38 protein-coding genes, 4 tRNA genes, 1 other RNA gene and 1 pseudogene are annotated in these 55,492 nt (G+C 36.0%); 19 read left to right on the top strand and 25 right to left on the bottom strand.

Translation table 11 applies throughout. From position 1 onward, the window contains the following. The 4 genes and pseudogenes from H592_RS0116095 to H592_RS0116080 form a co-directional block, all read right to left on the bottom strand. A pseudogene (locus H592_RS0116095) lies at positions 1-232 on the bottom strand (hypothetical protein); the annotation flags it as partial. Between the two features lie 70 nt (positions 233-302). After that, entirely contained in the window at positions 303-803 is a 501-nt protein-coding gene (locus H592_RS0116090; protein ID WP_028869670.1) for a PDC sensor domain-containing protein, read from the bottom strand. A 732-nt stretch (positions 804-1,535) separates the two neighbouring features. After that, a tRNA-Leu gene (locus tag H592_RS0116085) sits at positions 1,536-1,621 on the bottom strand. Between the two features lie 241 nt (positions 1,622-1,862). Then, positions 1,863-2,642, bottom strand: coding sequence for a TIM barrel protein (locus H592_RS0116080; RefSeq protein WP_028869669.1), 780 nt, complete (start codon positions 2,640-2,642; stop codon positions 1,863-1,865). Between the two features lie 371 nt (positions 2,643-3,013). Between H592_RS0116080 and H592_RS0116075 the strand changes: the two genes are divergently transcribed. The 3 genes from H592_RS0116075 to H592_RS0116065 are packed head-to-tail and all read left to right on the top strand — an operon-like array spanning position 3,014 to position 6,043. Then, on the top strand, positions 3,014-3,871 hold the full coding sequence (locus tag H592_RS0116075) for an SDR family oxidoreductase (RefSeq protein ID WP_028869668.1): 858 nt from the start codon (positions 3,014-3,016) through the stop codon (positions 3,869-3,871). Further along, positions 3,868-5,406: an ABC transporter permease/substrate-binding protein gene (locus tag H592_RS22560; protein WP_037071973.1), complete on the top strand. Its 1,539-nt coding sequence runs from the start codon at positions 3,868-3,870 to the stop codon at positions 5,404-5,406. Before H592_RS0116075 ends, H592_RS22560 begins: the two co-directional genes overlap by 4 nt. Beyond that, entirely contained in the window at positions 5,399-6,043 is a 645-nt protein-coding gene (locus H592_RS0116065) for an ABC transporter ATP-binding protein (protein ID WP_037071972.1), read from the top strand. Before H592_RS22560 ends, H592_RS0116065 begins: the two co-directional genes overlap by 8 nt. A 241-nt stretch (positions 6,044-6,284) precedes the next feature. Here the strand turns inward: H592_RS0116065 and H592_RS0116060 are convergent. After that, a tRNA-Leu gene (locus H592_RS0116060) sits at positions 6,285-6,370 on the bottom strand. 532 nt (positions 6,371-6,902) lie between these two features. On the opposite strand from H592_RS0116060, the gene H592_RS0116055 reads away from it, so the two are divergent. Continuing rightward, positions 6,903-8,675, top strand: a complete 1,773-nt coding sequence (locus H592_RS0116055) for a choice-of-anchor I family protein (RefSeq protein WP_028869666.1) — start codon at positions 6,903-6,905, stop codon at positions 8,673-8,675. Between the two features lie 424 nt (positions 8,676-9,099). Continuing rightward, a tRNA-Ala gene (locus H592_RS0116050) sits at positions 9,100-9,175 on the top strand. 229 nt (positions 9,176-9,404) lie between these two features. Here the strand turns inward: H592_RS0116050 and tesB are convergent. From tesB to thrA, 4 genes are all read right to left on the bottom strand, one after another. After that, positions 9,405-10,304, bottom strand: coding sequence for an acyl-CoA thioesterase II (gene tesB / locus H592_RS0116045; RefSeq protein ID WP_028869665.1), 900 nt, complete (start codon positions 10,302-10,304; stop codon positions 9,405-9,407). 63 nt (positions 10,305-10,367) lie between these two features. Then, positions 10,368-11,645, bottom strand: a complete 1,278-nt coding sequence (thrC, locus tag H592_RS0116040) for a threonine synthase (protein ID WP_028869664.1) — start codon at positions 11,643-11,645, stop codon at positions 10,368-10,370. Next, positions 11,642-12,598, bottom strand: coding sequence for a homoserine kinase (gene thrB, locus H592_RS0116035; protein ID WP_028869663.1), 957 nt, complete (start codon positions 12,596-12,598; stop codon positions 11,642-11,644). Before thrB ends, thrC begins: the two co-directional genes overlap by 4 nt. A gap of 95 nt (positions 12,599-12,693) precedes the next feature. Next, positions 12,694-15,156, bottom strand: a complete 2,463-nt coding sequence (gene thrA / locus H592_RS0116025) for a bifunctional aspartate kinase/homoserine dehydrogenase I (protein ID WP_028869662.1) — start codon at positions 15,154-15,156, stop codon at positions 12,694-12,696. Positions 15,157-15,685: 529 nt separating this feature from the next. Between thrA and arcA the strand changes: the two genes are divergently transcribed. Continuing rightward, positions 15,686-16,402: a two-component system response regulator ArcA gene (gene arcA / locus H592_RS0116020; RefSeq protein ID WP_028869661.1), complete on the top strand. Its 717-nt coding sequence runs from the start codon at positions 15,686-15,688 to the stop codon at positions 16,400-16,402. 220 nt (positions 16,403-16,622) lie between these two features. Here the strand turns inward: arcA and arcB are convergent, their stop codons facing one another. Beyond that, on the bottom strand, positions 16,623-18,872 hold the full coding sequence (gene arcB / locus H592_RS0116015) for an aerobic respiration two-component sensor histidine kinase ArcB (RefSeq protein WP_028869660.1): 2,250 nt from the start codon (positions 18,870-18,872) through the stop codon (positions 16,623-16,625). Positions 18,873-19,341: 469 nt separating this feature from the next. On the opposite strand from arcB, the gene folE2 reads away from it, so the two are divergent. Then, positions 19,342-20,262 carry a GTP cyclohydrolase FolE2 gene (gene folE2, locus H592_RS0116010; RefSeq protein WP_028869659.1) on the top strand — a complete coding sequence of 307 codons (921 nt, stop codon included), beginning with the start codon at positions 19,342-19,344 and terminating at the stop codon, positions 20,260-20,262. A 128-nt stretch (positions 20,263-20,390) separates the two neighbouring features. On the opposite strand, the gene H592_RS0116005 is transcribed toward folE2, so the two are convergent. After that, positions 20,391-21,068: a pseudouridine synthase gene (locus H592_RS0116005; RefSeq protein ID WP_028869658.1), complete on the bottom strand. Its 678-nt coding sequence runs from the start codon at positions 21,066-21,068 to the stop codon at positions 20,391-20,393. A 219-nt stretch (positions 21,069-21,287) separates the two neighbouring features. On the opposite strand from H592_RS0116005, the gene H592_RS0116000 reads away from it, so the two are divergent. The 9 genes from H592_RS0116000 (at position 21,288) to H592_RS0115955 (ending at position 30,442) form a co-directional block, all read left to right on the top strand. Continuing rightward, complete coding sequence (locus H592_RS0116000; protein WP_028869657.1) at positions 21,288-22,178, top strand: pseudouridine synthase; 891 nt, start codon at positions 21,288-21,290, stop codon at positions 22,176-22,178. A gap of 285 nt (positions 22,179-22,463) precedes the next feature. Beyond that, positions 22,464-22,898 (top strand): phage integrase, encoded by a 435-nt coding sequence (locus tag H592_RS24690; RefSeq protein ID WP_028869656.1) that lies wholly within the window; start codon positions 22,464-22,466, stop codon positions 22,896-22,898. A 333-nt stretch (positions 22,899-23,231) separates the two neighbouring features. Beyond that, the gene (locus tag H592_RS24685) at positions 23,232-23,465 is read left to right on the top strand and encodes a tyrosine-type recombinase/integrase (RefSeq protein ID WP_028869655.1); all 234 of its coding nucleotides are present in this window, start codon (positions 23,232-23,234) and stop codon (positions 23,463-23,465) included. Positions 23,466-23,575: 110 nt separating this feature from the next. Continuing rightward, positions 23,576-24,802: a hypothetical protein gene (locus H592_RS0115985; protein ID WP_156916143.1), complete on the top strand. Its 1,227-nt coding sequence runs from the start codon at positions 23,576-23,578 to the stop codon at positions 24,800-24,802. A gap of 746 nt (positions 24,803-25,548) precedes the next feature. After that, complete coding sequence (locus H592_RS0115980) at positions 25,549-26,274, top strand: hypothetical protein (protein WP_028869653.1); 726 nt, start codon at positions 25,549-25,551, stop codon at positions 26,272-26,274. Positions 26,275-26,355: 81 nt separating this feature from the next. Continuing rightward, positions 26,356-26,616: a helix-turn-helix transcriptional regulator gene (locus H592_RS0115975; RefSeq protein ID WP_037071971.1), complete on the top strand. Its 261-nt coding sequence runs from the start codon at positions 26,356-26,358 to the stop codon at positions 26,614-26,616. Between the two features lie 234 nt (positions 26,617-26,850). Then, a complete protein-coding gene (locus H592_RS0115965; RefSeq protein WP_028869650.1) occupies positions 26,851-27,795 on the top strand; it encodes a toprim domain-containing protein in 945 nt (314 codons plus the stop codon). Continuing rightward, entirely contained in the window at positions 27,792-29,150 is a 1,359-nt protein-coding gene (locus H592_RS0115960) for a DUF5906 domain-containing protein (RefSeq protein WP_028869649.1), read from the top strand. Before H592_RS0115965 ends, H592_RS0115960 begins: the two co-directional genes overlap by 4 nt. A gap of 89 nt (positions 29,151-29,239) precedes the next feature. Continuing rightward, entirely contained in the window at positions 29,240-30,442 is a 1,203-nt protein-coding gene (locus H592_RS0115955; protein ID WP_028869648.1) for a tyrosine-type recombinase/integrase, read from the top strand. Positions 30,443-31,726: 1,284 nt separating this feature from the next. Here the strand turns inward: H592_RS0115955 and H592_RS0115940 are convergent. From H592_RS0115940 to smpB, 11 genes are all read right to left on the bottom strand, one after another. Next, the gene (locus H592_RS0115940) at positions 31,727-35,059 is read right to left on the bottom strand and encodes a type I restriction endonuclease subunit R (RefSeq protein WP_028869647.1); all 3,333 of its coding nucleotides are present in this window, start codon (positions 35,057-35,059) and stop codon (positions 31,727-31,729) included. A gap of 16 nt (positions 35,060-35,075) precedes the next feature. After that, positions 35,076-36,473, bottom strand: coding sequence for a hypothetical protein (locus tag H592_RS0115935; RefSeq protein WP_028869646.1), 1,398 nt, complete (start codon positions 36,471-36,473; stop codon positions 35,076-35,078). Positions 36,474-36,478: 5 nt separating this feature from the next. Continuing rightward, positions 36,479-41,425 (bottom strand): AAA domain-containing protein, encoded by a 4,947-nt coding sequence (locus tag H592_RS0115930; protein ID WP_028869645.1) that lies wholly within the window; start codon positions 41,423-41,425, stop codon positions 36,479-36,481. Positions 41,426-41,480: 55 nt separating this feature from the next. After that, positions 41,481-42,554 (bottom strand): DUF4917 family protein, encoded by a 1,074-nt coding sequence (locus H592_RS0115925; protein ID WP_028869644.1) that lies wholly within the window; start codon positions 42,552-42,554, stop codon positions 41,481-41,483. After that, positions 42,551-43,231, bottom strand: coding sequence for an abortive infection family protein (locus H592_RS0115920; protein WP_028869643.1), 681 nt, complete (start codon positions 43,229-43,231; stop codon positions 42,551-42,553). The genes H592_RS0115925 and H592_RS0115920 overlap by 4 nt, the downstream gene beginning before the upstream one ends. Continuing rightward, entirely contained in the window at positions 43,224-44,642 is a 1,419-nt protein-coding gene (locus H592_RS0115915; protein WP_051369210.1) for a restriction endonuclease subunit S, read from the bottom strand. The genes H592_RS0115920 and H592_RS0115915 overlap by 8 nt, the downstream gene beginning before the upstream one ends. Next, a complete protein-coding gene (locus H592_RS0115910) occupies positions 44,632-46,323 on the bottom strand; it encodes a type I restriction-modification system subunit M (RefSeq protein ID WP_028869641.1) in 1,692 nt (563 codons plus the stop codon). Before H592_RS0115910 ends, H592_RS0115915 begins: the two co-directional genes overlap by 11 nt. Positions 46,324-46,895: 572 nt before the next feature. After that, on the bottom strand, positions 46,896-47,666 hold the full coding sequence (locus H592_RS0115905; RefSeq protein ID WP_028869640.1) for a hypothetical protein: 771 nt from the start codon (positions 47,664-47,666) through the stop codon (positions 46,896-46,898). Between the two features lie 257 nt (positions 47,667-47,923). Further along, positions 47,924-49,180, bottom strand: coding sequence for an integrase domain-containing protein (locus tag H592_RS0115900; protein ID WP_028869639.1), 1,257 nt, complete (start codon positions 49,178-49,180; stop codon positions 47,924-47,926). Between the two features lie 164 nt (positions 49,181-49,344). Further along, positions 49,345-49,698: a transfer-messenger RNA gene (ssrA, locus tag H592_RS23725) on the bottom strand. Between the two features lie 95 nt (positions 49,699-49,793). Continuing rightward, positions 49,794-50,279 carry an SsrA-binding protein SmpB gene (gene smpB, locus H592_RS0115895; RefSeq protein WP_025565722.1) on the bottom strand — a complete coding sequence of 162 codons (486 nt, stop codon included), beginning with the start codon at positions 50,277-50,279 and terminating at the stop codon, positions 49,794-49,796. A gap of 401 nt (positions 50,280-50,680) precedes the next feature. Between smpB and H592_RS0115890 the strand changes: the two genes are divergently transcribed. Together H592_RS0115890 and H592_RS0115885 are read left to right on the top strand one after the other, a co-directional pair. Further along, on the top strand, positions 50,681-51,118 hold the full coding sequence (locus H592_RS0115890) for a type II toxin-antitoxin system RatA family toxin (protein WP_028869638.1): 438 nt from the start codon (positions 50,681-50,683) through the stop codon (positions 51,116-51,118). A gap of 24 nt (positions 51,119-51,142) precedes the next feature. Next, positions 51,143-51,445, top strand: a complete 303-nt coding sequence (locus H592_RS0115885) for an RnfH family protein (protein ID WP_028869637.1) — start codon at positions 51,143-51,145, stop codon at positions 51,443-51,445. Positions 51,446-51,705: 260 nt separating this feature from the next. Here H592_RS0115885 and H592_RS0115880 read toward each other — a convergent pair whose 3' ends face one another. The 3 genes from H592_RS0115880 to H592_RS0115870 form a co-directional block, all read right to left on the bottom strand. Next, on the bottom strand, positions 51,706-52,941 hold the full coding sequence (locus H592_RS0115880) for an outer membrane protein transport protein (protein ID WP_028869636.1): 1,236 nt from the start codon (positions 52,939-52,941) through the stop codon (positions 51,706-51,708). A gap of 259 nt (positions 52,942-53,200) precedes the next feature. Beyond that, on the bottom strand, positions 53,201-54,097 hold the full coding sequence (locus H592_RS0115875) for a glucosaminidase domain-containing protein (protein WP_051369209.1): 897 nt from the start codon (positions 54,095-54,097) through the stop codon (positions 53,201-53,203). A 484-nt stretch (positions 54,098-54,581) separates the two neighbouring features. Beyond that, positions 54,582-54,935 carry a hypothetical protein gene (locus H592_RS0115870; RefSeq protein WP_028869634.1) on the bottom strand — a complete coding sequence of 118 codons (354 nt, stop codon included), beginning with the start codon at positions 54,933-54,935 and terminating at the stop codon, positions 54,582-54,584. A 478-nt stretch (positions 54,936-55,413) separates the two neighbouring features. Between H592_RS0115870 and H592_RS24450 the strand changes: the two genes are divergently transcribed. Continuing rightward, positions 55,414-55,490 (top strand) — tRNA-Met (locus tag H592_RS24450). Positions 55,491-55,492: the final 2 nt, after the last annotated feature.

Below are 55,492 nucleotides of genomic sequence, written 5' to 3'. Positions count from 1 at the left end.
CATCTGTATGAGCGTCAGAAAGTGATTTTTCATTTGCCGCTTTTAGATCGAGATAACCTTGAAACAAGCAGCGTAAAATTTCAAATCCTTCATTTTGAATATACTGCTCAATGTCGCCATGCTCATTATCTCGGAAATTATCAGATTGTAGCTGCTCAATCATGTGATCAATCTGTTTAGTTGCATCAGAAAAGAATGAAAAATCAGGGGTATTCAAGTAAGCTAGATTCATAGAAGGCCTTTTGGTGCTCTTTGTGTTGCGTAGTAACTACATAACTAACACAAAAAGGTTCTTCTTTCTTCTATAAAATTCTATAACCACCTGAAATCAAATAGATCTTCCGTCGATTCAAAAGATCTACACCCAATTGAAATTCACCGATGGCAAAGGATCGTTTAGATATCGCCTTTTGAATATAAGGTCTGTCAGCGACGTTTACAGAAGTCGTTAAAGGGTTCGCATTACAGAGTAATTGACCTTTTATATTAGGTGCGCCCAGATTGACATAAGTCTCTGATAGCTCTTTGATATCAGATAAAAACGCACTGCACTGTGCTGAGTCAGGAGTTAATAACTGAGGATATTTAGATAGTCGTTTTAAGAATTTTTCAGTTTCATCAATAATTTTTATTTGTTCAGCAGCCATATAATCAACAGCATCAATCGCGCGTAACCTAGCAGTTTCGATAGCACTGCTACGCTCTTCGGTTGCTTGAAAAAAAACAGCAATAAATCCCGGCAATATAATCATAAAAATTAAAAATAATAATCGAGATTTTAACGAATGAAGAAAAGTGAGCATTTCTTTATTACCTTATTTAACATAACACAATGACTGCATTAATATAAAAAGAACTCACCAAATAAAATAACAAAAAAAAATAAAGAGAAAACCCACAAAATGACAAATAAGATTACAGTTACAACTTCATGATTCACACCCTATTCAGCTTAAGTTTCACCTGCTAGGTTGCTTTCTGATTAATCTTTAATAATTCATCTTCACTAGCGATAAAAAGTGGTCACATTCTCTATTTTTCTGTATTTATGATTAAATAATTTTATTAAGAGTCACTATTTTCAGCAACATGTCAAAAGAACACTAAAATGACAAGCAAATGATTAAGTCAAATTTAACTTAATTAAATAAATATATCTATGATGTAAACCACTACTTTAGAGTTGAGTTTATGATTTTGTTTTCTTTTTTATCGTTATGTTTCTATACCTGTTACAAATTGAGATGCTTTATTCAGTCGTTAGCTCGTACAGTAAGGCAAGCATCTTTGTTGTTAGAAAGAATTGATTGAACTAGTTAGATCTTCAACTTTTTGCCTAGAAACTACTCACCTCACAACTTACTGAACTTTGCGCCTTGAATGGTAACGAGTATATATACTGAGTTGAGCGATTAATCTAAGAGAGGTGAAATGGGTGCATACCCTGTGATTGAAAGATGAAGAAATGAAGAGACGAGGAACATAAAAAATAGACAAAAAAAAAGCTTCGCAAATGCGAAGCTTTTTCTTAAAATTGGTGCCCGGAGACGGACTTGAACCGTCACGACCATAAGTCGAGGGATTTTAAATCCCTTGTGTCTACCGATTTCACCACCCGGGCGATTATCTAAGTTTCTAGATAAGTGGCGCGAATTATATAGTACTTTTTATTAAGTACAAGATGTAATAGTAAAATAACCAAATAAAATCAGTTAATTGATGAAAAATAAAGCAACACCCATTCACTTGCTCTAGTTTTGCAATGGCTAAACAACAATGCCACCCTTGGCAGATTTAACATTGTTTAATATTTTAATCTAAGTGTCCCAAGAACATCACCTTAAAATAAACTGCGGTAACTTCTACTTTAGCCAACTCACCATTTCCTGTAATGGCTCAATAGTATTGTCAGTTAACGGCCAATACTCTAAACCAATATATCCGCTGAAATTAGTTTGCTTAATGGCAGAAAAAATTTCAGGATAATTAATTTCTCCACGTTGTAGCTCATGACGACCAGGATGCCCTGCTGCATGAAAATGACCAATATAATCGATATTTTCTCTTATATTATTAATAATATTGCCTTCACTAATTTGCTGATGATAAATATCAAATAACACTTTAACGTTAGGACTGGAAACTTGTTTAATAATATCAAAAGCTTCAGCACTTTTTATTAAATAATAACCGGGGTGATCAATTCGTTCATTTAAAGGCTCAACGACTAATGTCATATCCGCAGCCTCTAACAATAACGCCGCAGCAGTTAAGCCATCAATTAACGACTGTTTTTGCTGTTCGCGTGGCACCCCTTCAATAAAATCGCCCACTTGGGAAATAATGGTTTTAATTTTTAAATGTTTAGCCACCGCAATTGAATCACTTAATGCTTGTAAATAAGCACTACGCTGTTCAGCGTTTACTAAGCTAATAAATTTAGTACAACAACAGGAAATCGATAAGTCATAGCGTTCAACAGCGGCTTGCAGTGCAGTTAAATCTTTATCCCACCAAGACCAGAACTCTATGGTTGAGATGTTCGCGTGCGCCGTTGCTTGACAAGCTTGATCAAAAGATAAATTGCCAAAAACAGCATCGATACAAAGTGAAGGTGATAATTTAGTCTGCTTAATATGCATAGGAACCTTTTAGTATTAAATTATTCTGTTTTTATTCTCACTTAATTACGCATCTATTCAATGACACATGCACTCAAATAAGAATCAACGTTAAAAATCGAATCAGCTGAAAAAGTTAACCATTTACCATTAATAAGACATTATTAACCTTTCCTGTTAAATTATTCACATTTATTATACCTTTACTGATATTTTTTCATAAACTTATCAGGATTAGTTGTAATAACAAAGTCAGTATTTAAAATAATCTAACCCAGTCATATAACCGTTACACTCAAGATAAAAAATCAGTAAGTTGTAAGGTGAAAATATTCTAGGGTTATAGGTAAAGATCTACGAGTATAAATACATTTAACACGAAAGGGAGCACTATGAAAATTGCAGTTACAGCCGCGAGCGGTCACTTAGGCGCTAACATTGTTAATGCTTTATTAGCATTTACCTGCAAAAAAAACGTTATTGCACTTGCTCGTACACCAGAGAAAGCAGCACATTTAGGTGTTGAAGTACGTAGTGGCGATTATGAAAACATGGCTCAATTACTGCAATCTTTACAGGGGGTGGATACATTATTACTTGTATCTGGTATGGACGAACCAAGTAAACGAATTGGCCAACACCGTAATGTCATCAATGCAGCCAAACAAGCGGGTGTTAAAAAAATCGTTTACACCAGTATTCAAGGTGCAGAGGAAGGTAACGCTTTCTCACCAGTAGTGCAGAGTAATCGTCAAACTGAAAAAGATATAATAACCAGTGGATTAGAATGGGTGATCGGTCGAAATGGTATTTATATTGAACCCGATATTGAGTATATCGAAAATTATAAAGAAGTTGGGTACGTTTCAAACTGTGCCGATAAAGGTTTATGTGGTTACACAACACACCAAGAGTTAGCGTATGCTTACGCGCGTATGCTTAGCGAAGATAAACATCATGGAAAAATTTATAATCTACACGGTGAACCAATTTCACAACAAAAACTGACGGACTATTTAAATACAACCTTTGATGCGCAGCTAACCTATCAATCAATGAGCGTAGAAGAGTACCGTCAATCGCGGTGTGCTCAATTAGGTGATTTTCTAGGTTCAATCATCGCTGGCATTTACCAAGGCATTCGTGAAGGTAAAATCAATAACCCAAGTCACTTTTTACAAGCATCTGGCCGTGAACATCAACGTTGGGATGAGTTTTTCACTCACTTAAAAGAGAAGACTGTTAAATGAATTTTATTGATAGAATCAGTTATTTTTTAACGTTATTTAGTGAGCATTTACTTATTTCATTTTTAGCAATGCTGATTGTGACGGTATTTGGTGTTGCGATTGGTATTTGGGTATTTTACAAACCCAAAGCACGGCGCATTATTATGCCCACAGTGAATTTTTTATACACCATTCCTTCCATTGCAATGTTTGGTTTACTTATTCCACTAGTTGGCATTGGGTTACAAAATGCATTAATTGTATTGGTGTTATACGGTCTATTGCCGATTGTGCACAACACCTATAGTGGTATGAAAGAAGTCCCTTATCATTTGGTGGACGCCGCCAAGGGGTTAGGCTCAACACCACAACAATTGTTTCGCCATGTTTACTTTCCTTTAGCATTACCGAGTATTTTATCTGGATTACGCATTACCACGGTGATGGTGATTGCTTTAACCGGACTAGCGGCATTAATCGGAGCAGGTGGTCTCGGGCAAGCAATTTTCCGTGGGCTGAATACAATGAATACGCCATTAATTGTGACCGGTTCTTTAGGTATTTCATTATTTGCTATTTTAGGTGATAAATTTGTTGGTACATTAGAGAAAAACAATAACCTGCAACGCATTATTAACCGCAATGCGCAACCTTCACAAAAGCACTTTATCTATCTTAATCTTGGTATCTTAGCCGCGTTGGTATTGATGTCATTGGTATATATTAATCCTTTCTCTAAGATAAAAGATAGGGTAATTACAGTCGCTTCAAAGCCCATGTCTGAACAATATATATTGGGCGAAATTATGTCGCAGCTGATTGAGAATCAAACCGATATTAATGTCATTCGACAATTTGGTATTGGTGGAGGCACGACCAATATCCACCCTGCTTTACTGTCTGGCGATCTAGATATGTATGTTGAATATACAGGCACCGCTTGGATGAATGTATTAAACCAACAATCACAGTTAAATTTTGAGCAATTACAACAACAATACCAAGATAACTATCAACTACAGTGGCTAGGTTTATTAGGCATGAACAATACCTATGCTATTGCTATCCCTCAATCCATCGCAACACAAAAACAGATAAAAACCTATTCGGACTTAGTCCGCCACAGTGTTGCTTTTGACTTTGGTGCTGAGTTTGAGTTTTTTGAGCGCGCAGATGCTTACCCTAGTTTGATCAAGGTTTACCCTTTTAACTTTGCCAAACTCCATGAAATGGATATTAGTTTGCGTTATAAAGCCATTGAAGAAGGCAAGGTTAATGCCATTGATGCCTTTACTACCGATGCACAAATTGAAGCACTCGACTTACAAGTACTGGTTGATGATAAACATTTTTTCCCTGACTATGAGGCAGGTATCGTAATAAGAGAAGCAGTGTTGCAACAATACCCAGAGTTAAAAACAGTGCTGATGCAATTAGAAGGCAAAATTTCTACCGAATCAATGCGTAAAATGAACTATCAACTTGAGGTGTTAAAAGAGACGCCTAAGGAAATCGCGCAAGCGTTTTTAGCAACACTAGGGCATAAAGATGAATAATAAAAAAACAGTGCTTACCGTTAATAATGTGACTTTTTCCTATGATGATAAAGTAGTGCTTAAGGATTTTTCTCTTAATATTGATACTGGCAGTTTTGTTTGTTTAACCGGAGAAAGCGGCTGTGGAAAATCGACATTATTACGATTGATGAACGGGTTATTGATACCACAACAAGGTGATATCAATATAAATGGTGAACGATTAACGTTAGCTAATGCGATTGATAAGCGACGTAGCATTGGGTATATCTTGCAAGAAGGTGCTTTGTTCCCTCATTTAACCGTTTATCAAAACATGATTTATTGTCTTACGCTGTTAAATATGTCTCCACAAGCCTGTCAACAACGCATCGATGAATTGTTACCCTTAGTCAATTTGAGCCATGACCTGTTGCAACAATTTCCAGATCAACTCAGTGGAGGCCAGCGTCAGCGAGTCGGTATAATCAGGGGTATTGCTCATCATCCTGCCATTGTATTGATGGATGAACCCTTTTCAGCATTAGATCCAGAAACTCGTGAAAGTTTACAAGATTTAGTCAAGAGCATTCATCAACAGACCGATACCACCTTCGTGATGGTCACGCACTCTTTAAGTGAGGCTGAAAAACTAGGCACAGCAATTGTTAACATGTAACGCGAACAATTAACGTCAAAAATTGCTTAGGGAAGTGTTAGGACTACTATAATAGGTGCGAGTATAAAAGGTGCTAGGTCTAATATAAAGCGAGGTAGATTTGATATAGAAAAGTATTAGACCAGAGATAAAGCGCTGTTAGGTCTAATGTAAAAATTAAATAGCTTTCTTCTATTATAAAAATCACTCGAATTTTAAGCAAAAAAAAGCCTCAACATCTGTTGAGGCTTTTTTTTATAATTGGTGCCCGGAGACGGACTTGAACCGTCACGACCATAAGTCGAGGGATTTTAAATCCCTTGTGTCTACCGATTTCACCACCCGGGCGATTGCTTTAAAGCGTGCTTAAGCAATGAGGGGCATTATAGAGAAATTAATGTTAGTCACAACCCCTAAACAGCAATAAAAGACAATTTATTGACTGACTGCTGATTATTTCAACATATTGATATTTAACAAACAATTTTTGTTTAAAGCACACTCACTAAAACACCAATCAATTTCAATTAAATGACATTAAAGTAAATTGAATTTGAAAAATGGTAGGTAACATAATGTTGGTACTTCATTTTTATTAAATTTACCCTCAATTCTGGTTAATGAAAGCGGAATTAAATTTAAAATCATAAGATTATATTGTTTGGCTATACAGAAGCGTTAGTTTTGCGTACTTCAAGGCGAATTATTGAAGCATAACTGGTTATTGATAAATAATTTAACGAAGAAATCCGCGGAAATAGCGGTGTTGTATCGCTTTGCTTATCCAGAACTGAGGTTAAATTAAGTATTTTAATAAAAATGTCATCTTTTAACGGTACAAATATGCGCACTTTATTTATTATTTTATGGAAGATTATCAATGAAACTTAATTTACTCACCAGCATTATTCTTTCTTCTACCTTAATTGGCTGCGCAAATACACCTTCACAACTAACCAACAATCAGCACAGCATTAAATTGCAAGAAGCAGGTCGATACCAGTCAAATATATTTGACCAAAGTGCCGCTGAAATTGTTACTTTTGATAAGCTAACCCAACAAACATTTGTAGTTAATGCTCAATCTGGACAAATAGATGTTATAGATAGTCACAATATTGATGCTCCTACCCTAGTTAAACACCTTGATATAAAAGCAGATATTAAGCAACACTTTAATGCTCAAGCCGGTGCGGCGAACAGTGTTGATGTTTATAACGGTTTATTAGCTGTGGCCATTGAAGCAAAGACAAAAACCGATGCGGGTTGGGTCGCTTTTTACAATACCCAAGATTTAAGTTTTATTTCTGCACATTATGTTGGCGCATTACCAGACATGCTCACGTTCACGCCTAACGGCAAACAACTTGTTGTCGCGATTGAAGCTGAACCTAGCGAAGGGAATTATGCCATCGATCCAGAGGGTGAAATTGCCATTATAGATATAAAGTGGGAAAACCAAACCTTGTCGAGCAAACTAACCCGCTTAACATTCACAGACTTTAATCAAGGTGCTGCCCGCCATCATGAATTACCACCAAACTTACTTTTAAATGGTTACCAAGCCAGCATCGCACAAGATATCGAGCCTGAATATATTGCAATCAATCAAGATAGCAGCAAAGCCTATGTCGCTTTACAAGAAAATAATGCCATCGCAATAGTTGATTTAGCCACTAAATCCATTCAGCGGATCATGCCATTAGGCTTTAAAGATCATTTAGCGGCAGGTAATGAAATCGATGGAAATGATAAAGATAAAAAGGCATTACTTAACAAAGAAGCTTTACTAGGTATGTACCAACCAGACACGATAGCCACGGTGAAATTGAATAATATTGATTACTTAATCAGCGCAAATGAAGGTGATGATCGCAGTGACTGGATAAGTGATTTATCACAAGCCGAATGTGAAGCTGGTCATTTCTATTATCACTTAAAAGATAAAAACTGTAGCGATGATATTAAGTTAAAGGACGCCTTTTCAGCTAAAGTTTATCAACCGCAATTAACAGCAGCAACACTAGACTTATCTAATTTCAAAAAAGGCGGCTCGCAACAGTCAACAGTTAAACACATTAAATTCTCACACTCATTAACAGCTCAACATGGTGACCTAGATGGTGATGGAAAAATCGATCGTTTATTAACCTTTGGTGGCCGATCTTTTTCTATTTGGGATATCGATAACAGTAAAATGATATTTGATTCCGGCAGTGATTTTGAACGTATAACAGCACAAAAATACGGTAACAACTTTAATCAAACACACAATAAATTGAAAGCAGAAAACCGTAGTGCTAAAAAAGGACCCGAGCCGGAAGCATTAACTACCGGCACCATTAACGGTAAAACCTATGCATTTATTGGCTTAGAGCGTATGGGCGGTATTATGGTTTATGATATTAGCCAACCTAAACAAGCACGCTTTGTACAATATCTGAATAATCGCGATATGACAGTAAACCCAAAAGACAATAAACAAAAAAATGCACAGGGTGTTACAACCTATCAAGTTGATGCCGGTGATTTAGGACCCGAAGGATTTAAATTTGTTAGCGCTGAAGATAGCCCAAGTGGTACACCGATTTTGATAGTCGGTAATGAAGTCAGTGGCAGCACTCGTTTTTATCGAGTAATGACAAACCAATAGAGACGGCATTGCTGCCTTTATAAACTTCTGTGTTAAAGCATCTGAGATTATTCAAGCTGATCTTTTATTATTCAGCGCTGAATTTACTTATTAAACTCTGAAGTAAAAGAATATAAAGCGAGTCAGTAAGCTAAAAAGGCTCGCTACAGCTCATTGAGTACTCGTTAAGCGTACTCAACTTAATAAAAATTAAAGTTCGGTTAGCTTTAAGCAATCTACATCAAGCATCTCGATTGGTAACGGGTATATATTAAAATGAGAAGATGAATATGGATCAGCGAGTAAATAATTGAACCTAATCAGTACTTTTCGCTTATTTGAAATTGACAACTAAAATCAGGACGAATACAATCCGCTCTGATTTAGTAAATAGAGTTCCCAACCTACTAAAACATCCACTGCGTGATTGATAACGCACTATAGTGGGGCTATAGCTCAGCTGGGAGAGCGCCTGCCTTGCACGCAGGAGGTCTGCGGTTCGATCCCGCATAGCTCCACCAATTTTTTCAATATTGCTCCGGCATATTGGTCATTTTGATTCAAAGCAACCACTCCCAATTTGGCTATATTCGAAAGAGATTCCCTTTCAAAACAACCATATCAAAGTGACTTTCTAGTTGAGATTCAAAACAGTTATTGATAAATAACGATCCACAATAACCATTCTTCTCGTCGTCATACTTTTTCTCGTCGTGCCCTTTTTCTCATAGCAAATTTTTCACAAAAATACTATTTCTCACTCGTTTCTGGCTTTGCTTCTATTTTTGCTTTACGACGCTGACGAATCAACCCTTCTTGAATAGAGGATGCAACCAATTTACCATCTCGCGTAAAAAACTTGCCTGACACTAAACCACGGCCATCGGATGCAACTGAACTTTCTACAGAATACAGTAACCACTCATCTAAACGGAAATCATGATGGAACCACATAGAATGGTCAATAGTGACCACTTGCATGCCTTCAGTGAAGAAAGAAACACCGTGTGGTTGTAGAGCGGTAGGTAAAAAATTGAAGTCAGAAGCATAAGCCAATAAATAGCGATGCACACGCAGGTCATCTGGCATACGCCCATTAGCTTTAAACCACACTAAACGGGTAGCAGGTTCAATTTCTGGTTCAACAGGGTTAATTAATGTCACCGGTCGCATTTCTATCGGTTTTTCAGCAACCAGTTTGTCACGAATAGAAGCTGGTAATAGATCAGAATGTAATAAAGCCATCTCTTGCTCAGAAATAAGATCTTCTGGTGCAGGTGCTTCAGGCATCTCATCTTGATGCTCAAAGCCCTTTTCAGGTGCTTTAAATGAAGCGGTCATATAAAAAATAGGCTTACCATTTTGAATCGCCTTGATTCGCCTTGCAGAAAGCGAATTACCGTCGCGAATTCTTTCTACATCGTAAACAATAGCCCGATCTGTTTTACCTGGACGTAAAAAATAAGAGTGAAAAGAGTGGACTTGCTGCTCTTTTTTAACGGTTTCTTTAGCCGCAGAAATCGCTTGTCCCATGACTTGACCACCAAATACTGCGCCAAACCCTAAATCTTGGCTATCACCACGAAACAAATTTTCTTCTAGCTTTTCTAAACTTAATTGCTTTAACAGATCGTTTAATACTTTACCCATTTTTAACTCCCAAAAAAGGGCGTGTAATACGCCCTTGTTTATTATTTAAAAAGTAGTTGAAGCTTATAAAGCCATGAGTAATTCACGTACTTTTGCAAAATCAACAGGGAACTCTTTTGATAATAGAGGCAATTCTGCACGTGATGCTAATTCTTCAGGAATGAAAATGTCACGCCCTAAAATATCTTCAACACTTTCTTTAAACTTAGCAGGATGCGCTGTACATAAGAACAAACCAGTTTCGTTATCTTTAAGCTGTTTCGTCAACTCATGATAAGCAATTGCGCCATGTGGCTCACATAAATAACCTAGTTTATCCATTTCGATCAAGGTGTCTTTTGTTTCTTGATCCGACAGCTTGCCATAACCTAGTTCCGTTAATGACCAGCCTTTAACTTTAAATAGCTCTTCAATACGTGGCCAGTTATTTGGCGCACTCACATCCATCGCATTTGAAAGTGTTGCTACAGTCTTTTTCGGTGCCCATGTGCCTTCTTGTAAATAACGAGGCACCGTATCATTTTCATTGGTTGCAGCAATAAAACGTTTAATCGGTAATCCCAACGCTTTAGCTAATAGCCCCGCCGTTAAATCACCAAAATTACCACTCGGTACCGAAACCACCAAGTTATCACGTTGTTCAACAGATAATTGTGCAAAAGCTTCAAAGTAGTAACAAATTTGTGCAACAAGACGACTAATATTAATTGAGTTTGCAGAGTTTAAACCCACTGCTTGTTTTAACTCTTGGTCATCAAATGCTTGTTTAACCATCGTCTGACAATCATCAAAGTCACCTTCAATCGCAACCGTTGTGATATTGCCACCTAATGTACAAAATAATTTTTCTTGTAATGGGCTAATTTTTCCTTTTGGATAAAGGATAACAACATTAATATTTTCCATGCCGTAAAAAGCATGCGCAACAGCAGCGCCAGTATCACCTGATGTGGCGGTTAAAATAGTGATTTTTCCATCGTCTTTGAATTGCGCTAAACACTGCGCCATGAAACGGCCACCAAAATCTTTAAAGGCTAACGTAGGCCCATGAAATAGCTCTAATGCATTAATGTTTTCAGTGACTTTTTTAACTGGAGCAGGAAAAGTAAAAGCATTAGATACGATTTCATAAACAGCTTGCTTGCTTAGTTCATCACCAATTAAATGCGATAAAATTTCAGTTGAGCGATCTACTAAATTCATTTCTAGTAACGAATCGATATTGTCTAATGGAACAATAGTCTCAGGGAAAAATAAGCCTTGGCCGCGCCCTAACCCTTGTTTAACAGCCTGTTGAAAGCTGACTTGTTCGCTGTTGTCTTTAATGTTGTATAAATTCATAATTCTTTTCCTAACACGCGTGCACCTTGTTCATCAAGGTGACAAATATGACAGAAGCCCTCTTCATTTTGAAGGAAATTTTCTGTTAACCAAGTTTTTAATAATTCTGCTTGTGACAAATCACTCATCACTGCAAATACCGTTGGACCAGAGCCAGAGATCCCCATCGCCAGTGCACCACTTTGTTGTGCAAATAAACGCGCTTGATCAAAGCCTGGAATCAATTGAGAACGATAAGGTTCAGCAATCACGTCATTCAGCATTAACGCTGCTAATGCGGGTTGTTCACTATGACAAGCATGCACAAATGCACCCAATCGACGGCCATAAGTCAAGGCATCAGACAAACGATATTGCGATGGTAATATGTCACGTGCCGCGGCAGTTGAAATAGTAATACCAGGATAAGCAACCACCCAATACCACTCTTTAAATGAAGGAATCGTCTGGCTAATAACTCCCCCTTCATTAATCATCAATTGCATACCACCAAGGTAACAAGGAGCAACATTGTCATAATGCACACTGCCACTAATTTTACCTTCCATTTCACCCATAATAGTTAACATCACATGCTCATCTAATAGATAATCATGCCATGCATTTAGCGCTTCTAACGCAGCGACTATAGAGCTTGAACTAGACCCTAAACCACTACCCACTGGTAGATTTTTTTCTAACGTCAATGACACCGGTAATATTTCTTTATGCAGTTTTGCCAGCTCTGTTTGGTAAGCTAAATAACAGTCATAAACAATATTACTCTTAGAATCATCGGGTAATTTATGTGCATAAGGGCCAACACATTGTAATGAAAACCCATAATCACCTTTAGTGATCTTAACGCGGTCACCTAATGGAGAACCGTCAATAGGAGTTAATGCACCACCTAATACGTCAAATCCCACACTTACATTCGCCGTTGAGGCCGGTGCATAAACAACAATAGACATATTAAAACCCCTGTTTCTGAATTTGAATACTGTTCGTAATACACATTACGCAAGTATTTTTAAATTGTTTTATAGCAGCAAAAATTGCAACCATGCTAGAACTCCTGTTTCCAGTTCAATGTGCGAAGTACATCAGCAAACACACCAGCGGCTGTCACTTCCGTACCAGCACCATAACCGCGTAATACTAACGGGATAGGTTGGTAATATTGACTATAAAATGCGAGTGCATTTTCGCCATCTTTTACTTTATTCAATGGATCGTTTTCATCCACAGCCATAATACTACATTTACATTTTCCATCTTCAATACTGCCAATATAACGTAATACTTTACCTTCTTCATTGGCTTTATCTTGCAACTGTTTGAAGTACTGATCTGCTTCTGGCAAACGTGCCATAAATTCATCAGCCGTTCCTGTATCATCAAAACCAGGCGGCAATGCTTGTTCAACTTCAACATCATCTAAGTTGATGTTCATGCCCGATTCACGCGCTAAAATAAGTAACTTACGAGCAACGTCTGTACCACTTAAATCATCACGAGGATCAGGTTCAGTGAAACCAAGATTACGGGCTTCAGAGGTGACATCTGAAAATGATTTCCCATCATCTAACTTGCCAAAGATGAACGATAAAGAGCCAGATAAAATACCATTAAATTTAACTAAACGGTCGCCTGCGTTGAATAGGTTTTGTATATTTTCAATCACCGGTAGACCAGCACCCACGTTAGTGTCATATAAAAACTTACGACGTTTCATTAACGCAGTTAAACGTAATTGATGGTAGTAATCCATGCTACTTGTGTTAGCTTTTTTATTGGCAGTGACTACGTGGAAACCTGCGCCTAAAAAGTCAACATAACGCGCTGCAATACCATCATTACTAGTACAATCAACAATCACAGGATTAATGATATGCGAACCATTAACGAGGTTTTTCATCGCCACTAGCGATAACTCTTCAGTGGCATCTTTTAATAAATCGCGCCAGTTGTTTAGATCAACACCATGAACATCCAATAACATTGCACGGCTATTCACCACACCACAGACTCGAATCGCTATATTGCGCTCTGCTAAATAGGTTTGTTGACGATGAATTTGATCGATTAACGCACCACCAACACCACCACAACCAATCACAAATAAGTCTATAAATTGCGTACTGCTAAAGAAACTGTGATGACATGCGATCACTGCTTCATTGGCTTTTTTCTCAGAAACAACAGCAGAGATAGAACGCTCAGAAGACCCCTGTGCAATCGCTGTCACATTAATAGATGCATCGGTCAGTGCAGTTAGAAAACGCGCGGCAACGCCCTTTTCTTTTTTCATGCCATCGCCAACAAGCGAAATAATGGCTTGCTTGTCAATGACATCGATTTCTTCTAGTAAATTATTTTCAAACTCTAGGCTAAATTCTTCTACTAACGCATCAATCGCCTGTTGTGTATCGTTTGAATAGATACAGAAGCTTAAACTGTATTCCGATGAAGATTGTGTGATTAAAATAATCGAAACACCCGCACGAGAAACAGTCGAGAAGATACGACCGGCCATGCCAACAATACCTTTCATACCAGGGCCTGAAATACTTAGCATACTCAGCCCTTTAAGATCTGAAATGCCTTTTACACGTAACTTCTGATCACTTTTTTGTGCACTAATCAAGGTACCTTCCGCTTGAGGATTATGTGTATTTTTAATAAGACAAGGAATATGGTGCTGCGCAATCGGAGCGATAGTTTTTGGATGCAATACTTTGGCGCCAAAATAAGAAAGCTCCATGGCTTCAGCGTAGCTTAACGATGTAAGTAATTTTGCATCTTTAACTAAACGTGGGTCACAGCTATATACGCCATCAACATCGGTCCATATTTCACAGCATTCTGCTTTTAAACAAGCCGCTAAAACCGCAGCTGAATAATCTGAACCATTACGTCCTAAAACTAATGTTTCACCTTCTTCATTACCTGCTGTAAAGCCCGGCATTAAATAGATAGCATTAGCAACAATCGCATCTTGTGCTAATAATTTGCGTGATGTTTTAATGTCTATTTGTGCTTCTAAATAACCACCTTTAAAAGAGATTAACTTTTGCTGAGGCACAATCACTTCAACATCTTGGCCTTTAGCAATAAGAAGTTGCTTCATACAAGCAACACTTAACACTTCACCTTTACTTAAAATGCGTGCTTCGATGCTCGCCGGACATTGACCTAACAAACGCACGCCTTCTAATAAATTACTTAACTCAGCAATTTCATTTTCAAAGGTATTACGTAATAGATCGTCAGCTAATTCAGCGTAGGTTTCTTTTAGGCCTTTAATGAGCTCAGAGAAGATTTTTTGAATTGCAATTAAATGCTCATCAGCAGACAATCCTTGGCTGGTTTTTTCTACTACCGCTACCAAGTTATTGGTCACCCCTGAAGGCGCTGATAATACAAGAGCGATTTGAGACTGTTGCTGATTGTTAATAACAATATCAGCCACCTGATTGAAACGTTGAGCATTTGCTAATGAAGTGCCGCCAAATTTAAGTACGCGCATCGTACCTCCCTGCTTTAATACGAAAAAACCCGCTTTCAATAGCGGGTTTTATGAATGTATAGATTTTCTTTTTTACAAATAGCAAAAAAAGCTGCGAACTAAGCGCAGCTTTCTTCGGTTTGAACGGATAAAATAAAATAAAATACATGTGTGTTAATAGTTTCATTATTAATTAAATTTATGATGAGATTATATCAAAGCTTAATGCGTACTGGAACAAACAACCGATCTAGCTTGCAATTAATTAGCATAACAAATAACAAAATGTTAATTCCCCCCCTCTGTGACTTGATAAATATCAAATAGACAAGGTAAAACGCTTGTTTAAATCCATAATAAGTTGTTATCTATATGTTAAGTAATTACACTTTAAGCACTGAAAACTGAGACTTTTTAAACTGCATAGAATTTAGCATGATTAATTGTTTAAAAACGGCCGAAATTCTGCGTGCCATGACAGTTTCACTCAACCTAATATTATCCCGCACAGGTTGAGCAAAGCATTATTAATTTTTATAGGAGTCAATTCATGTCTAGCGCTAACATTTTAGTTGTAGAAGATGAGTTAGTAACAAGAAGTACATTAAAAAGCGTTTTTGAAGCCGAAGGTTATCAAGTATTTGAAGCTAATGACGGTACTGAAATGCACCAAGTATTAGAGCAAAATGAAATAAACCTGATTATCATGGATATTAATTTACCAGGTAAAAATGGGCTTTTATTAGCAAGAGAGATACGTGAGCATAAAAATATTGCCCTTATTTTCTTAACCGGTCGTGACAACGAAGTAGATAAGATCCTTGGTTTAGAAATTGGCGCGGATGATTATATTACTAAACCCTTTAATCCGCGTGAATTGACCATTAGAGCACGCAACTTATTAACACGTACCATGCAAGATACCTTGTATTTTGAGCAGGTGCGCCAAAAGGTTGAACATTATAAATTCAGTGGTTGGACACTAGAGATAGATAGTCGCTCATTGATTAGCCCTCATGGTGAAGTGTTCAAACTACCACGTAGTGAGTTCCGAGCAATTTTACATTTCATTGAAAACCCAGGGAAAATACAAACTCGTGCGGATCTATTAATGAAAATGACAGGACGAGAATTAAAAGCACATGACCGTACAGTAGATGTCACCATCCGTCGTATTCGTAAACACTTTGAAACCGTTCCAGAATCAGCAGAAATCATTTCCACGATCCACGGTGAAGGTTACCGCTTTTGTGGTGAATTAGAATAACCTCCTGAAGTTATAAATCCAATGTAGTACGAATCTAAAGTAAACAAAACAGAAATCGTTATCTACATGTTGATTAAAACTAAGAAGGCCAGTTTTACTGGCCTTCTTAATTATTTACAGTATATCTACCTGGTTTTATCAACCTTAGCGACCTACCAATTAAAAACAAACTCGTTTCTTATACCGATTTAAACGCCTTCAGTCCTGCGCGACACGAATATTATCCGCTATTGGCAACAATCCATTTTCTCAATTTTTTCACGTCTTCAAGATAACCTACTTTGATCAACTCGTGCCAATCATCAATATTATCCCACCAAGCCGGTAACTCTGGCGATTGCATTTTTTGCGCTAACTTCTGAATACGTAACAACCCTACGGAAGCAGCAGCACCTTTAATTTTATGTGATTGAGAAGCGATCCCCTTTTCATTTTTTGCCACCATATGACTTTCTAGAATAGACAAATATTCAGGCATCATCGTCTCAAATAAGGAGACGTTATCTAACATCACTGACGTTGGTAAAAACTCCATCAACTCTTTCAGCATTTGTTCATTAAACAAATCAACTTTAGGTTCTTTCTGTATCGCAGGCTGCACATTAATGAGATTAGTAACCACTTCACTTTGGTCACTAAAGTGGCGTTCCAACATGCTATTAAATAAAGGCAAACTTAAGGGTTTACCAATTGCATCATCCAAGCCTTTTTCAATAAATTGCTGTGTATCGGAAAAAACATTTGCGGTTAAGGCAACAATTGGCGGTAATTTAGAATACGTTTCACGCAGGCGTTGTGTCACCTCATAACCATTCATATCCGGCAATTGTATATCCATCAAGATCAGCTGAAATTCTTTATTGGCCACCTTATCGAGCGCTTGCTGTCCATCCATTGCGACGTCAACATGATGGCCTTGCTTTTCTAATAAGGCCCTTGCAACTAAGATATTCAACTCTATATCCTCTACCAGTAGGATAGACAAAATCGGCACCTGGAAGGTTGACTCTTTTTTTGATGCCGCAACGCATACCGTCGGTAAACTGAGAGTGAATGTACTGCCTTTCCCTAATTCACTGCTTACGGTTAAACGTCCATTCATTGCTTTCGCAATTTGGCTTGAAACCGACAAACCGATACCCGTTCCCGTTGCATGGCGCTCGCCTTGAACTTGATAGTACATGGCGAATATTTTGTCTAACTTATCTTTTGGAATACCGACGCCAGTATCTTCGACTTCAAAATTTAACCATGTTTTTTGATCTTCTATAAAACTGCTACAGCGTATAGTCACTTCACCTTGAACGGTAAACTTAACGGCATTAGTGATTAAGTTCCATAGTACTTGTCGTAAACGGGTACCATCAGAGTTAATGCATTTAGGTAATTCCCCTTCTTGTTTGAAGATTAGAGTTAATTTCTTTTGTTCCGTTTGAATATATGCAAGGCTTTGTAAATCATTGATGAAATCATCTACATTAATACAGTCATTAACTAAATTAAGGCGTCGTCTATCTAACTTATCCAGGTCGACAATATCATTGAATATATTCCCTAGCGTGATAGCACTCATATGAATGGTTTTAAGGTATTGAGTCTGTTCTTTATTAAAGTTTTCATCTAATAACATGCGACTTAAGCCAACGATACCATTGAGAGGCGTTCGCAACTCATGACTAATAGTTGAAATAAAGGTAGTTTTATCGCGACTGGCTTTTTCTAAAAATTCTTGGTGTTTTTTACGTTCAGTAATATCTCGGCCAAAACCAATTAAACCAACACATTCGCGTTGGCTATTAAATAAGGGTAACGCACGAATTTCAAAATAGGCCATGCGCCCATTTGGATATTCCAACCACGTTTCGTGGATCTGCTCAAGGTGAGTTTCAATCACTTTTTTATGCCTTAATGAAACTGACTGAGCATACTCATCAGAATAGATATCGGCAGGCACTAAACCAATTAATTCAGCTTCTGTTTTACCTGAGATCTCTTCCATTGCTTTGTTACAACTGACAAACCGTTGCACTAAATCCCGATGAAAAATCAAGTCAGGTGAGGTATCAAAAAAAGATTGTAGTAAGTTTTTCCCTTCGCGCAATTGCAGCTGTGTTTTTTGATGATCTACAATCTCATTTTCTAACAAGTGTGTTTTAGCTTTGTCTCGCTGTGATATTTTCTCTAATTTATCGACAGTCATTGCTAAACGTTGACGCGCATTATCTAAATCATCAACCACTACCGTTAAAAAATAAACTGCCCAAGGTGTGATCAATAAACCTAACATAACAGACCGATAAATATCGGCCATGTCGAGTGATTCAGAAAACAGATGTGCAATGATAATTTGAATACAGGCATCACCTAAAATAATCGCAAAGGCTAGTAACATGCTAAATTTTATTGGACCAAGACGTTTCAATAGCGAAACATAATAGTGTACCCATGTTTTTAGATTAAATAGACTCACAGTTCCTCACAATATTAATAACTTAAATGAATGACAGGATTAAATAATAGAACGCTTAGTGTAACCGGTTTTTAGCCATTAATAATAATCCCAAGTACTCAGTGCTTGATGTTCTGCATTCACTATTCAGTTATCTCAGCCACCATATAAATAAAGGCGATTCGATATAAAATACTATTATCTGACCAGCACAGGTTATTTGCTTAGATCGCAAGTCTTAATTGAATATTACATGACATGGTTATAACGCCTTCCACCTCATTTTACACCTAGACTTGAAATATAATCATAATCAACATCAATAAAGCATTTAAAATCAATCATTTTTTAAGTATAGGGATAAATTATCAATCACTTAGATAAAACCTTTGTATTTGGTGGTTTTTAATTTTTGTGATCCCGTTTATAATGCGCGCTTCTTTTTATATTCATTTATCCATGTAAAGCATGTTGAAGGGAGCCTTATTGAATGGCAATGCCAGATATCGCAAATAGTGCACAAGCTCAAACAGAAGGCGCGTTAGATCGCGTAGGTATGAGTAATATTGAGTTACCATTGATGGTACAGACAGATAACTGCCCTGCTCAACAAGTCAGTGCTAATGCAGAATTATTCGTTAACCTGGGTGATCCGCAAGCCAAAGGCATTCATATGTCACGCTTGTACCTGCAACTAGATCAACTTTCAACAGAATCTGAACTAACGTTAGCGACATTAACGACTTTATTAGAAGGGTTTATCGAGAGTCATCAAGACTTAAGTTCAGAAGCCTTTGTTAAAATCGCATTTGATTATAATTTACGTCGCAAATCATTAATCAGCGAAAAGCGTGGTTGGAAAGCTTATCCCGTTGTCATTATCGGACGTTTAATAGATGGTAAACTGGATATTGAACTTCAAGTTGATGTCCCATATTCTTCAACTTGCCCATGTTCAGCAGCTTTAGCTCGTCAATTGATTCAAGATGCATTCAGTAAAAAATATGCGCAAGCAGCAACACTTGATAAAGACGAGATTGTGGCTTGGTTAGGTTCTACTCAAGGTATTGTAGCAACGCCGCATAGCCAACGTAGTGTTGCACAGGTGAAAGTTAAACTTCAGACAACTGCTGATAACTTTCCAATTATTACACTGATTGATTTGATTGAAGCAACATTAAAAACACCAGTACAAGCAGCCGTAAAACGTGAAGATGAACAAGAATTTGCACGTTTAAATGGTCAAAACTTAATGTTCTGTGAAGATGCTGCACGTCAATTACAATATGCATTACATCAACAAACACAATTTAGTGATTTTTGGTTACGCGTAAATCATTATGAAAGCTTACACGCGCATGATGCGGTATCGGTTACCACTAAAGGTATTAAAGGCGGTTATCAAGCTTAACCACTGAGAATATTTTTTATTAAGCTTAATAAAAAACCTTGTTCAGCAATGACCAAGGTTTTTTTTATCTAACAAATAAGTAAATGAGATAAGTACGATTACAATCAAGAAGAGGCTAAGGTCAGCAACTATTGCTCGCCGATTACCTCTATAAAGGGAATCTCAGTTTTAAAACTCACTATTTTTTTAGTGTACGGGTGCTTGATACTTATTTCGCTTGCATGCAATAACAAACGAGGAGATAAACTTAACGCCAACGGATCTGCATAAAAATCATCCCCTAAAATAGGATAGCCCATTGCCATCATATGCAGTCGTAATTGATGTGTACGCCCAGTAACAGGCATCAATTTTATTAATGTACTTTGCTTTCCATAACTCACTACTTCATAAAAGGTTTTACAGGCTTTACCCGATTCAAAATCAACCTTGTGTTTTGGCGGGTTATCTTTATCTTTACTGAGTGGTACATCGATACAACCTTGCTGCTGTGGCACATGCCCTAAAACACGAGCATAATAGACTTTTTTTGTTTCACGTTCTTGAAACTGTATTTTTAGCGCCCTTTCAGCTTCTTTTTTTAAAGCGAAAATGATCACACCAGAAGTGGCTAAGTCTAAGCGATGTACGGTATGGCTATCAGGATGTAATTCGAGCAGACGACTGTAGATACTGTCATGTCGCTCAATATCACGCCCCGGCACCGATAAAATCCCAGCAGGTTTATTAAATACAATCATATCTTTATCTTTATAGATCGTATCTAACCAAGGTTCAGTAGGCGGGTTATACAAGAAGTCATTCATCGTCATGTCAGTTAGTTGCTTAAACAAGTGGCAAAGATACCATTTACCAATAATTTTTCAATGAATGAAACACCCCTTCTTAGGCATAGTCATTACTATGATTAAAAGAAAGATGATAAGCAAGGTAATAAGAATCGTCATACACATCACCTTCTATTGTTAATTAGCCATTAAATTAAGCAAGTCACACATGCTATAGTCCATAATTTAGGTTACTAAATGGCAATATCACAATACCCTTCAAAGCTGAGTTTGCCCATAATTAACCCAGGCGTCACGACAGTATTTGAATATCTGCTTATTAAATTCCCTTATGTTAAAGCAAGCGTTTGGCAACAGCGTATTAATGATGGCAAGGTGCATTATCATGATGGTTCACTGTTAACAATGCAATCCCCCTTTCAGGCACAGCAACGTATTTACTATTACAGAGAAGTTGAAAACGAACCGATTATTCCTTTTGCTGAAAACATATTATTTCAAGACCAACACATTTTAATTGCCTATAAACCGCACTTTCTTGCTGTCACTCCAGGAGGAATCTATGTGAGTGAATGTTTACAAAATCGTTTACGTCAACGAACGGGGATAGACACCTTACAAGCATTACACCGTTTAGACAGAGTCACTGCTGGATTAGTAATGTTATCTATCAACCCTGAGACGCGAGCGCTTTATCATGATTTATTTGAAAATAAAAGAATACACAAAACCTATCAAGCAGTGGCTAAGATTATAAAAAATCAGGCTTTAATCGATAAAGAATGGCAGGTCAACAATCGTATAGAAACCAGTGAACCACGTTTTACAATGCGCATTACTGAAGGAGAAGCTAACAGCCACTCTATTATAAAATGCATACAACAAACGACTCAACAGGCGTTATTTGAACTAACCCCCATCACGGGTAAAACCCATCAGTTACGAGTCCACATGCAATCATTAGGTTTCCCGATATTAAATGATAAATATTATCCTCATTTACAGCCATTATCAGCAGATGATTATTCAGCACCATTACAATTATTAGCTAAAGAACTCAAATTCATAGACCCTATTACCCAACAACTAAGACACTTTCAATATGATGGTAATTTATCATTACTTTAAATTTCATTATAAATAATCTAATAAATGATCTATTAAATAACGTATGGAATAAAAAATTGAATGGACAAATAACATTCATCATTAATTTATGATTAATCATCACAAACTTGAATTAAACCTATCAACTAAGATTAAATAGAGAGATCTTTCCTATACTTTAACCTTTTGCTTTCATACACTTCTGCACTATTAACTTACACTATTAACTTGCTCTAATTTATTACCTTAGACTAACTTACTAAGCTACCGCTTAAATAAACCTATTATTCATAAATAGGATCAACGATGTCGACAATCATATTTATATTCCTCGTTATCCTTCTAGGGTTCTTAACGGGGCAAATCTTATATCGCAAAGCGTCGACCAATTTAGATAAAATAAAGCTGTTCACCACCTTCCTAGCAATGCGCTTTACTATCCCGTTATCCGTGATGCTCGCAATATGGTCAGTTGAAAAAGTAGATCACCGCTGTTTAGATGAGTTAATTGAATTGTGGTTTAACTTACACGGTCAAGCGCTGAACGATGGTAAAAAGCGTAAGAACAAATTAATAGCCATGTCATTAATGATGCGTAATCCCATTGCTAAAAACATCACCACAAGTGACTTTTCCAAATACCGACAATTACGAATACAAGATGTTTCAATCAAAACCGCAAACAACGATCAAACTTATTTAAACGCACTTTTTAATGAATTAAAACGATTAGGTGAATGAGAACATGGCAATCCATTAACTGAATTACGCGCCTTAAAATATAAACAGCCTGAAATGGGATTTTTACATCCTGATGAGATAACTCGTGTATTTGAAGAGTTAAAGGATAGTCGCAATTATGATGCTTACTTAATATCTAAAATATGCATATCTGCGGGCTGCAGATGAGGAGAAGCATAATTACTAACAGGATCACAACTTACGCCTTACCGCGTCACATTCATTCATACAAAGGGTAACAAGCGCAGAGCCGTACCAATTAGTGAAGACCTCTATAATGAACTACCACGTAATTCAGGCCGATTATTTAGTAATTGTATTAAGTCGTTCAGAATGGCGATAGAAAAAGCAGAAGTAATATTACCGAAAGGACAATCTACACACGTGCTCAGACATACGTTTGCAAGTCACTTTATGATGGGTGGTGGGAATATATTGGTACTTCAACAAATATTAGGGCATGCAAGCATTACAGACACAATGAAATATGCCCACTTTTCCCCTGCACATTTAGAAGATGCGATCAGATTAAATCCATTAACGACACTAGAAAAAGAGGATGTTTAAAAACTCCGTGGACAAAAATTAAAACATTATCTGCAGGCGAAATAGTAATCAACTTATTGGGATATGAATGATAAAATTATTAGCAACTTTAATTATTCTGGATGATGAAATTGTTACGTATATTAATATTATTTGTTCTATCGTTTAACCTTAGTGCAAAAACCAATGAAAGTAAGTCTCAAATAGATGTAAATCCTATCGAACAAGCAATAGTAAAATTAAGATCTAATGATTTAGAGCTCAGTAAAAGTATCGCGACTTTAAATAATCACGTGTCTTCATCTATACACAGCAATAGCATTGTTGTTAAAGAAAGCCGGGAGTTAATTGAACAAGTAGAAAAATTGCTACAAGTTCAAGAAACTCAACGAAAAAATATTTTAGATGTAATGGAGGAAGCCAAAGAGATAAAGGAATCAAAGAGTGACTTATCATTAAGTATTGAATCAGATGATTATGCTATCTGGATGAATTTCGGAGCAGCAATACTAATCGCATTTGGGTCTATCTATATAACATATAATGTTCTAACGAAAACATTAGCGAATGAAACTGAGAAACAAAGAATAGCCCTCGGTGATAATTTATCAAAAACAAAAGACCTTAATAAAATTCAAATTGATGCACAATTGGAAATAGCTAATCAACAAAATTCAGCACTTAAAGACGATTTAGCTGGAAAAATAAGCATATCGAATAAACAACTAGAGACTCAATTAGCAACGGTTTCAGAGCATACGAAAGAAGCTCACTTACTTAAAATAGATGAATTTAGGCAGTTATGGATTATTACTTTTAGGGAAGATATATCAGCGTTAATAAAGTCGCTTATAACTTTAAAAAACTTTTATATTACCGAAAAAGGATTCATGAATGCTCTAAGTAAGGTAAGCATGCTTGATCTCAAAATTGAAACTATTAGCAAAAAAATTATGAAAGAACAAACTCAAAGCAACCTAATAGAAAAAATAAACAAATTACTTTCATCCCCTGAATATATGGAAGCTTTTAGGGTATCTAACTTAGCTAAGGAAGAATTTGATTTATTTAAAGATCAATTTAAATATTACAATCTATTACGCGCAACAATAATTGAACAAAAAACTAAAATAATTTTAATGTTCTCACCCAAAGGCACTGAAAATGAAAATTTTATATTAAATACAATAGAAAAAATTGATTCTCTATTAACTGTCGATAAACAAATAATATTTGAATTCGAGGATGATAAAGAAATTGATATAAAAATAAATGAGCTACAACTGTCAGTACAAAAAATGCTTAAAATAGAATGGAATCGTGTTCGCAGAATAAATAGCAAAAATATTAAACAATGATTTAGTTGATTATCTACACTAGAAAAAGAGGACGTTTAAAAATTCGATGGACAAAATATGGACAACAAAAAGAAAAAGGCTCTGTAACCTATTGATTACAGAGCCTTTAATGTGGTGATGGGGGAAGTCTAACAGAACCTTCAAGCAATTGATAAACAAAGCAAATGCGATAACACAAGTTCATAAGAACTAGATATAGTACTAGTTAAAATAAAAATCATTATTAAAAATAAAGTTGTTTATCTTATTTAAACAATAGATAAACATGATAAAAATTAAAGTTATCGATAGGAAAAAACAAAAATTACATTTAAAAAATCACCATTTTATTCTTATTAACCTCGTATAACATATATATTTTGTACACTTAAAAGCATTCAAAAGATTCATATTAAATATTTTCAACTTATAGTGATCATAATATATCAATAACGATTTTTACTTCTACGTTATTTTAACCTATCTATTGTATGCAAAATAAAAAAAGATTACCGATACCATCACTACCACTCTATTTATAAAGAAATAAAATCAACACTTTAAACTGGTACTGGTGCTTTTAAAGCAATTTTCAAGTTCTTTTTAGGTATACCATAAATAATAATTGAAACATTTCAAACCATCAAAAAATTATTAATAGCTCTTCATTTGCTAAATAACTATTATTCAAACACTTATAAAACTCCTGTCGAACTACTTAGACTTCATTGTATTATCCAATATTTAGTATTTAGATGAGATTAATAATGACAACTGACAATAAATTTTTACCTTTAAACACCTCAGATGGTTTACGCAGTGCAACCAATGCTCAAGACTTTTCAGCTATAATTAAAGATTTAATACTTGAAAGTAATCGTCGAAGAGTTGTAATTATTAAATACCAAAAGAGATACAAAAAATTACTTAAAAACGATACAGATGAAGGCAAACAGCAATTAAAAATAGTTATGACCGTCTTGATCAAGATATTAACTCAGCAAGACGAAATTAATACAAAAATTATTACTCTTCAATACCAACAACAAACCAATACTTTGAATTCAGAAGCTAAAATTAAGATTGATACCTTAAAGCAAAAATCTGAAATATCAGAGCTAAACGAGCAACTAGAGTTAACCTTAAAAGTTTTTGTTGCAGCTGACCAGCGAATTAAAAAGCGTATAAAAAACAATAAATCTAAAGGCGATAGAAACAAACAGAAGTTTGAATATTTAACAAAAGTAGCTATTAAAATTACAAATAAATACGCTGAAGAATATCCAGACAAATTAAATAATAATATGTGTGCATACAAAGTAACTGCTGAAATAAGAAATAAATTTATTGAACACTTTCAAAATAAAGAAGAGCAGAGAAAAGCAAATATCATGGGTGAGCCAAATAAAAATACGGTTGATGAGCATGTAAAAAATGCATACTTACATTTTGGTTTCCCATCATATTTAGAATCCAAAAAAGCACTTACCTAACACTTAAGTATTGGGTAGTTTAATAATTTCCAGCCATCTAATATCCCCTTATAAATTCAATAAGACCAAGGGGATCCAACAATGTACGAGCAACAAATCCAACCATTAAATGTAATCCGAATGCTTGAAGCGGCTAAACGTTTCGGCTTAGCAAAATCAAGTTTCTATGATCGAGTTTCACAAGGATTAATAACCCCACCAATTAGTTTAGGAGGACGAGCAAAAGCTTATGTAGAAAGTGAAATAGATACTGTTTTAAAAGCAATGATTTCAGGTAAAACTGAATCAGAAATAAAAACACTAGTTCTTGATTTAGTTCAACAACGTCAAAACCTAGCTTAAGGAAGGATATGCTTTATATAAAAAAAGCTATTCCAACAAAAGTCAGGATAGCTCAATTAATTATTAACGTCTGCACAACGTTTAAGCTTAACTTTAACATTAATAAACTTGTATACACAATTTTACAAAAAGATATTAGAAGTTATTTATTACTTTCAGTACCGAATCGTTCAACGATAGCCTTTTTAATTGTCAATATAGTTGCTCTTTTATTAAAGAATACAGGGGCTTGCTATGACAACTATTGATATTAAATGCAGAGTTCATAATGAATTTATCACTGCAATGGTAAATATGGGAATCGAAGCTCATCAACCTTTAAATGTTGAAGCTAATGGTCAGTTAGAACGTTTTAGAATAAAAGGAGATAAAACAGGATCTAAGAATGGTTGGTATGTTTTATTTGGAGGAGCTTTAGCAGCAGGCTCCTTTGGAAGTTGGAAAACAGGACTAACTTCGACTTGGAGGGCTAAAACGGCTAATAAAATAAGTAAGAAAGATCTCACTACTTTCAAGCAACAACGTCAGAAATCAATAGAACGTTTAGAACAACATCGTATCAAAGTTCAACATGATGCGGCAGTAGAGTGTGGAAAAATCTGGAGTAAAGCAAGTCAGTTAATAGGCGTGAACCACCCCTACTTACTGGACAAAAAAATAAGAGCTTATGGTATTCGACAACTTGGTGAGCGTTTGCTCGTTCCAATTATGAATGCACAAAATGAACTTGTAAGTATTCAGTTTATTGGCCCTGCTGGTCAAAAATCATTTAAATCAGGTGGCCTAGTAAAGGGTTGTTTCATGGTGATAGGTGAACTAAAAAATACTGTATTTATTTGTGAAGGTTATGCAACAGGTTCAACTATACACGAAGCAACAAAGTTAGGTGTAATCATTGCTTTCAACGCATCTAACTTATCACCAGTTATATCATCACTAAAAGCTAATGGGTTTAATCAATTGAATATTATTATTGCTGCAGATAACGACTTTAAAAACACAAAAAATATCGGATTAGAAAAAGGTCAGGAATCTGCTTATTTAAACTCACTCCTACTTATCTACCCTTACTTTAGCAAGGATCAAGACGGATCAGATTTCAACGATTTAGCTCGTATGAATGGCCTTAGTAATGTAGCTAAATACCTAAGAAATGTAGCTAAGGATATCAGTAAATGAATGGGCCTATAAAAATAATAACCAATAGTGATACTCCAAAAATTTCAATGATAAAAGGAAGAATATTAACGGACAATGAAATTGCCACCCTTAATGAATTAAATAATAAATATGCCCATGTAATCATCGGAGGTAAACATTTAATCGTAGCAAAAGTTGATTGTTCAATTAATGGTACAAAACTAGCTTTTGGACCTATTCAAAGTTTTCACAATTATTTTACTCATAAATCAACCGTGGCTAACATGAACCGTGGGACCGCATGGACACACTGGGAACACAAAGCCTTTTATGAAAATGGTATTGGTTTTTACCCTGATATAACCAAATCTCCAAAAGGCTGCTACAACTTATTCGAGAGTTGGAAGTGCAAGTCAAAGCAAGGCGACTGTACTTTTATCATTCAACACATAAAAAATATTTTGTGTAATGGTAATGAAGATGCTGGTCATTATTTTATTCAGTGGTTGGCACATATATTCCAACACCCAGATAAAAAACCGACCGTCGCTATATTCCTAAAATCAGTTGAAGGCACAGGTAAAGGCAGTTTATTTCGCTTATTACAAAGAATACTAGGGGTCCATGCAAGTCAAATCAATGGTTCTCAACTAGTAACACGTAACTTTAATAGTATTTTAATATCTAAATTATTGATTTTTGCTGATGAAGTAAACTTAATGAGTAGTGATACTTTTGACAAAATAAAGGGGCTTATTTCCGAACCTATATGCCAGTTAGAAAAAAAAGGTGTAGAGGCAGAACCAATGGCAAATCTAGCTAGATTTATATTTGCGAGTAATCATGAAGAAGTATTTCCTGCTGGTAAAAGGGAAAGACGATTTTTATTAATTGAAGCAAGTTCTGAAAAGGCTAATGATAGAGAATATTGGAAAGAATTTAATAGATTAATAAATAATGGAGAGTTTACAAGTGCATTCTTACATTACTTATTAAATATGGACCTAACTGATTTTGATCCATTTAACGCTCCGATGACGAAGGAGCTAATAGAACAAAAAATTTCAAATTTCAGCATGGTGGACGAATATTTCTATGAAGAGCTAAATACCGAGTCACCTTTTAATAATGAAAAAAGAACACCTTCGACTATTTTAATGAAAAGGTTTATTGAATGGATCAAAGCAGCTGAATATCAAGATAATAAAGGTTTAAAAGTAAAAGATAGAGCCGCCCGCTCTTTATTAGCCAAAAAGTTAATAAAACTAGGTTTTAAAAAAATAGGATTAAGAGCAGACCGAAACGGAGGTATTTATTATGAAACTCCAAACATTCAAATATTACGTAAAACTTTTGCAGAAGAGCACGGCTTAACTGACAAAGATTTATTTTAAGTTAAAGCAAGCTAAATGAAAGTTAACAGCAATGACTGCTAATAGATCATTACCCATTGCTGTTTGTAATTAGAATAAAAGGATAAATAATGAAAAATAAAGTTATAAAGTACTCAAATAATACAATCAAAAAGATGCAATTAGAAACTGACATTTTTGAACTTAGAGACCCCCGCTACCCGCTTCGCTTAAGGTTCCATAAGAATAGAGAGAAAGCATCTTGGTACTTTGTCCAAAGAGCCCAAGGTAAAAGTTATTTTAAAAAAATAGCAAATTGGCCTATTTTAAGTTTTTCTGATATTCAAGCTAACTTAAGCACCTATCAGGTTAAATTCACTCTCAATCCGGATGGCGTTATTAATAGCTCCTTTGCAAACGTTGATTTGTTAGCTAATTGGTACTTACAAAGAAGTAAAACGAATGCATCTATTTCCAATCTACGGAAAGACACCATTAAATGGGCTATTACTCGTCATATTATCCCATTAATTGGGGATTTACAGATAACAGCGATAAACAGAGAAACTTTGGAGTCTAAATTTTTTTGGCCGATGCAAAGCACTTTGCAAAACTCAACAATGCGATCTGTTTGGAATATTCTTAAACAACTTTTTACCAAAGCAATGTTTTTAAAACTAATTGAAGCCCATGAACTCGTCGCTTTAAAGTTCTCTGATTTTATTAAAGAGAAAATAGTAGCTGAACCAACACGTCTAAGAGCGACTCAATTAGATGAAGTTCATAAGAACATAAAGGACCAAAAACCTTCAATACAATGTTTAATAATATTAATGTTGGCTCATGGAACCCGTATAGGAGAAACAAGGCAACTTAAATGGGATTACTTTTGCTTTCAATCTAACACTCTACATATCCCAGGTAAAATCACTAAAAATGGAGATGAATTAACAGTGCCAATAACCGACAAGATAGTAAAACTATTGCAGCAATATCGTAAATACCAATGCAAGAGACGATATAAAGGGGTGTATTTGTTTCCTGGTATAGCCAAAAGAAAACCAGTAAGTGCAATGAAAAGCCACTCAATGGTGCAAAAGGTTAGTTTAAACAACTGGACGAGTAGATCATTAAGAAAAATATTTAGAAGTAAATTGTTAGAATTAGGTGTTGATTCTGAGGTAGCGGAGATGATGATAAACCATAGAAGAGGAATATTAAGTGAAACTTACATACACACAACGGTTCCGACTCTAAAGAGACAAGCTTTAAATAAATATCATACCTGGCTGAATGACTTTCAACCTGGAATACTAAGTCTCTCAATAAAATGAAAAACTTAAATAACCATAAATTTCAATTTATAAAGTGATCACTCTACATAGCCAAAGTGATCACTCTCATTTATTAAAAAACAGCATATTCAATCATCTGCGAACTAAAAACATACAAAGCATACAAATAAACAACTTTAAATAGCATTTTTATCTATTTTTAGTATGACTACTTTGTTTATCACGCTAAAGATTAAGTGATCACTTTAAAAATTGCGTCCCCTCTACACAGCTCATTTTTCCTCGTATGTTTTTACTTCCTTTAATAAAAAAACATATATCTAATTGATTTTATGTAAACCACACTAAAAAATGGTCTTTTTTTAACCACCTACATTGTTTTATTTTGGTTACTCTAAAATTTTATATTTATATACTTAACCCCAAAAAAAAACACTTTAATGGAACTCGTTAAGAAATAAACAATAGATATCCATTTTACTATATTTACAGGCCAATTTTAATAGTAATTTGAGTATTGTCTTAGGTGATAAATTCTAAAACAATCTATCTCATTAGCTAAAAAGCGGTTTCTAGCTAATGAGATAAAAATAAAATCCTATATTCATCTTAGAGTTTAATTAATTAATTTAATCTTTGTTAGACATCGTCGTAGCTTAATGGATCTGACTTAATTTAAAATAATGTTGAACTGAGCTTTAATATAAAACATAGTAAAAATAATAATTAAAGGAGAATTTATTAGAAAGATGTTATCCAAAAGTGATCACTTTATACAAGTCATGATGTAGCTTTAAAAAGCTTATATTGTGCCATATTATTTACAGAGCTTTTCTTTAATTTTTGTATTGTGTTTTACTAAATGAAGGTCATAGACCTCACCATAGATAGTGTAGGAGGTATAGCTGGCTTTTTCATCAATTATTACATCATTCTTATTCAATGGCATAGAAACTAACTTAACTAGTGAGTTCCTTTTAACAGTGAGATCAAATTGGTTCTCTTTCTTATTGCCCAGGAGGTAAAGATAAGATCAGCCCTCACCCAAGTATTTGAGTCATTTTCTAAAATCGATTTGACATATCCTGAACCAACATAAACTCCGTTATCAATATTTTGACGAGTTTGAATGAATAACTAATTTCCCTATTTTCAAATATAGTCTTTACCTTTTTAATTCCGGGCTCACTCCTCATCATAACTAGCCCCCAAACTTCTATTTTTTCATTAGATACCAACATTCAAATAGACGTTTACAAAGCTCTTCATCTGGCAGTTCTGTAACAACTTCCTGTGAATAAATAGTATCTACAGCATTCATGATTAAGCTCCTCTAGCCTTAACCGCCTCAGCTTGCTCAAATATCTCTTTATACACTTCATCGCGGCTTACCGGTGGGTAACCAAACTTGGCTAGTATTAATATCAACTCTACCTTTAAAGCCGCTTTGATATCATCACGGTGATTCCAGTCTGTAAACTTAGCTTTATTATCGACAATCACTTTTACCGCTTTAGCCAGCTCAATGAGTTTGTCTTCTGGATAATCAAAGTCATACCGAACAGCTAAGGTTTTTAATGCGTCATAAAAGGCTTTTTCTTCGATATCAATACCTAACTCATCGCCAGCATTCATTTCATCACGCACACCATAGATGAGGTCAACCATACTGTCAGAAAACTCTTCTAAGACTTCACTCACTAATACATCATCTTCTTTACGTTCGTTATAGCGTTCAACTAATGCTTCAAAACGTTTGGTGAAATCAGTGCCTTGTACTTGGTTTACTTTCTTTAATTCGCCAATCGCTTTAGCCAACAACTGTTGTAATATCTTAATCTTGGTATTAGGAAGTTTAATTTTTTCAATTTTAGCGATGTAATCATCATTGAAAATATCAATCTCGCCACCATTTTCATTACCCAGTTTAAAGATCTCTTCTACGCCATCACTTTGTAATGCTTCAGAGATCATTTCACGTACCTTGGCATTCATTTGTGCGGCATCGGGCACTTCGCCAGTACTGAGTTTGAAAACAATAGAGCGAATCGCTAAATAGAAGTGGATATGATTACGCTCCTCTTCGTTTATTTTCTCGCTACCACAACAAACGTCATAAGCGGCTTTTAAACGTTTCATTATATCAATGAAGCGTTTTTTACGTTTTTCAGTGACTAATACAAATTCAGCCGCATGATTTAAACAATTTAACTGCGCGACCGCTTGGCCAGTAAAGTACGGAGAGGTATCGAATGTATGGAAAGCATCTTTTAACAAAGCGAGATGATTTTTAACTTCAATAATAGAGGCTTCAACATCTTCAAAATTGGTTTCATCAGTTTTAGAATATTGGGCCAACGCTTTATTCATTGCTGATTTAATACCAATATAATCAACAACTAAACCTTTATCTTTGCCTTCAAACTGACGATTAACACGAGAGATAGTTTGAATTAAACTGTGTTTTTGAATCGGTTTATCGATATACATGGTATCTAAAAATGGCACATCAAAACCCGTTAGCCACATATCAACCACGATTGCGATTTTAAAGTTTGAGTTTTTATTTTTAAACTGTGTATCTAAGGCTTTACGTTCGTCTTTTCCACCAAGTAAATGATACAAACGCGCAACATCATCTTTACCACGGGTCATGATCATTTTCACCCGTTCAGAAGGTGCGGCAATACGCCCTTCACTGATCGCTCGTTTACGTTCAACTTCAGATAACTTAATGGCATTATCAGTATCAATTTTGTCAAACCAAGCTGGACGTAATGTTTCTAGCTCTTGGTATAACTGATAAGCAATGCCACGCGAATTACAGACAAACATTGCCTTACCAGCGACTGTGGAGCCTTCTTCAACACGTTTTTCATAATGCTCGACAAAGTCTTTTGCTATTGCGCTAATACGGTCAGGGTCGCCTAATATCGAATTCATATTAGCGGTTGCTTTTTTGCTCTCTTCTATCTGTAATTCATTACTACCTACTGCTTCACAATCTTTATAATATTGTTCAATCTCTTTGAGTTTACTGTTGTTCAAACAGACTTTAGCGGCACGTCCTTCGTAAACAATACGCACTGTAATTTCATCTTTTACCGATTCTGTCATGGTGTATGAATCAACTACTTGACCAAACACATCTAAGGTGGCATCAACCGGTGTGCCGGTAAAACCAACATAAGTAGCATTAGGTAAAGAGTCGTGCAGGTATTTTGCAAAGCCGTAGGTTTTCTTAACGCCGGTTTCTGTGACGGTTACTTTTTGATCGAGATTGACTTGGCTACGGTGCGCTTCATCTGAAATACAAATAACATTACAGCGATCCGTTAACAGTTCAGTATCTTCGCTAAACTTATGAATGGTCGTTAAAAATAAACCGCCACTGTTACGTCCTTTTAATAACTCACGTAAATGGCTACGGCTAGTGATCGTGGTGATCGTGTTGTCACCAATGTAGGTTTTAGCATTACCAAACTGCTGTGATAGCTGGTCGTCTAAATCGGTTCGGTCAGTGATTAAAATAATAGTTGGACTTTTAAAATCGACACTTTTCATCAACAAGCGTGATAAAAACTGCATGGTATAACTCTTACCACACCCCGTTGCACCAAAGTACGTCCCCCCTTTACCATCTCCCATTGGTTTTTGATGGGTTTTGATATTTTCGAATAGCTTTTTCGCCGCATAATATTGTGGATAGCGCGGTACAATCTTTATCTCTTTTTTACTCGCATCAGGGAAGAAAACAAAGTGACGCATAACATCACGCAAACGCGCTTTATCAAATAAGCCTTGAAGCATAGTATGTAACGAGTTGATGCCATCTTCAGCAACCAACTCTTGTCCACTCACTTTGCCCCAAGAATAAAAAAATTGATAAGGGGCAAATAAGTTACCCATTTTATTATTCACGCCATCACTGATCACACACAAGGTATTAAATACAAACAGTTGTGGAATATCTCGGCGATAGCGAATCATTAACTGCTCAAAGGCTTCAAATATCGGCGCTTTTTCGCGTATCGCACTTTTAAATTCAAAGACAACTAGCGGTAATCCATTGATATATAAAATCGCATCAGGAATACGTTTTTCACCCGTTGCGCCGACAATCTCTAACTGACTCACCACTCGATAAATATTGTCGTCATCCGTTGCCTGCGTTGCTTTAGCATCCGCCAAGTAAGCCACATTATTTTCAGCTACCTTTAACGCTTGTTGATCAAAGCTCGAATCGACAACATCAGGAAATAACGACTGTCTAACACACATTTCAACGTTGTCGTAATCAAGCAGTTGAATGTACAAATCTTTTTGCGAAGTACTGCAGGCGGTACTAGCAGATTCACGTTTTAATAAAAAACCATCACTCAGCCACTTACAAAAGGTTTTATTGCTGTCGTATAAATCACTGGCAGGCAAGGTTTCTAGCTTGCGAATAATCGAATCAATTTCACCGTTAGTAATACCTGCACTTTGATAACGCTTCGCTAAGAATACCCGTAAATCCGCTGTAATTAACACCTCAGATTGAGCACGCACACCATCAACTAATAATGGATGCTCTCCACCTTTACTGTGTGGATAACCTTGCTCGCCTAACAGCTCAATAATTGCTTCTTCTAACTTGGCTTCAGTAAATTTCATATTAAATCTCAGGTTGTTATCTATTTGTATTTAAAGAACCAATTAAATTAGGTTTGCCATGGGCAATAGACCCCTTAAGAAAATCATCAACGACTTTCGCGATATGCTTTACTAGTTGCTTATCTTTAGTGAAATAACCCAAAGGGATCGGTGCAGGGCTTAGATCTGGCATTGAAAGATGATAACTAACGGCTGCAAATTCGTTTTCTAATAAAATAACTTCAACACTTCCATCAAATAAACCATTTAAAATCCCATTACAGAAAGATAAATTCCCAATTTTATGCTTCCATTCCCTTGATGCCTTTTCTTTAGCATTAACTTGTTCGTCACTTGGTAAATACAAAGCTAAGTCATAGTTTTTACCTTTGTTACTCTTTTGATATCCTTCAATACTTTCTTTGACTTTATTGAAATTTTCACTCATCCCCCAATACTTGGTATTTGCACCTACCCAGCTTAATTTTTTTAAATTACCTTGCTGCTTTATTGGTTTTAATTGTTTGATCGCTTGTTCTATTTTCGCCCAAGGTTGGTTCCCATAAAGTGGCCCTATTATCAACTCATAAGGTTTATTATTAGTACTTGTGGCCATCTCAGCAACTATACCGCGTAAATCAATTTCATTCACTTTCACAAATCTAGCTATCGACATATCCTCAAAAACATCCCAAGCCTCTTGAATACTCGTAATATTATTTTCTAATCTAATATTGTCAGTTTCCTTTGAAACAGCATGAACAATAGCATCATCATTTTCATAAATTTTATCGACATAGAATGGTTTTAATTTATTATCAAAATCTATTTCAAACTTGCGCCTTAACCGATGTCCAATTGTTTTCTTGCGGGTAACACTGTCTACAGAATAAAGGCTCGGTAATGCATTCTCTTGCGTTTTAATACTTCCTAGATCACCAGATTCATAAAATCGCTGAAAATGCTTGGTAAACATACCGCGAGCGTGTTGTTCACTCATACTTTGTATTTCATGATTAACATCGAGTCTAAGCCCAGTAGTCCATGCTCCATGATGGTTATGGACCTTGTTGAAACCTACCAACTCAAAAGTCACATTCGATGCTCTTGATTGTGGCTTTTCAACCATCGGTTTATCTTCCCAAACAGAAAAATATCCTTTAGCTAGCATAGTCAGAGATAGCCTTCCGTCTTCAAGATATGACACTTCACCTTTGTTGAAAGGCTCCTCTATAGCAACATCAAGTTCTCGTTGATTGAAACCAAAAAATGAAGCTAATTCAAACTTCGATAATGGCGAGATATATAATGATCTAAGTAAAAATTCTTTGGTAAAAGGGAACCCTTGTTTACTTAAATAAGAATACTCAATGTTATAAGTTTCAGCAGGTACAATGTAATCCACTTCATTAAATTCAATATAATGTTTTTCCATAGTATTTAAACCGCCTTTTTATGCTTTTTAGTAGTTACATTTAAGAAGGCATATTGACCATCATTGTTATTATTTTCCATATATTGAATAACGCCTCCAAAAGGAAGATCGATGTTTTTACCCTGCCACATCCTTTTATCTCCGACAATAACAAGACGATCCATTGCCCTTGAAAGCGCAACATTAATTCGATTTGGTAATCGTAAGAATCCGGAGCTTTGCTTATGATCCGAGCGAGTCACGGATAAAATAATAATGCGATTTTCTTTACCTTGGTAACTATCAACCGTATCGATTTTTAACAATGAAGTAAGAGCTTCTGAAAGACCAACTTTTTTGACTCTTTGTCGTATACGCTTTTTCTGCTCTGCATACATGCAAATGATACCAATAGCGGCCTCTCCCTCTTTAACTTGTCCATATAATGAATTAATAAATTCTTCATCTTCGTCTACTCGTAAAAGCATATCGACAATCGCATCAGCTTCTGCATCATTAAAAATGCTTGAACCAGCTCCTTGTTGATGATGTGCTTTTTTTCCTAATGAAGATGTATCTAGCCAAGTAGCAGGGGCAGCTAATTGATGAGGAACATTCTTATAAATATCAGGAATGATACGTTCACCATTTTCGAGCTCTCCTTTATAAAAGCATTGTGAGACTAAAGTTCCAATGGCAGGTGCCATACGATATTGCACTAATAACTTAGCACCAACTTGCTCCCCATAATGAGAATTAAAAGCGCGAGCAAAATCACTTTCGATCAACTCATCTATATCACTACTCGATTTAATACCTAATTTTCTTGCCAGTGCCTTTTTATGAGGTTCTGAATACAAAGGAGGAAGTTGTTGATGGTCACCTACTAGTAAAACTCTTTTACCGACTTGCATTGCTATCGCTAATTCACTGGCAATGGAACGGGCAGCTTCATCAATGATGATCCAGTCATATTGATTACTCGCAATATCAATATTCCAATTACCTATACCAACACAAGTACCAGCTACCAACTGCCGAGAACGCGCAAAAAACTCATCAAGGTTCGCATTTCCTGAATTCATCACTCTGAGCATATCTTTCGACATATCAATGAAACGTTTTACACCATTAGCAATATGGGGCTCAATAGCATATTCGAGGTTTAAGTTATTAATCAAACCATCACCAACAGCACTCAAATCATCATGCCAATCTTTATTGCTCTTAACTTCTCTCGATAAACGGCTATTAATTAACGTTTTACGCTCATTAATTTGTACCTTAAGTGCCTTTATTTGCTTATCATCCAATTCTTTATCATCAAGCTTTGTTAATGCATTAAGTTGTTCGTCAATTGCTGATAACACCTTTTGATCTAACGTTAAAAAGGCTTCTAAATATTCCTTAGGTGCTTTTAATGACTTAGCTAACGCCATTACTCTAAATTTTAATTGAGTAGAAAATTGTTCTGCTTTTTGGCTAACAATATTACTGGCAAGTACATCTTGTAATGAACTTGATACAGCTGATTCACGGCTACTAAATCTAACAACATCGAGAGGAGTTTTAAGACGATTACAATGCTTCCGAATTCGTTCTGCTGCCGTATTAACCGCTTCGTGCGATTGACTGACCAATAAGATCCGCTGTGTACCAAGCTTTTCGACCAAATAATGTACAAAAGCGGCGATAAATTCAGTTTTACCCGTTCCCGGAGGTCCTTGTAACATAGACAGAGGACCGAACTTTAATAATTGCTGAAACGCAATACGTTGTTTGTCATTTAGCTTAATAACATTGCCATTATCGTCCGTTCTATCGTAGCGTGCAAAATCATCATCAGTGACCTCGTGACCATAATCAATAGGATCATGTGAGCAATCAGGATCAAAATAATCAACTAAGTTTTCAATAACTGAATCATTCTCAATAATCCGAGTAAGTGCATTTTTACGTTTAACAAAAGAAGATTTATCAGCCTTACTTCTAAAGAAAATAATATCTTCTTCTTTAAGCCGATGAACACGACTCGCATAGCGTGAAAGAGTCACTTTATTCAGTCCTGATCTTGCCAAATTTACTTGTCCAATAAAAAATTCATTATCTCCATCGACAATAATGGCTTCAACCTCATCTTTAGCAGTAAAAGCATCAAGCGGGTCTTTCTCCGCTTCATACGGGAGCACGATAATATCTTTGTGATCTTTAGGCTGCTCAGGCTCTCCAGTTAATTCAACATAGGGATGAGACTCGGACTCAGTTTGAATTATAGCTTGCCAAAGCTCTTTAGTGGAAATAGGCTTAACACTCGTTTCAACACTTTTAACTTGAGAGGGAAGCAACGTTTCATTAAGAGCAAGGTTTTCCGAACTCCCATCATTATCACGTAAAGGTTTATCCTTTCCTTTATGTTTAAGCTCAAATTGCTTAATCGCATTTTCAAAACTATAGAGTTGCTTAATTCGACGGTTTAAATGCCCTAATTGACTAGATCGCCCTTGTATGATCTTAATCGCGAATGGGACTTCAAAGTCAGCATTCTCTATCTCTCTTCTTGAAATACTCCCCCTTTGAAGAGGTGACATTCCATGCTCAAATTCAAAATGAGCTTTATCAAAAAATAGCTTTTGAATACCGCCTAATCCACAAAAACTAATAACTAATGCAGAAGGTTTATTACGACTTTCTTCTATTGAGACATACAACTTGCCGTTATCTGGATAAATAGTCAGAGGCTCAAAGCTTTCTCGGCTACCAATTTCAATATTGATGGTTTCAATAGCAACTTGAGTACTTTGCTCAGGATTTAAAACGGCATCTTTAAAACGAGTTAGCTCTTTAAACCCATAATCAACATCTTTCAATTCTTCGATAATTGCTGAACTAATTGCCGGATGCTCGCTACTTTCTTCACCCCATTCAATATTCAATAATTCAGAACAAATTTTCACTACAGCATAATTGTCACGTTCAAATGCTGAACTGTTTTCAATATTTAAAGGGCTATATTCAGAGTTATAAACTTCTTCCGCATCATGATGAAAATCTAATACATCAATGATAAACACATCACTCGACTCAGTGATAATAATGTTTTCTGGTTTTAAATCACCGTGCGAAAATCCAAGTGAATGCATGTGCATAACATGTGAAACTAAGGCTTTCACAATCACCTCGGTATCTCCACGCGTTGCGGTTCGATCGATAGGTGAGCCTGATATCCATTCAGTAACCAAATATAAAGCACTATCCCGAGAAGTTATGCCAACATCGATGACTTTAGGCACAAAGCTTAAATGAATACTTTGTAATTTTTCTACTCGCTCTAAAAAGAACAAAGCTCTCTGCCCAAGACCCGCACTAATTTCTATTGGGTTAATATTATTCCAGACCTTCACTAATCCTGTTTCAGCCTTGTAAACTTCTTTGCAATCATTCTCAGAAACAAACTCAACTTCAGGGTGCAACCGGCTAATCTTGCTATGTTTAACAAACCGCTCTAGTTGCCCACTTGAGAATGAAAAGGTTTTTTCTTGGCTTGGCTCACTTTTCACTAAGGCATCAAGTAATTCACCAGCGTTAGCATATCGCTTGCCTTCAAATGCATTTAGCAGAACAGCAGTAAACCAATCATCACAATCAGAAAACCGAGCCTTAATACTTTGTTCAAACTTGGGTGTTAATCTTTCAGCGTTAATAATTGCCCAAGCAATAATAGCTAAGCGTGAAACATCATATTGATAATGATTTTGAAAGTTACCTTTTTGGTCATACACCGATAACTCGTCACGTATTGCACCAACCGTTTCTTTTTTACGTTCAAAAGCAGAGATGAAATTAGAAAGTGCCACACGCTGCCCAGTACTTAACCAAACACTATGACTACCTATATCTCGATGTGCTAAATGTAATTGGTGTAAGTCTGCAAAACGAGCAATCAGCACCTTCACTAGGTTTACCCGCTCATCAATTGAAAGGTTATCTCCATAGGTACTAATAAAGTCATTAAGGCGCTCTTGCCCTTGTGGAAGTTCAACAACTTCATTGTATTGGGTGGTAATTTTATCTTTTGATGGAATGGTTAACGATGAAACACAGTGATCATATAAATCACGATTCTCACGTTTAATTTTAGTTAAGACTTCACGCTCACGCGATACTATTTTAAAACGACCATCAGGGGTTTTAGCTTCAACATTTGAAAGTTTATCAAAATCCCAACGTCGAATAATGGCACGATCATTTTTATCTGACTCACTTTGTGCATAAAACTCAGAATAGATTTTATTTGGATGCGTAAATATTTCTTCTTGGCCTAACCACCCATCAACAGATAATGGTTTTGGCTCAACCTTGTTATCGTTTAATAAACGTTTTTCTAGTAATGGAGTATCTTTCAGTAAAACCTTCGAATCAGGATGAGGTCTAAAACGATCATTAAAATCATGTTCATTTGCACACAACTTACAAAAATCATTTAAGCTCAAAGTTTCAGCAAGATCATTTTTTTGTAATTTAGAAAAATCACTTGTTCCCGTCATTACAACTAAAGGGTAGACCCGCGGTATATGTTTCTCATTACTAAATTTCCCTCTTAAAGGCTTTAGTAAATTCTCTAACAGGAATTTTTTATTTCGAGTGATTTCGACAGGCGATTTACCCCTATCGTCATGACCAAAGAACCATTTTCCGTGATTTGAGGTTATCGGTTGCCCATTCCAATCTTTCAATTCAACAATCAAAATATTGCAATGAGTAACAATCAATAAATCTATCTCGCCTTGTTTGTTTTTATTAACAAAGCGGAAACCAGCATAACCTTTCCATCCTGCATTGAAAGAAGCTTTAAGCTTATCTGCTCTTTGGCCTTTATTTTGATTTTTTGGTGGTGCACTTAATACATTTTTTATCTTTTCGATTGCATCTATTTCATGGCGTTCAAGGCCGCCTTGCCAATATTTAATATCCATTTTCTACTTCTTTTTATTTTTATATCTACAGGTAATAGCTTCAGCTAAAGACTGTTTATTTATTCAATAAAGGAGCAAAATTTATCATTCCTTCTTGATGTTCAGCGTCTTCTTTGGCTTGTGCTTCAATATATTTAGTAGATGGTTGATTCCAAGCTCCTGCACTTTGTGAATCAAAAAATAGTACTTTTTCTACACCAATATCTTTGAGTTGCTTTTTGATTTTACCCATAAAGACTTGATCATTTTGGTAAACAGAAACAGCCACTTTTTGAGGTTTGCTTTTACTAATTTGTTCAAGCAAATGACCATCTTGCTCAGCCATGGCCCAGCCATAGATAACGAGGTTTTGTTCTAAGTTGGGCAATACTTCGTAGAATATTTTTTCTAAGTAATCACAACTTGAAATAGATTGCTGTTTGGATTCCTGTATTCCTTCACAAACGAATGCAGGGGCTAAATCCTTCTTTTCCCATTTTTCGAGAATACTATCTAGTAAGTTATCCATACCTCGAGTAGTAATTTTTTTCACACTTGAAAATTCATAGTGGTGCAATACTAAGTTACCATGTGGATAAAAGAATAAAGTTGCACCATCAGCCCCATATGGTTCGCTGTAACCTTTCCAATCATCACCGCTGAATCGAGAAGGTGTAAAGCAATCCTTAAACCATCGTCCTAGAACATGATTTCCATACATAGCAGCCCAGTAAACTATCAAGTCATAATTTAATGAAACGACTTTATTAAAAGGTTTCATAAATTTGTAGATATGCTCTAAATGTTCTTCTGCATCGTGATACGAGACATGGATATCACGAACAGTTGCTATTAATGCAGTGCGCACTTTTTGATAGGATTCTTCAACTTTCACAGATTCGATCTTTAATGCTTTATTGACTAACTTAGCTTCCCAAAGCCGTCTTAAGACTAGTTCAAAATCATCAACATCAAAGCTTTGGAACACCTTTTGAACGGAGTTAGTTAAATGACCTAATTTGCTCGCTTCTTCAAAAAGAGACTTGTATCCAAATTTTTTTGAAACTGCCATGCTGGCACCATTGCCGACTATCAGACTGCCACCTTTAAAATCTTCTTTAATATCTTCCCATTGCTTTACTTTCATCATTCCACTATTTCACCTTCATCAGAGTTAGAAGCATACTGTAGTAAACCTTCTTTATATGCTTCAATATCTTGTTCAAATAAAATTTGACTTGCAGAAAGTAAAATAAAATGCCCCTCACCAATCAAAATTTTCAAGTCATCGTTTTGCTCGTCAAACCATTCATTAAAATCACCAAAGTCTGTGTAATTCATTCTTTGAGCAGACTCAACAACCACTGTATCTTTATGCTTTCTGTATAAGCAAGAAGCCAGTCCATCGACCGAAGACATAATAAATTCTGCACTAATCATATCAATCGGATTATCACGATATCCATCATCTCCATGAGACGCTGCGCCATATCTATTTCGTAACTGCCCTGTAACATTTACTATTTGACCAGCTAAAAGGGACAGCATTTTGTTGATATCTTCGTTACTACTGAATTCAACATTATCCTTTACTTGCTTATATAAAGGACCAAACTCTTCATTTTGATTAACGTTATCAACTCGATCATTTAATATCGTTTTAAAAACAGTTTCTAAAAATGCCTTTGAAAGATCTAAACAAAGTGGAGCATCCTTTGATATAGCAGCAGCTTCTAACCTATCTTTCTGTTCAATCAGATGAACCGCTTCTTCGCTGCCCACAATTGCTCTAGTACTTAGCTGTAGTCTTAACCCACTATCATTCATGTTCAATTCCACACACATTAATTTCACCAGAGATCAACTTCGGTAATAAATAGTCTCTGGTTTCCGTTAAGGTCTTTATCTCTTGAACGTTCGCTGTTATGCGCTGATAGTTTGCTTTAGCTATTTGAGTGTAAGCGTCTACAGCACCTTTTTGAGGAATAATTATCTGAATACTTTTAAAGGTTTTTTTACTTATTTCCGCAAATGTTGTACCGCCTGAAATACTTTTAATTTCATCCATCACCGAATCTAACCACTGAATGGTATATTCAGAGCTTAATGTTTTAGCGTCTGTGATAGCGATATAACCTTGGTTAATTGCGACAGGCACTTTTGCTAAAGCTAAATAACCAACTGGAGCTCTTGATGACATTAATACCGTATCGACAGGAAGCAGTCCTGATGTGATTTTAGCTAGACCTGCTTCAGTTATTTTTCTGCTTGTATCGATCATTATTTTTGTATTATTACCTGATAAATCTTTTGGAGATGTCCAGTGAATGTCACCACCATCCCAAAAATCAGGATTTGTCGTACTAGGTGTTGAGCCGCCTTTAATTTGAAATTCATTATCTGTATTCGATAGCTCCCACCCCTTTGGAATCCAGCCGTTGATACCGATTGAGGGTTCGTCGGTTAATTCAAATTCACTTGGGAAGTGTTGATGGGTATTTTCTGCTTGTGATGTTTGTGCCAGTGCGGTGTTATGTTGAGTCACTGCTAGGTTGTGCTGTGTTAGTTTGGCTTGTAGTGTTGGGTTATGTTGCAACACCTGTAAGCGTGATGTTGCACGTTGTACTAATGCTGCAGGCCACGTACTTGGTAAGTTTTCTAGGTTAAACTCAGCCTTAACTAAGGCGTTATCAAACACAGGATCAAAATCAACAAACCAACTTTTAAACAAAGTCTGCGCCATTTGCTCAAGCGTTTGGTTGGTTTGTTTGTTTAGTTCTATTTTTTGGTCAAAATCATTAATCAATCTAGCAATTTGATGCCTAATTTTTAAAGGAGGAGCTGTAACAGGTATTTTTTTCAAGTCACCTTGAGTAATTTTAGGTCTTGTAGATCCAGATATATAACTATCAATTTCCGCACACTGAAGTGCATAACAAATGTATTGAGTATCTAGATCATCAATTCCTTTTAAAACATGCGCATGATTATTAACCCAAAACTTTCCTTTTGCAGTAAATGCAATTGGAGTGTTTCTTGTTCTTAAATTATCCCCATCTTCTGCTAGTAAAACGTACAATCCATCAAAAACATAACTTTCTACATAATCAGTAATACCAGAAGCTCCGTAGTAAGGGTATATCCCAGAAATTCGTTTTGATTTCGTAATAGGTTTTCTTTTTGTATCGTGAATTGTAACTAAATCAGCCAAAGGCAATAGTGGATACTTATTCCCCATAACCCAACGCCTCCAAGTTTTTACGGATCGCTTTATCAAGTTCTTCCGCTTGGTTCATCTGGCTGTAAAGCGTTTGGCTAAGCTCAGTCATTTTGGTTTCAAAGGGAATACCATCATCAACAAGATCGGCTGCGCCTACATAACGACCGGGGGTTAACACGTAATCGTTGGCTTTCATCTCAGCCAATGTGGCTGATTTACAGTAACCTGCAATGTCTTGGTATGCATTCCCACGCGAAGCATGGGAACCAGAATTCTCATCAAGCTCTTTATTTTCAAAATTTTCAGCAACAAGCTCTTCACCGCGCCAAATGTGGTAAGTTTCAGTTATTTTAGCAATGTCGTCGTTGGTTAATTCTTTTAAGGTACGGTTTACCATTGAGCCCATCTCGCGGGCATCGATAAATAAGGTTTCACCTTGGCGATCACGACGTTTTAATAAGCCTTTTTCGTCATTACCTTTTTTGTCTTTACTGATAAACCATAAACACACAGGTATTTGCGTGGTGTAAAACAGTTGTCCCGGTAAGGCGATCATACAATCCACTAAATCATTTTCGATGATCTTTTGGCGGATATCGCCTTCACCACTGGTGTTTGAGCTCATTGAGCCGTTGGCTAATACAAAGCCTGCGGTGCCATGTTCACTGAGTTTTGAGATCATATGCATGATCCACGCATAGTTAGCATTACCGGTTGGTGGTGTTGGATAACCCGCCCAACGTGCATCGTCTACTAATTCGTTGTCTGCACGCCACTGTTTTTGGTTAAACGGAGGGTTCGCCATAATGTAATCGGCTTTTAAATCGGGATGTTGGTCTTTAAAGAAGCTATCGCCGGCTACGTCCCCTAAATTGCCAGAAATACCCCGTACCGCAAGGTTCATTTTCGCCAGTTTATAGGTGGTGTTGGTGTACTCTTGCCCGTAAATAGAGATGTTTTTTTGGTTGCCGTTATGGCTATTAATAAACTTAAGCGATTGCACAAACATACCACCTGAGCCACAACACGGATCGTAAATTTTACCTGAGAACGGTTCAATCATATCGGCAATAAGCGTAACAATAGATTTTGGCGTGTAGAACTCACCACCGCCTTTGCCTTCAGAGGCGGCAAATTTACCTAAAAAGTACTCGTAAACACGGCCGACTAAATCTTCTTCGCTTTTGGCTTCTTCTGCGCTGTTGGCACTTTCGCTATCGGCACTGTCATTTTTGTTCGCAATCGTATCAATATTGTTAATGGTATCGATTAATGCAGACAGTTTACTGCTGTCTAAGCCTAAACGAGAAAAGTAGTTGTCTGGCAACGCACCCGCCAATGATTTATTACTTTTTTCGACTGCATGTAGTGCGGAGTCAATTTTTACCGCGATATCATCTTGTTTCGCGTTCATTTGAATAAAAGACCAACGTGCGTCTTCAGGTAGGTAAAAGATATTTTCCATGGTGTAGAACTCCACCATATCGATATATTCACTGCCATGCTCTGCGGCAATGGCGTTTTTACGCACTTCAAACTTATCACTGATAAATTTAAGGAAGATGAGACTTAATACGATGTGCTTGTATTCAGCAGATTCAACACTACCACGCAATTTATTCGCAGCATCCCAAAGGGATTCTTCAAAACCAATTTTATTTTTTTTTGTCGTTGGACTTTTCTTAGTTGTAGCTGTCATGAAGGTCTCTTTAATTGCAGATAATTAATAGAATAAATAGATGATTTATAATAACAAACATTAATCATTTTATTGAGTTTTAAATCACTTTATTTGATTAATAATGAATGAGTTGCAGGCTTTTATACGCCTTAAGTTGGATATTGATATGTACATTACCGGGGAGGTAATTATCACATCCTCGATTTAAAATATTTGTATTACGTAAATAAAAAATTAATAAAAAGTATTAACTAAAAAGATATAACGCCGTAATTTGAGAACATATTAACAATGATAAGACTCGCATTACATATTATTGTATTAACCTCTAAGGCCATATAAAAAATTAACAAAATGCAGCAATATTTTTTTATATAAAAACCCCTTCATTATGTTTGTAAAATGAATAGCACTATCGTTTTATAAATCAATTCACCACAGTTTCCATAAATAATAGTTATCAATAAAGAGTATGTATCAGGAGAATTTAGAAGTCTTAAAGTAAATCAATTGAATAACTATTTACTGAGACTAAAGTAATAATAAATGTTACGGGCTTATAATATTGTACAAACCCGTTGAAATAAAAATTAAGAATCTAGAAGAAAATAGTTAGCTTTAGTATTATTTATTTTTTTATGCTTTAAGCCCATTTGATGTACAGCCTCTTTTTCCATGCACCTTAACTCACGAAAAATTGATAAAATTGGCTCCCAATATGTTATTGAAAACGAATCTACACATAGAGGGATTTTGAACATACGAAAAAGCTGTAAGGCATCGTCCATTGTTATTCGTATGTGACCAGAAGTACACAAGTCACAACTTGCACCTTGGCATTTAGGGCATAGCGTCGTACTTTTAGCCTTTTCTCGGGCTAATTGATCAAGCTTTAATTTTTCATACTTCAGATTACTCTTCAACTGTTCTCTTTGATAACTATCTTCATATAGTTCGTCTAATTTATTTTTAATCTCGACCTGTTTTTTCAAAGTAAACTCTGCTTTAGGTCCAAATTTTTTGTACAAAGATTCTATTTTTTTATATTGACTTGGTATGGGGGTGCTAGTGAGCATATTAATTACAATAATTGAAGCGACCTTACTAGCAGCATCTCCAAGAGATAAGCATTTTTTGTTAATATGCTCAAGTAACTCAACTATATTATTAGGAACATTATCAAAGTACTTTGCCTTTATTACCAGCATACCTAAACGATATTTTGTATTTGAAAGATCGAGTTCAGATAAAATCTCATTTCGTTCTAAAAAGTCATTACTAAAAGCCCCATTATTTAAAGTATTCATCTTTGGAGACTTTGGAGTTGCTAATTTAACAACTAATTCAAGTGATCTAGTCATTTCTCATTCCTTCTTAGAGATATAGAAGATTATTAAAAGAATAATACAGATCATAATTTAGCCAGAATTACAGATTATTTACTAATTTTTATCAAAAATATAAGTAATTATTTAACTTGACTGTTAATAACTGGTATAGATGGTTTATAAGCGGTATAGCTATAAAAACTACCTATACCGGCTACGAAGTTGATGGAGAATGAAGGTTATTATCATTGGTATTGGTGGTATTGCTAATAGATTAAAAATAAGATGAATTAACCATTTACGATTTTAAGCCCCTTGGTTCTAGTTAAACTCATATTACCCATTGATGCTTGTTCTATATGATTACTCCACCAAGCCATCACTTTTTGTCTTCTTTCAAGATATTCACTGCGGTTATAGGCTTTTCGTACTTCATTAGCATCGACATGTGAAAGGCATGATTCAATAACATCACCGTCAAAACCTTGTTCATTTAGTGTAGTACTTGCCAATGCGCGAAGTCCATGTGCAACTAAACGCCCTTTAAAGCCCATTCTACTTATAGCGACATTAGCGGTTGATTCATTTGCATGTTTACGAGGATTCCGATCAGCTGGAAATAAAAATTCACGCTTTCCACTAATAGGTTTAATAAATTCAAGTAGTGCCATAGTCTGATCAGTCAAAGGAATACTATGCGGTCGGTTCATTTTCATACGTTCGGCTGGAATATTCCAAATTCTGGTTTCAAAGTCAATTTCTTCCCACCTTGCTCCAGCAGACTCATTGGGTCTGCACATAGTATGCAATTGCCATTCAATTAAACAACGAGTAATTATTTTAATACTTGCCGTGTTTAGGGCTAGCATTAAATCAGGTAATTCATTTGGTTTAAGTGTAGGCATATGTTTTTTCTTAGGTACTTCAAACGCCTTATTAATGCCAGCTAATGGATTACTATTAAGCAAACCTGTGTTAACCGCGAAAACCATTACCTCATTAATCCTTTGACATAATCGCCTCACTGTTTCTAAACTGCCTTTTGCACTAACAGGACGTATCACATCAATAACTTTTGGTGCTATTAATTTGTTTAATGGCACATTCCCTAACTTAGGAAAAACGTGAAGCTCTAGAGAACGCCAAATATCTATCGCATAGTTTTGGCTTACTTTAGTCTTTTTTACTTCAAACCAGTTAATAGCTGTCAATTTGAAGGTATTACTATTTTTTTCTTCTTCTAATTGTTGTTTTGAATCTTTTTCATTCTTGGGATTTAAACCTTGAGCTAAAAGATCTCTTGCAGATGTTCTTAATCTTCGAGCATCTGCTAATGATATTGCAGGGTATAGTCCAAAACTCATTGAAGTCATTTTTTTGGTATATGGGCATTTGAAATTTAAAATCCAACTTTTTGTGCCATTAGGGGATATTTTAATTTGGAGGCCATCACCATCAGAAAGCTTCTTGGCGATCAACTTACCATCTTTCATCGTGGGTTTAGCTTGCTTAACTTCAGTATTGGTTAAGGGTGTTGTTCTAGCCATTATCTAGTACCGCCTTTTGTTGAATTGTTACGATACTAGATATAGTACTAGTTAAAATACTAGATGTCAGCAGTCCCTCTCGAACCCTGTAGACATAAAAAAACCCGCAAGGCCTTTGGTTATGGGCGTTGCGGGTCTTTAACGGTCTTTTTAAGACCTTGATGTGGTGGAGATGGGGGGAGTCGAACCCCCGTCCGAAAAACCTACATCCTCGGTACTACATGCTTAGTCAGTTATTTGGTTAACTCGTTAATCTCCAACTGACAGGATATTAAAAAGCGAGTCCGATACTATTTCGCGGTTCACCCTCGAACAAGGTTCCCTCGCTATCCGATGTAAATGACCTTCCGAATCCCTACCCATTGGAAAAGCGCGGGTGGAAGGCTAGCTAGCCTAAGCTGCTAGAGAGTAGTTAGAGTCGTTTGCAACTATAACGTTGGCGGCTTTTTACGAGGCCAACCGCCACCTCGGCATGCACCTTGGGTTTCAAGAATCTCGTCGAGTCCTAAATCATCCCCACAGTGGTTAGTGATAAATCACCAACAAGTTAAGTTTAACAAAGCTAAGTGATGCAAGATAGCATTATCTTGCATGTTGTTTGCTAACTGCTTAATTATCGAACGCTATGCTTCATCATACGTTCTTTTTGAACTTGCCACTCACGATCTTTAACATCACTACGTTTGTCGTGATCTTGTTTACCTTTTGCTAAAGCAAACGAGATTTTTACCCACGCATGTTTCCAATAGAGTGAAATAGGAATAATGGAGTACCCCTGACGTTCTACTTTACCGACTAAGTTATCAAGCTCACGGCGTTTTAGTAATAATTTACGATAACGTAAAGGATCACAAACTACGTGCGATGATGCGGCGAGCAATGGTGGAAATGTTGCATTAAGTAAGAAAGCCTCTCCATTTTTTAAGAAGATATAACTATCTGCAATATTTGCTTTACCTGCGCGTAAAGATTTCACTTCCCAACCTTGTAACTCAATTCCCGCTTCAAAGCGTTCCTCTAAGTGGTATTCATGAGAAGCACGTTTGTTACGTGCAATCGTATTGTCGTTATTTTTTGGTTTTGAGTTTTTTTTAGCCATAACCTGCATTATACCCTTTATCATTCAAGGTGGAAAGTTCAGCAAGCATTGAAATGAACAGGATCTAGGCAGAAAGTTGGAGATATAACGGGTTAAATTATAACTTTCTAACCACTAAGATGTTTACTTCAGAATTTGCTCTATGAGTCGCTCGCTGAGAATCAACTTTGTAATACAATACTGAGTAATGATCAACTATTATCATCACCTTATGATCTTGATTTTAATCGACAAGCTAGTGACGGAGTAAAACATGTTAATGACTGAAATGTAACTAGCATTTGTTGTTAAATGATTATTTTATTTGTTGGAAAGTCATTCATTTATCAGCATTTTTTTGCTATTTTTTTTCAGTTCGCGCATCGCATCGTGTAAGATACCCTTTTTCAACGAGGTAAGATATGGCTAAAGTATCACGCAGCGCATTGTTGATGTATAGCGCACAAGAAATGTATCAACTAGTGAATGATGTGAATGCTTATCCTGAGTTTTTACCAGGTTGTAGTGAAACAACGGTTTTGTTAGATCAAGTGAATTTAATGAAAGCGTCCATTAAAGTTTCTAAAGCGGGTATTAGTCAAACCTTTGTTACAGAAAACACATTGGTTGAAGGCCAATCTATTTCGATGAAATTGCTAGAAGGCCCCTTTAAACATTTAAGTGGTGGTTGGACTTTCACAGCTTTAGATGAGCAAGCCTGTAAAGTGAGTTTAGATTTAGAGTTTGAATTTAGTAATTCCATTGTTAAATTAGCCTTTGGACGTGTTTTTCATGAATTAATCGGCTCTATGGTTAAATCTTTTTCAAACAGAGCAAAGACCGTTTACGGTGCACGTTAATATTTATCTCGAGGGAGCATGTAAATGAGTGGGTTAATAGATATCGAAGTGGTTTATGGCATTCCCCACAAGCAAGTTTTGTTGTCATTAAAAGTACCCGAAGGGACAACGATTGAAAACTGTATAAAGTTATCAGGTATTGTAAAACACTTTCCTGAAATTGTGCCTAGTGAAGCGGTTGTAGGTATTTTTAGTAAGCCAGATAAACTCGACAATACGGTTAAGCAAGGTGATAGAATTGAAATTTATCGCCCACTGACAGCCGACCCCAAAGAAATGCGTAAACTAAGAGCAGAAAAAGCCAAGCAAGCGAAGAAGAATGAATAACAGTTAACGATTAGCATTGAATGCAACCTAGAAACTCTTTTTCAACGAGTGAGAATAATCGAGTTGTTATGCAGATGACGATGTGCTCTAAAAATGGAAGTGTAATAACTCTATACATAGATGCTAGATAAAACTCCTTAATAATAACCAAAAAAAGCGCCTTTAGGCGCTTTTTTGGTTTTTACTACAAGTTACCTTTTCGGTTTTATAATATGTTTTGGTTTTATAAATTACTTTTCGACTTTATAAACTAATAGTAATTAAAATTGATGACTGTATTGGACAGCCGCTAATATAGCATTAGCATGCGTTGTTCCGGTGATTTTAGAAATTCCTGTCTTTTGTTCATCAACATCCACATCTTTACCTAATAAGTAAGTTGCACCAACATCAATATTAGCATCTTCTGACAAGTGATAAGTGAACCCAGCAGAGAACCATTGGCGATCTGAGTCTGGTACCGAAATAGAAGTCACTTTATCTTGCGCACTTTGGTCATACATATAACCTGCACGTAATGTCCATGTGTCGCTTAAGTAATAGGTTCCGCCCAATGAAAAATGCATTGTATCTTTCCATTGATAATCATTAATCGTGCCGAACGCTTTTGTATCTAAGGTATCAAACGATGACCAGCCAATCCACTGCACACTGTAATGCACCGCATAGGGTGTGTTTTTAATACGGTGGTATCCAGAAAACTCCGCCATATCAGGTAATCCCATATACAGGGTATCATCCTTAGCTGTCACGCCACGATAAGTAATATCCCCTTTTGCTTTTAATTCAGGGCTATAATGATACGACAAACCAAATCGGTTATTTTCATTCAACTCAAAAACGGTGCCTAAGTTAAAACCTAAGCCAAATCCTGCTGCATCTGCATCTAACACTGTTACTTTACTGCCGACGTTCAATTCGCGTTTCAGTTCTCCAGTCCCATAGATGATGTCTAACCCACCGCCGACGCTCCATTGTTTATTGAGTCGATAAGAAACGGCTAAGCCTAAGTTCAAGCTTTTAACATCGGTTAAACCACCATATTCGGACCCAACAAAAGAGTCATTAAAATCAGTGGCCGTACCAAAATTTGAATAAATATCGAAACCCACTGCCACCTTTTCGTTAAGTGGGAATATCACATGAATATTTGGTGCAATAGAGATACCTCCAGCATCATCATAATTTGAACTCGCGCCAGTAGGTGCAGTTGGGCCTGTGTAGTTTGCATTTTTGATATTAATATCAGTCTTTAAAAAATTTAATCCCGTCGAGATTGATGTTTTATCAAATAGAGCCATCGTTGCCGTATTACGCGCCATTGCAGAGGCATTATCGGCAATCACAGCATCACCAGCAAAAGCGCGCCCTAAGCCTGTCGCAGATTGAACATTAAGCTGAAACCCTGCAGCATTTACTTGTAATGCAGTGAGTGAAATCGCACTCGCTAAGAGTGTTTTTTTAAAGAAACATAAACCTTGCATCTGAGTGCGCATATTATCATCCTTGCTGTCGTGAACTCGGCTGTATCGCGTTATCACTTAATAGTTATAGAAGAAGCATAATTCAGAAATAACATTTGCACGCAGTTATGCATTAAAAGCGTGACAGAGTGCAAATGCTTATCATTAAATTTTACATAATTGCCGACATATGGAAGGGATTGAATAAATTTAACAGCTAGCTAGTGCATTAAAAGTGATTGAAATTAATACACTAGCGTAAACAAGGAAGATCTAAAAATTTAAATGAATATTAATAAACAAGATGTATTAAATTGTTATCAGACAAAAAAGTGTCGTCAGTGACACCTAATTTATTATAGCTAATCAGTTCACGTAACCCATCAATATATGCCTGTCCACGTTCAGAATATTTAATCAACGTACCCGCTAATAAAGTACCTGAAAAGGTCTTATTCGCCGCAACTTGTTTTGCTCGCAGGTCACGTAATGATTGATATGCTGAAGTAGAGTTAATATTCAACATATAACCTTCTACCGACGCTAACGGAGTATCGAATCGCGCAATGCCATAATCACCTAACTCAGTACGTTGCTGCTTTGGTTTAATCCCATTGCCACTAAAATCCCACTGCCCAAACAGTGCATTTCCTTCAAGTGCAAAACGAGACGTTCCCCAAGCACTTTCCTCTGCTGCTTGTGCCAATGCTAACGAAGGCGGAATAATATTAACGCGCTTCAATAACTGCTGTTTAAGCTTATTGGTTAAAGCGGTTGTCTCTTTATCGATAACACGATATTTGATAGCAATGTTGATTAAATCAGGAGACGTTAGTTTGGCATTTTTTACCACCTTACGCTCATGTAAAATATTTTCATTTGAGACCAGTATTAAGGGTAAAATCAAACGCAAAAAGATACTCTTTTTGTCGTTCACAGGCATATTTTGAGAAACTTCCTGCCACTCAGGACTAATCCCCTCAAAGGTTAAACGCGGCACCTCCTTTGAGCCTTTATCCCAATAACCAGGCGTATAATGTAAATCATTGAATACCTTTTCTAGATCCTCTAAAGAAGTAATTTTAATTTCAGTAGGGTTAGCCATCAATTGCTGAGTAGGCGAAATCTTCTCTGAACAGGCAGATAAAAATAGCACGCTACAAAGCATACCGATAATATATTTTTTCATAAAAATCTCCGTAAAATAGTTAACTTCCAATTCGTTAACCGTTTCACTGTAGTAGTAATAAAATAAATAACACCATTAGTATCGCTAATGGCTAGGCTAATAATTGATTGCGATATGACAACACGACCTACAAATAAATTCGTAAAATAATAAAAAAAGATGAATACACTATATTTTTTACCGTCAACAAGGTTTTAATCAATACACTATATACGTGGTACGAAGGAAAAAGGTTTACTATGAATTGTAAATTGATGTCGTTAAAGAGGTTAATGATTAGTCCGCTTTTAACGATTAAGCCTCTTAAAGTAATTATGGGCTCTGCCACTAAAAATCAAGGGTATTGTTAAAAAATACGCAGAGTCGTCATTAATAAAACAGACACAAAACTTACGAGGAAGAAGTAAGCCATTTTAACATGTTACATGGAATGCTTAATGAGTGTGATGGGTAACAATACTAGCAAACTACCCACCCACTTTAATTACAATGCAGAACTGCCTGAAAACAAACCTGCTAGATTCAACAAATGAATAATAGGTAACATTAACATACATAATAATGCCAACCACATAAGCCACCCGATAAAACCATTACTCCTCATGGTTTTTAAAATACTACCGCCATGCGTTTTACCAACAAAGTATAAAAGACAATATTGGATCAGCATGATCCCAATCACAACCGGCAATGCAGGCAATCCCAAAGACGCAACAACCATCGGAATAGTCAATACTGACATATACGCAACAGCAATTATGATCACAAACTCTTTTGGACGAAAACCAGTTAAATCCTCAAGGATTGAATCACTCTGTGTTGTATCCTTATTTTTCATATATACCTCTTAATTTCATACGGGACGAGTATTATTTAGCATTGTAGATTCAACATTAATAATTCAATAGCTCACGCTTTTAACAAAATAATAAGGATCATCGTTAAAAAATGACTAATGCAAATTATGATCATTAAAACGATGACCATTAAAAAATAGCTTTAAAATAATGAACGCTTTTTAATGCCTAGAAAACATTTGTATGATAAATGCAATTTCAGCGTTTGTCTCAATAAAATGATCATTATAAGAGGCCCATCATTTTTATTCCCCCTTTTCACTTGAATCCAAACTCATTAATAAAGCATTTTCACTAAAAACGATAATTATTACTTATAAAACAGAATACTAGCTAACTGCTACCTTAAAACACCAATTTGTTCACTATTCAAGCAAACAACTACTAATTTCTTACAATACTGTAAATAACGCTTGCAATATAATGTGATCTCTATATCATTCGCCGCACTTAAACGGACGCGAGATGGAGCAGTCTGGTAGCTCGTCGGGCTCATAACCCGAAGGTCGTAGGTTCAAATCCTGCTCTCGCAACCAAT

The organism is Psychromonas arctica DSM 14288 (assembly GCF_000482725.1).
In the GTDB taxonomy this organism is placed as follows: Bacteria; Pseudomonadota; Gammaproteobacteria; order Enterobacterales; family Psychromonadaceae; genus Psychromonas; species Psychromonas arctica.
This window is presented reverse-complemented; position numbering and strand designations above follow the sequence as displayed.

Bases quoted from the DNA above. Each gene is read 5' to 3' on its own strand.
- H592_RS0116090 (WP_028869670.1), bottom strand. From the start codon at position 803: ATGCTCACTTTTCTTCATTCGTTAAAATCTCGATTATTATTTTTAATT.
- H592_RS0116080 (WP_028869669.1), bottom strand. From the start codon at position 2,642: ATGCATATTAAGCAGACTAAATTATCACCTTCACTTTGTATCGATGCT.
- H592_RS0116075 (WP_028869668.1), top strand. From the start codon at position 3,014: ATGAAAATTGCAGTTACAGCCGCGAGCGGTCACTTAGGCGCTAACATT.
- H592_RS22560 (WP_037071973.1), top strand. From the start codon at position 3,868: ATGAATTTTATTGATAGAATCAGTTATTTTTTAACGTTATTTAGTGAG.
- H592_RS0116065 (WP_037071972.1), top strand. From the start codon at position 5,399: ATGAATAATAAAAAAACAGTGCTTACCGTTAATAATGTGACTTTTTCC.
- H592_RS0116055 (WP_028869666.1), top strand. From the start codon at position 6,903: ATGAAACTTAATTTACTCACCAGCATTATTCTTTCTTCTACCTTAATT.
- tesB (WP_028869665.1), bottom strand. From the start codon at position 10,304: ATGGGTAAAGTATTAAACGATCTGTTAAAGCAATTAAGTTTAGAAAAG.
- thrC (WP_028869664.1), bottom strand. From the start codon at position 11,645: ATGAATTTATACAACATTAAAGACAACAGCGAACAAGTCAGCTTTCAA.
- thrB (WP_028869663.1), bottom strand. From the start codon at position 12,598: ATGTCTATTGTTGTTTATGCACCGGCCTCAACGGCGAATGTAAGTGTG.
- thrA (WP_028869662.1), bottom strand. From the start codon at position 15,156: ATGCGCGTACTTAAATTTGGCGGCACTTCATTAGCAAATGCTCAACGT.
- arcA (WP_028869661.1), top strand. From the start codon at position 15,686: ATGTCTAGCGCTAACATTTTAGTTGTAGAAGATGAGTTAGTAACAAGA.
- folE2 (WP_028869659.1), top strand. From the start codon at position 19,342: ATGGCAATGCCAGATATCGCAAATAGTGCACAAGCTCAAACAGAAGGC.
- H592_RS0116005 (WP_028869658.1), bottom strand. From the start codon at position 21,068: ATGAATGACTTCTTGTATAACCCGCCTACTGAACCTTGGTTAGATACG.
- H592_RS0116000 (WP_028869657.1), top strand. From the start codon at position 21,288: ATGGCAATATCACAATACCCTTCAAAGCTGAGTTTGCCCATAATTAAC.
- H592_RS24690 (WP_028869656.1), top strand. From the start codon at position 22,464: ATGTCGACAATCATATTTATATTCCTCGTTATCCTTCTAGGGTTCTTA.
- H592_RS24685 (WP_028869655.1), top strand. From the start codon at position 23,232: ATGGCGATAGAAAAAGCAGAAGTAATATTACCGAAAGGACAATCTACA.
- H592_RS0115980 (WP_028869653.1), top strand. From the start codon at position 25,549: ATGACAACTGACAATAAATTTTTACCTTTAAACACCTCAGATGGTTTA.
- H592_RS0115975 (WP_037071971.1), top strand. From the start codon at position 26,356: ATGTACGAGCAACAAATCCAACCATTAAATGTAATCCGAATGCTTGAA.
- H592_RS0115965 (WP_028869650.1), top strand. From the start codon at position 26,851: ATGACAACTATTGATATTAAATGCAGAGTTCATAATGAATTTATCACT.
- H592_RS0115960 (WP_028869649.1), top strand. From the start codon at position 27,792: ATGAATGGGCCTATAAAAATAATAACCAATAGTGATACTCCAAAAATT.
- H592_RS0115955 (WP_028869648.1), top strand. From the start codon at position 29,240: ATGAAAAATAAAGTTATAAAGTACTCAAATAATACAATCAAAAAGATG.
- H592_RS0115940 (WP_028869647.1), bottom strand. From the start codon at position 35,059: ATGAAATTTACTGAAGCCAAGTTAGAAGAAGCAATTATTGAGCTGTTA.
- H592_RS0115935 (WP_028869646.1), bottom strand. From the start codon at position 36,473: ATGGAAAAACATTATATTGAATTTAATGAAGTGGATTACATTGTACCT.
- H592_RS0115930 (WP_028869645.1), bottom strand. From the start codon at position 41,425: ATGGATATTAAATATTGGCAAGGCGGCCTTGAACGCCATGAAATAGAT.
- H592_RS0115925 (WP_028869644.1), bottom strand. From the start codon at position 42,554: ATGATGAAAGTAAAGCAATGGGAAGATATTAAAGAAGATTTTAAAGGT.
- H592_RS0115920 (WP_028869643.1), bottom strand. From the start codon at position 43,231: ATGAATGATAGTGGGTTAAGACTACAGCTAAGTACTAGAGCAATTGTG.
- H592_RS0115915 (WP_051369210.1), bottom strand. From the start codon at position 44,642: ATGGGGAATAAGTATCCACTATTGCCTTTGGCTGATTTAGTTACAATT.
- H592_RS0115910 (WP_028869641.1), bottom strand. From the start codon at position 46,323: ATGACAGCTACAACTAAGAAAAGTCCAACGACAAAAAAAAATAAAATT.
- H592_RS0115905 (WP_028869640.1), bottom strand. From the start codon at position 47,666: ATGACTAGATCACTTGAATTAGTTGTTAAATTAGCAACTCCAAAGTCT.
- H592_RS0115900 (WP_028869639.1), bottom strand. From the start codon at position 49,180: ATGGCTAGAACAACACCCTTAACCAATACTGAAGTTAAGCAAGCTAAA.
- smpB (WP_025565722.1), bottom strand. From the start codon at position 50,279: ATGGCTAAAAAAAACTCAAAACCAAAAAATAACGACAATACGATTGCA.
- H592_RS0115890 (WP_028869638.1), top strand. From the start codon at position 50,681: ATGGCTAAAGTATCACGCAGCGCATTGTTGATGTATAGCGCACAAGAA.
- H592_RS0115885 (WP_028869637.1), top strand. From the start codon at position 51,143: ATGAGTGGGTTAATAGATATCGAAGTGGTTTATGGCATTCCCCACAAG.
- H592_RS0115880 (WP_028869636.1), bottom strand. From the start codon at position 52,941: ATGCGCACTCAGATGCAAGGTTTATGTTTCTTTAAAAAAACACTCTTA.
- H592_RS0115875 (WP_051369209.1), bottom strand. From the start codon at position 54,097: ATGAAAAAATATATTATCGGTATGCTTTGTAGCGTGCTATTTTTATCT.
- H592_RS0115870 (WP_028869634.1), bottom strand. From the start codon at position 54,935: ATGAAAAATAAGGATACAACACAGAGTGATTCAATCCTTGAGGATTTA.